This window comes from Melissospora conviva (assembly GCF_049523535.1).
GTDB classification, from domain to species: Bacteria; Actinomycetota; Actinomycetes; order Mycobacteriales; family Micromonosporaceae; genus Melissospora; species Melissospora conviva.
Map to the genome: position 1 here is coordinate 55,259 of NZ_JBLLDT010000001.1, position 55,279 is coordinate 110,537.

Sequence of the window (55,279 nt, forward strand, 5' to 3'; positions counted from 1 at the left end):
GGCGCCTCCGAGCAGGTCGAGGTCGTCGACGTCGCCACGGTCCTGCTGCGTTCGGTCAAGCCCGCCGACGCCGGGAACTCGGCGCCGGCACCGGCCGCCACGGCCGGCTGACGTCGCCGCTGCCGGCCGGGGACGGTCGGCAGCGGCAGTCGCGACGCGGTCTCTCCTGCGACCCCGGGTACGGGGTCGCCAGGGGCAGGCCGCGTCGCCTTTCTTTGCCGTTTCATAAATCGTTCACGATCGGCATGGGATAGATCGCCACGCATAGTGAATGCGTGAATGCGGATATGTAAGAACTGCTGCTCCGTGAGTCTTCGTCTTGATTCTCGAGCGCGATTTCCCTAAGGTGAGGCACCGACCCGCCGTGGTCGTCGGCCTCAGCCCTTCCCCTCTGTGAGGCGCCCGGCGGTCGGTTGCAAAGGAGTCGGTGCCGGTGGCCGTCCTGCCCCTTCATCGTCGTTCGCCCGCGGACGCACCCCGTCCCGGCCTACGCCGGAACCTGCGTCGCCTCGTCGGCCTCGCCGCTACCGTTCTGGTCGCCGGCGGGCTGCTCGCGGCTCCGGCCCAGGCGGATCCCTCGGTCGAGGAGATCGAAGCGCAGATCACCGAACAGTGGCACAAGCTGGAGCCCACCGTCGAGGACTACAACCGGGTGCGCAGCCAGCTCAAGGTCAATCGTGAAAAGGCGAAGAAGCTCGAGAAGAGAATGCAGCCGCTGGCGCTGCAGAGCGAGCTGGCGATGGGACGGATCAACACCATCGCGGCCAAGTACTACATGACCGGCACCGGATCGAGCACGGCGTACGTCGGCAGCCTGCTGGCCAGCGGGAAGCCGGGCCGGCTCGCCGAGCAGATGGCGCTGCTGGACCACCTCGCGGCAGGCGAACGTGACGAGATCTCCAAGGTGCTGGCGACCCTGGAGCGGTACACCGACAAAAAGAAGGAACTCGACGATCTGATCGCCACCCAGGACAAGCAGCAGAAGCACCTGGCGAGCAGCAAGAAGCAGATCAACGCCGAGATCAAGCGCCTTCAGGCCAGCCTGCCGAAGTCCGTCGTCAAAGCCCAGGGCTGCCCGACCATCACCGGCGTGCTCAGCGACAAGGCGAACACCGCCGTCGCCACGGCCTGCGCCCAGGTCGGCAAGCCGTACGTCTGGGGTGCCACCGGCCCCAGTTCCTTCGACTGCTCCGGCCTGACCCAGTACGCCTGGGGTGCTGCGGGTGTCTACCTGACGCACTACACCGGTTCGCAGTGGAACGAGGGCCGGCACGTGTCCCATGACGATGCCCGCCCTGGTGACCTGGTCTTCTTCCCCGACCACGTCGGCATCTACATCGGCAACGATCAGATGGTGCACGCGCCGCAACCGGGCCAGTCCGTCGGCGTGGCAAGCATCTACAACGTCGGCAAGCCCGTCACCGGGTTCGTCCGGCCGGCCTGACGCTCACCGATCGACCTGCAGGGTCCCGTGCCGCTCGGCGGCACGGGACCTTCGTCGTTCAGGCGGTGCTGTATGTCGATCGCCGCGGCGAGCTTGCTGCGATTGCCGGATGGCTGGTAACGGATAGACGCATGTCGCAGCTTGCATGGCGGACGACATGTCCATAATGTGGTTTTCGGCCGGGACGGCCGCAGCTCACCCGATGTGGGGAGTACGCCCCGGTTCCGCCGAATCGCCCCCACAGGGCGAGCCGGGCCGGTGCACGACGCCGGATGAATCCGCGCTCCGGCGCGGAGGGCGGTCCCCTTCCCGCCCGCGCCGACGTCAGTGGGCACGGCCGGCGGTAGGTCAAGAAGGAGACACGGACGCCGGTGGATCACCAATCCATGCGGCCGCCGTCATCCCGGCCGGCGCGAGCCGACCGGATCTCGGTGTCGCCGCGCAACCGCTGGTCCCGCTTCATCACCGTTTCCGCCGCACTGGTCGCCGCGAGCGCGGTCGCGCTCGGCGCGCCCGGCGCGGCGCAGGCCGAACCCTCCATTCCCGAGATCGAACGCCGGCTCGACAAGGACTGGCACAAACTCGAACCGCTGATCGAGGAGCACAACGCCGTACGCCAGGAGCTCGCCACCAAGCGCCGGCAGGCGGACGCTCTGGCGCGGCGGCTGGAGCCGTTGGAGAAGCGGCTGGCCGAGTCGACCGGTGTGGTGGGGGCGCTCGCCGCCGAGGCGTACAAGGGACACAACCGCACCGCCGCCCTGAACGCGATCCTCACCCGCTCGTCCCCCGAGGACCTCGTCGGGCAGCTGGAGATCCTCGACAGCCTCGCCCTTCAGCAGCACAACGAGGTCGCGGAGGTGCTCGACCGGCGAGACGAACTCGCCGCGAAGAAGGCCCCGCTGGATGCGCTGATCACCGACCTGACCGCCACCGAACGCCGGCTTGCCGCCGAACGCAAAGAGATCGACAGCGAGATCGACCGGCTGGAGAAGCAGCGGCGCTCCCTCTACGGCGCCCGCGGCCACACCCGCAACGACGGCGGGCTGCGCCCCGAGCCGTGCCCGGTGGCGTACAGCGGTGGCGTCGCGGCGAAGGTCGTCACCTTCGCCTGCGCCCAGATCGGCAAGCCGTACGTCTGGGCGTCGGCCGGCCCGGGGTCGTACGACTGCTCGGGGCTGATGCTGGCCGCGTGGCGCAAGGCCGGGGTGTCGTTGCCGCACAACGCCCGCCAGCAGCGCGGGACGACCCGGTCGGTCGAGCGGGCCGATCTGCGCCCGGGGGATCTGGTCTTCTACTACGGCGACCTGCACCATGTGGCGATGTACGTCGGTGGCGGCTGGGTGGTGCACGCCCCGCAGGCCGGTGATTCGGTGCGGATGGCGCGCTACGACATGATGCCGATCCACAGCTTCGGCCGCCCCCGCACCTGACGCCCGAGGTCCGTGCCGCGGCGGTGGTCAGGGCCGGCTCACGGCTCCTGGCCGCCGCCCTGGCGCAGCGGCGCGCGACCCTGCCGCAGCGGTGCGACCGTGGCGCAGCGGCGGGACCCTGCCGCAGCGATGCGACCGTCGCGCAGCGGCGCGACCGTGGCGCAGCGGACGGGTCAGCGGGTGGGCCAGGTGCGCCAGTTCTTCCAGGCGCGGCTCGGCGTCGGCCCGCGCTGCCCCTGGTAGCGGGATCCGTAGACCGCCGAGCCGTACGGGTGCTCGGCGGGCGAGGAGAGCTGGAAGATGCAGAGCTGGCCGATCTTCATGCCCGGCCAGAGGGTGATCGGCAGGTTCGCGACGTTGGAGAGCTCCAGCGTCACGTGCCCGGAGAAGCCGGGGTCGATGAAGCCCGCGGTGGAGTGGGTCAGCAGACCCAGTCGTCCCAGGCTGGACTTGCCCTCCAGGCGGCCGGCGAGCTGCTCGCCGAGCGAGATCACCTCCAGCGTGGAGGCGAGGACGAACTCGCCGGGGTGCAGCACGAAGGGCTCACCGTCGGGCACCTCGACCGCCGATGTCAGATCGTCCTGCTGCATGGCGGGGTCGATGTGGGTGTAGAGGTGGTTGTTGAAGACCCGGAAGTGCCGGTCCAGCCGTACGTCGATGCTGGAGGGCTGTACGAGCGCCGGCTCGAACGGCGCCAGGCCGAGGGTCCCCGCCTCGATCTCCTTGACGAGATCCCGATCCGAGAGCAGCATCCGCCCACCTTATCGAGGCGGTGTGCAGCCCTGCCGAGCGCCGTCCGGCCCGCCCGCGGTGTGTCGTGATCTGCGGGATGCCGAGCGCGGTCAGGGCCACCACGGCGTGTCGTACACCCGATCGCGTGTCGGGCTGTCGTTCGAACAGATGTTCGATAGACTCTCCCCATGGCTTCCTGGTCCGACTTCGCCGCCGACGCGCCGCAGCTCGCCGGCGAGATCCGCTTCCTCCTGCAGCAGTACGGCCCTGGCCTGGGCTACCTGGCCACGGTCCGCGCCGACGGCGGTCCCCGGGTGCATCCGGTCTCGCCGGTGATCACCCCCGAGGGGCTCTTCTGCTTCGCCCTCGATTCGCCCAAGCGCCGCGACCTCGAACGCGACGGCCGGTACGCGCTGCACTCCTTCCCGCCGGAGGAGAGCGACGACGAGGCGTACGTCGCCGGCCGGGCGCTGTCGGTGACCGAGCCCGCCCGGGTGGCCAGGATCGCCGCCGAGTCGCAGGCCGCGCCGCATGTCGACTGGCGGCTCTTCGAGTTCACCGTCGAGGTGGCGATGCTCTCCCGCCAGCACTACGGCGCGCACGGCGCCGGCCGTCCCGCGGTCCGCATCTGGCTCGACTCGCCCGGCGGCGGCAACGCCGGGCCGGCCGTCCCCTCCACCCGAGGCGAGCGGCGGGCCCGCAACGCCCGCCAGATCGGCGCCCACACTCTCGCCCCCTGCAACGTCCCGCCGCACGTTTCCCTGGTGAACGCGACGGTGCCGGCCCCCTGAGCGGGGACCGGCACCGAGCTGGGCAGGTGGTGCGTTACGGCGCCCGATAGGTGTTCCAGGCGCTCAGCATCCGGCTGGCCTGGCCGGAGGTGAACTGGTACATGCAGGAGTCGTAGGTGTAGTCCATGAAGTTGTGGATCGGGTCGACGCCCGTGCTGGAGCAGGTGTTGCGCCCGGTCGGGCACTGGTACGCCGGCGATGCCTCGGCCGGGGTGTCGGAGACGTAGTCACCGTTGCCGGAGCAGCCGCCCTGGAAGGTGTGGTAGAGGTTCAGCCAGTGCCCCACCTCGTGGGTGCCGGTGTCGCCCTGGTTGTAGTTGGCCGACGTCCCGCCCGGCAGCGACTCGCTGAGCACCACCACGCCGTCCATGCTGCTGAGGTTGTTCTGCGGGAAGGTCGCCCAGCCGAGCAGTCCGCCGCTCAGCGCCCCCAGGTACACGTTGAGGGTGTTCTTGCCGCCCTGCCGCAGGCTGGTCTTCATCGACCGCTCGGCGCTGGAACCGCTGACGATCGGGTACCAGGAGGTGTTGGTGACCCGGTTGATGCTCTGCAACTGGAACTGGAAGGCGGTGGGGGCGCCGCCCGTGCTGCCGGCGTAAGCCTGGTTGAGCACGTTGATCTGGCTGTTGATCATCGAGTCGGGGATGTTGCCGCCGGCCCGGGTGGTGTCCTTGCGGATCACGTGCACGACCACGGGGATGGTGACCGTGGCGGCGGCGATGCTCGGGCCCTCCATCGGGGCCTTGCCGGCGCGCTCCCGCTTCGCGGCAGCGAAGTCGGCCTCCCGCGCCGCCACCTGCGCGGCCGTGAGGTGGTTCGGGTCGTGCGCGCCGGCCGCCGCGCCGGGCCGTGCCTTGGCGTGGCTCGGGGCCTCGGCCGCGTGGCTGTGCGCGTCGGCCGGTTCGAAGCAGTCACCGGCGGCGAGCGCCGCGACCGGCGCCGCGCCGACGAGCGCGGTCGCGGCCATCATCGCGAGGGACATGGAGGTGACGGCAGCCTTGCGCCACGACACCTGGGAGGTCAGGGCCATCTGGGCTCCTCTTTCCTGCCCGCAGTGCGACCTCGGGGGGTTGTGTCGCTTGGTACCTGCGGGCGTTGGCCAGACGTTACATCTCACTTCGATGTCCGGGAATATTCAGTAAGTTAAATTTAAGATCGTTTGCAGATGGCGCGGGACCGCATCGCCCCCGGCGGCTGGTGATCGCCGCCGGTCGGGCTGCTTATCGGGGAGGGTCGACCGATGCCGCGCCCCGGCGGGGTGGTCCAGGGCATCATGCCGGGGGTCGTGGGTGCATCCGCTCGCGCTGCCAGGTACAGTGGTGCCGCTGCGGGTGTAGTTCAATGGCAGAACATCAGCTTCCCAAGCTGACAGCGCGGGTTCGATTCCCGTCACCCGCTCCAACACGAAGGCCCTGGTCAGGACGCAAATCCGGACCGGGGCCTTCGGTGTTTCCTGGTCAGCGACCATGCGGCGTGCCTTGACGTGCCATGAGCGCATCAGCAGCACGGCCATGGTCCTACGTCCGTGTTACGCGCGCCGGTCTTGCTCCAGCCACTGGATGTCCTGCCCGTGGGGTGCGGTTGTGGCCACTGCTCGACCGTCGAGAGCGAGCTGGAACCTGGCCGGTCCATCGAGAGTCGCTGTGGCGTCCGTGGGGATGCCGGGAACGACTCGGGCGCTTCGTTGGTGATCCGGTGTCCCGACATGTCGGTGACGAGGGAGACGAAGGCGCGGCGTGTGTCGATGCACGTAAGGCAGCACCGCGCACCTTCCCGCTCGACACAGGCCAAAGCCAGACGTCGCGAAGTTCGCCGGCGCCGGAAACCGGGTGCCGCGCGATCTCGTGCCGGCGGCAGGAGGATGAAGGGGTGACCCCGACGCGTTCCACGGCCGATGCACCCGCCGACGTACTGGGAAGGACTCGCTTCTCGGTGCTGGACCGCTCCCGGACCCGTACGGGTGAGGAGCCGGCCGAGGCGCTGCGGGCCACTGTCCGCTTCGCCCAGCGGGCCGAGGCGCTGGGTTACCACCGGTTCTGGGTCTCCGAGCACCACAGCGTGCCCGGCGTCGCCGGTTCCGCCCCCACCGTGCTCGCGGCGGCGGTCGCCTCCGCGACCTCGCGGATCAGGGTCGGCACGGGCGGCGTGATGCTCCCCAACCACCAACCACCAGCCGCTCGTCGTCGCCGAGCAGTTCGGGGTCCTGGAATCCCTCTTCCCCGGCCGCATCGACATGGGGCTCGGGCGCTCGGTCGGCTTCACCGAGGGGGTCCGCAGGGCCCTGGGCCGCGACAAGCAGGACGCCGACGACTTCGCCGAACAACTGCGGCAGTTGCTGGGCTGGTTCACCGGCGAGCAGACCGACCACCCTCAGGTCCACGCCCATCCCGCCGAGGGTCTGCGCCCGGCACCCTTCGTCCTGGCGATGGGGAGCGGTGCCACGATCGCCGCGGAGCAGGGGCTGCCGCTGGTGATCGGCGATCTGAGCGACCCGGACCGGATGCAGCGGGGCATCGACACCTACCGGGACGGCTTTCGTCCCTCCCGGTGGGCCGAACATCCCTACGTGGTCATCTCCGGGACCGTGGCTGTCGCCGCGACCACCGACCAGGCGCGGAGCCTGCTGATCCCGGAAGCCGGATCGGCGGCGTACAGCCGTACCCGTGGGTCTTTCCGCCTCTGGCGCCGGCGGCCGAGATCGAAGCGCGGCCGATGGCCGGCAAGGAACGGACGCACTACGAAGACGCGCTGCGCGGCCACCTCCACGGCACGGCGGAGGAGGTGGTCGAGGAACTGGCGGAGATCGTGGCGCTGAGCGGCGCCGACGAGGTGCTCGTCACCACCAGCACCTACGACCGTGCAGACCTGATCGATTCCTACCGCAGGCTGGCCGACGCCCTGGGCCTGCGTCTGGCGGAAGGGAACCGCCTTGAATCCGGAACGTGACGACCGCGCGGCCGTGCAGGACACGCTGGTGCGAATGGCCTGGTACGTCGACCGGCGCAATTGGAAAGGGCTGGCCGACGAGGTCTTCGCCGACATGATCCGGGTCGACTACACGGCGATGTGGGATGGCGAAGCCGAGGTGCTCCCCGGGCGGGAGCAGGCCGGCCGGTGGGAGAAGGAGCTCGCGCACCTGGACGCCACCCAGCACGTCATCACCGGGGTGCTGGTGAGCCTCGACGGCGATGCGGCGACCGCGACCGCGAACGTCCAGGCCCACCTCGTACGGCGGGACGCCGCGGGTGGGCCCCTGTGGTCGAACGGTGGGACCTACACCACCCACCTGCGCCGCGGTGACCACGGGTGGCGCATCACCGCGCTCATCGTCGAACCCCTGTGGGACTCGGGCAACGCCGGAGTTCTCACCGGAGACGCGGAGTGAGAGTTCCGGGTAGGCGCGTCATGACGGGCCGGTCAGCTTCCGGGCGACCTGCTCGATGGCGGTGAGGTCTTCCGGGGCGAGCCGGTCGACGAAGTGGCGTCGCACCGATTCCAGGTGGGCCGGTGTGGCGGCCTCAAGCGCCTCCAGCCCTTCCGGGGTGAGCGCGAGGAGGCAGCCTCTGCCGTCGTTCGGATCGGGTGCGCGCCGCAGCAGACCGCGGGCCTCCATCCGGCTGGCGTGCCGGGAGAGCCGGCTGCGGGACCAGCCCATCTTGTCGGCCTGTTCCCCCAGGGTGCTCGTGTGGTCGGGCCGCTCCGAAAGGGTGCTCAGCACCTCGTAGTCGGCTTCGGAGAGTCCGGCCGCGGCCAGGTCCCGGGCGGTGCCGGTCTGGACGGCGACCATGGCGCGCAGGAACGCCCGCCACGCCCGCTCCTCGTCCGGGTTCAACCAGCGTACGGGGCCGCCCGGAGATGTCGTTGACATGTAATCAATCTACCATCTACAGTTCGTTTCCATGTTAACGAAGTCGCTCCGAGTCCTGGCCCTGGTCTGCAGCACGCGCCCGGGTGCCCTTGGTCCAGCGGTAGGAGAGTGGCTGACCGAAACGCTCGCCACGCGCGCCGCCGAACTCGGCGTAGAGGTCGAACCGGTCGCTCTCGCCTACCTGAACCTGCCCTTCCTCGACGAGGAGCAGGAACCCTCCTCCGGCGTCTACCAGCACGAGCACACCCGGCGGTGGAGCGAGCTGGTCGCTGCGGCGGACGGGTTCATCGTCGTCACGCCCGAATACAACTACGGGATGCCGGCGACCCTGAAGAACGCGCTGGACTATCTCAGCCGGGAATGGGCCTGGAAGCCGATCGGTTTCGTCAGCTACGGCAACACCTCGGCGGGCACCCGGTCGGTCCAGCACGCCAAGCAGGTGGTGACCGCGCTGCGGCTGGTGCCGTTGGGTGCCACGGCCGCGATCCGCATCGGCGACGCCGTGCAGGACGGGCGGCTGCGGCCCGACGCCGCGCGCGACCGGGCGGCCGCCGGCCTGCTGGACGAACTGGTCCGGGTCGCCCACGCCCTCCGCCCGATGCGCGAACGCGCCCAGGCCCGGCCCGGCCCGCTGCCCGGTTCCTACGCGCGGACGCTGACCGCCGACGACGCGAGCCAGGTCCTGGTGTTGCAGCGGTGCTGCTGGGTCGAGGAGGCAATCGTCAACGACCTGTTCGCCATACCGGCCCTGCACGAGTCGCCGGAGCAGGTGCGGGAGTGGCTGGCGGACTGGCACACCACGGGCCTCTGGCTCGACGGCCGGCTGCTCGGCATGGTGCGCACGCGCCGCGACGGCGCCGACTGGCACGTGGGGCGGCTCGCGGTCGTGCCCGACCTGCGGGGTCGGGGGCTGGGTCGGTGGCTGCTGCGCGCCGCCGAAGCCGGCGCCGCATCCGGGTGCCGCCGGGCCGTGCTCTTCACCGGCGCGAAGAGCCTGCGCAACATCGACCTCTACGAGAGTGAGGGATACCGGACAGTGGGGTCCGCCAATCCGGACGGCACCATCTGCCTCACCAAGGAACTGCCCGCCGCGCAGCGCTGACGCCGCCGGTCCGGCAAACCGAGCCGAGAACCGACCACCATGAGCTGATCGACCGGTGCCCGGTGGCGGCCCACCTCGCCGCCGGCGGCCACCTGCAGCACGGTCACGGCCGCGAGATCACCGCGGATCAGCGCTCGTGCCGTCACGCCGACACTGCCGTACGCCTCCACAGTCCGGCCCGGTGACCTGCCGAAGTCGACGATCTCCATCCTGGCAATCCGTCCTGTCAGGCAGGGAGGCTCATGGCCATCACGTGTTCCCGGTGGATGCCGTCGGGCATGAGGCCGCCGAGCTCCCCCGTGGTGCGGAAGCCGTGGCGTTCGTAGAGCGCCCAGGCGTGATCGTTGCCCTCGGCCATGCTCAGCCGGAGTGTCCCGGCGCCTGCGTGGCGGGCCCACTCCTCGACCGTACGCAGGAGGTGGTCACCGACGCCGCGGCCCCGTCCCGCCGGCGCCACCCACATCGAGATCACCTCGACCACGCCGTCCTGATCGGTCGGCACCCCGCTGGCCATCCCGACAGGTTGCCCGTCGAGCACCGCCACCACGTTGTACGAACCGGGGATCGTCAACCGCCCACGCCAGCGTTCCTCCCGGTCGCCGTCGCCCTGCCAGTCGCTCAGCTGGGCTCCGAAGGCGTACGGGGCCTCCGTCAGGGCGGCGAGCCGCAGTTCGCGCCAGAGCTTCCAGTCGTCCTCGCTGAGCACCCGGGCCTCGATCATGGTCGAAGAATCCCGCACTGCTGTTCGGTAGGCAACGGGTTTTCAGGATGGCTGCACAAGGAGTAGCCAAGAGTCCAGGCGCCTGACCGTTGTGAGTCGACTGGACGATATGCATACCAACACCAGAACGGTGAGAAGCGCAAGGACCGCGGAGACCCAAAGCGTCTTCTCGCTGTAAGCATTCGTCGACCCAGAGGGTTGTTGAAGATTGGCTCCTTGCTTTCAATCGTTGCGTCGGTTCGGATGAAGCAGGTCGAAGTAATCGAAAGGGTCACAGGCGATCATCAATGATCGGTGCAGCCGCCTGTGGTTGCCTGAAAGTCGGTCGCTGGAAAGGTGTCGAGAGCGATGCAGTACTCAGACAGTGAGTTTGCGCGGTAGGGGTGACTGCCTGACCCGTTGTAGGAACTGCTGGTGGAGCAGTTGGTGTTGATGCGGTGCTTGTTGAAGGTGTACTTTGCGCCGCGCTTGTGAACCACTGCCCGGGCAGTCTTTCCATCTGGCACGGTTTTGGTGTAGGTCCACTGTTTTGAGTAAGTAGTTGATGCAGTCAGGGAAACGTTGTACTCAGTGCTGACCGACGCCCACACTGCGCTTGCGCTAAATGTCCAGCCAACCGAAAATGTCCCCGAAAAAGACGCGCCTTCGGTTTCGGCGTAAGAGATCGAGCCCGGCCCGGCGAGCCAAGCACTGGATGCTGCGGTGGCAAACCATCCCTTGGTGATGGATGTGGGGTCATAGGTTTCCTCAACTGGGCAAGCCAAGGGGGCCGGTGTGGACGCAGCGGCGGGTCCCGCGGGAACGATCGCTGAGGCGAGAGTCGTAGCTGTTACAGTTGTCAGAAAAGCTGCGCTTGTTCTTCTAAGCATGTGTGTTCTCCCGGGATTCATGTGGGGCCCTCAGCAGGCCGTACTCGAAGGGTTCTCCATCCGACACAAGGTCAGATTGTGGCTGAACTCGGATTGGAAAGCGACGTTGTCTGCCTCGAATTCGATCTGAATTCCAGTGACGTGATGTGTGCCCGCTTGGACGCGGAAGCCGATTATTAGCTCATAGGCCATAACAATTGATTCGGGTTCGACTGTGGCGCCTTCGGCATCCTGCCAGCGATCCGCGACAGCCTTGTTGGGTGGGAATTTCCTTTGTATTCCTGTTGGCTCATCGCCAGGGCTTCGAAGTGGAGCGATCTTAATTCCCACCACCTCCAAGCCGCTGCCGCCGCCCTCGAATACGGGCTTTACCTTGCGGATGTGAACTGGGAAGTCGGACGAGTTCTTGAAGACCAAGGCGCCGTCTGCGATGATCTCCTGAGTTCCGGTGGGTATTTCGTAAGCGGCCCTGCGTTCAAGAGAGACCAGGGAATCTGCGGTGGCTGGCCGGGACGACGCGGCGGAGGTAGTCGTAGACGGTGCGTTGGTCTGCTTTGGCGGCCCTTCTTCCTCACTGGTGCAGCCGGAAATCATGCTTAATGCCAGTGCTGCCATCGACGTCAATGCCACTAACGCATTCAACTTCCTCACCTCCTGATCATTCCATGCTCTCGGTCGCGATCCCCCCCGCAAGGTAACGATCAGGCAACGCTGTGTCAGGGGGTGGCTTCGGTGGGTGTAGCGCGGGCTTGATGACCACAGGCAGGCATGGCGACTGTCTGATGGCGCGTCCGTGGCCGTCTTTTGCCAGTTCGCGGCTCATTCCAGGCTGCCGAAGCCTGACGGGTCCTCGCAGCCTTGAAGTTGCGGCGTGACCCAGACGACAGTCCCACCACCATCATCAAGATGAAGAAGGCAGGGACGGCGAATAGCGCCGAGCCGGCAGCCGCGCGTCGACCTCGATTTCGATCTTCATCCGGGGGTCGGCGAGGCCGCAGACCAGCATGGTGGCGGCGGGCCGGACCGGCCCGAAGTGGCGGCGCAACACCGGCCAGCAGGGCTCGAAGTCCGCGCGTTCCGGCAGCAGGTACCGGACCCGGAGCACGTCGGCGAGGGTGCAGCCCGCCTCGTGCAGCGCGGCCTCGATGTTGCGCAGCGCCTGCTCGGCCTGCGCCACCACATCCTCGGCGATCGTCATGGTGGCGTAGTCGAAACCGGTGGTGCCGGAGACGTACACCCGGTCGCCGTCGACAACGGCGCGGGCGTACCCGATCTGTTCTTCGAAGGTGGATCCACTGAGTATCGTGCGTCGCTCGGCCACGGGTCGAAGAGTACGCCCGGGCCGCTCGACCGGCGGTGGACTCCACAAGGCCCCCGCCATTAGCGTGGAGCCGGATCATCGGTCGAGGTGAATGCAGAGGTGGGCATCGTGCATCCGTTCCGCGCCGCCGTCGAGGCGGGTCAGATCGACGCCGCGATCGCACTCCTCGCCGAGGACGTCGTCTTCCACAGCCCTGTCGTCTTCGCCCCGTACCACGGGCACGACCAGGTGGCGGTCATCCTCCGTGCCGTCGTCGAGGTCTTCGAAGACTTCCGCTACGTCCGCGAGATCGGTACGCCGGACGGCGCCGACCACGCCCTGGTCTTCCGGGCGCGCGTCGGCGACCGCGAGATCGAGGGCATCGACCTGCTGCACCTCGGCACCGACGGGGCGATCGAGGAGTTCACGGTGCTGGTCCGGCCGCTCAGCGCGGCGCTGGCACTGGCCGAGGCGATGAAGGCGAAACTGGCCGCCGCCCAGGGTTGAGGACCCGGCGCGAGCCGGCCGAGCGCGGCGCGGCGCCATGGCATCTGAAAGCGCAGGGCCGTTCCGATCCGGAACGGCCCTGCGGAGATCATCCAGCGTCGGTCACTTGCGTACTTTCACCGCTTTACTGGTGGAGCGGCCGTCGGCGTACCCGGTCTTCTTGGCGATCACCGTGACGGTGATGCGCTTGTTGCGCATCGAGGACTTCAGTTTCAGCTTGCTGGTCTTCGCGCCCTTGATGAGCTTTCCATTGACCCGCCACTCGTAGCGGTAGGAGTCCGCCTTGGGCGACCAGGCGCCGACGTTGACCTTGAGCGTCTTGCCGACCTTGGGAGTGCCGACGATCTTCGGCCGTTTCGTCGCCTTGGGGGCCTTGCCCTTTGCGACGATCATCGCTTGCGCGGTGGCCTTGGTCGAGGTGTAGCCGGTCTGGTTGACCGTCACCGTGAAGGTGAGCCGCTTGCCGACGAGCGAGGCCGGAATCTTGAACGACGTACCGGTTGCGCCCTTGATCGCGGACCCGTTGGCCAGCCACTGGTACTGGTAGGTCTTCGGCGTGGGCGACCAGGTGCCCGGCGTTGCCTTGACGGTGTTGCCGACGTTCGTGAGGCCTTTGATCATCGGCGGGTCGTACCCGACCAGTGGGGGCGGCGGCGTGATCGTGAAGGCGCCGGAGAGGACCATCGGCGTGCCACCCGCGTAGGAACGCAGGGTCAGCGTGGCCGGGCCGGTCGCTGCCGAGGAGAGGTCGACCTCCCCGATCAGGGTCTTCGTCCCGGAAGCGACCGTCACCTTTACGGTCACCGGCTCCCCCTTGGCGGGGGTCACCTGAATGGTGTCCCGGGGGTGCAGCCCGGCGCCGCGGATGGTGACCTTTCGTACGCCTCCGGCCGGCGCCGTGGCCGGCGTGACCGAGGAGATCGTGCCGAGATCGGCGTCGATGGTGAAGCGGTAGCCCGTGCTCAGGGAGGACGCCCCGTCGGCCGTGACGCTCCGCACGGCAACGTGCTGGTCTCCGGCGGTTGCCGGCGTGTAGGCCACCGTCGCGGTGCCGTCCGGCGCGGCCGGAATCGTCAGCGTCGGCCCGGAGTTGAACGAGTACTCGTACGCGACCGTCCCGGGCAGGCGCGGCGCGAAGTGGAAACTGCCCGGGACGAGCCGGCCGTGCACCCCCTTCGGAAACTCGGCGGAGGTGACAAGAGGCGCGTCGGTGACGGACCAGGTGGTGACGCTCTCCGCTGTTTCGATCCCGTCGGCGTTGCGTGCGAAGACTCGCAGTTGGTTGGTGCCGACCTTTGACGCGGTTACCTCGAAGGTGGCGCTGCCGTCCGCAGCCGGTGTGATCACCCGTTCGGGCTGGTGGCTGAGCTTCGTCACGTACTCGGCGACGTCCACCATGCGGGTACGGACGGTGACGGTTGCCGGTGTTCCGAGGTCGGTGCCGCCGGTGCGGGTCACGGTCGGCATCGCATCGTCGACCGAGACGGGAACCTGCCGCGCCTCGGAGAGCGTGCCGTCCGCGCTCCGGCTCTGCACGCGCAGGGTCGTGTTGTCCCGGGTGACCCTCCAGAAGATGTCGGCGGTGCCGTCGGCCCGCGCCGCTACGACCTGCTTGTCGGCGAGGGGCACCTCGTCCCAGCCGTCCTGCGGCCAGTAGAGGTAGGCCTCGACCTCCGGCATCCGCGGACTGAGGTGGATCTTGGCCGTCGACCCGACCGGCACCGCCTCCTTCGAGTCCCGGGTGGCCGTCGGGCCGTTGTCGACAACGAACTGGTAGGCGCGGGAAGCGTGCGCGGTGCCGTCGTGCGTGACGGCACGGACATGGAGCCGCTGGCGGCCGCCGCGGGTCGGCGCGATCATCACGGTCGCGTTCCCGTCGGCGTCGGCGGGCGCGGTACCGGAGGGCCCGCCCTCGTCGATCCACCACGTGAACGAAGCGGTGTCGGCGACCGTCGAGTCGAACGTGAACGCCCCGGGCACTCCGATGTTGTAGTCCAGGTTCGGGTAGTAGTCCGGATACGCAACCGACCGGATGTTTGGCCGGGTTTCCTTTACCTCGAATGCGTAAGAGGCGTACTCGGAACGGTTTCCGGCCCGGTCTACCCCGTAGACACTCAGCCAGTGGAGACCGGCTGCCTGAGGAGTCCAGTGAATCGTCGCCGGGCCGCCGAGTCCTTCCGCGCCTATCGCCGTGTAGGGATCGTCATTCGCCAGCTCGCTGGAGCTGAACCGATAGAAGTAGTCGACGGTGTCGTCCGCGGGGGCGGTCAGCCTGAAGACGCCGGGGACACCGATCGCGCCGCCGCGGGTCCAGTTCTCACCCGAGGGCGGGTACTCGGCAGAGTCCACGGTCGGTGCCGGGCCGCCGCTGCGGTCGATCGTGAAGTGGCAGGTGCTGCTCCACGGCGACGGATCCGTCGCGCCGAGGATCCGCACCCGCCAGGCGTAGGTGCTGCCCTCGATCAGCCGTGACTCGTCCTCGATCTGGACATAGGCATGCTCGTCATCGTCGAGGTCGACCGACAACTGCTGTGGATACGCCGGGTCGGCGATGTCCCACAATTGGAAGTCCGCCCGCAGGTCGGCGCTTTCGGGCCCGCGCTGGATCGTGCCCCGCAACGCGAGCGGCATCGCGCGCAGATACGGTCCCGGCGCGTTCGTGTCACAGGGGTGGCCTGCGTTCTGCAGATCAGTAGGTGCGGTCGCCGCTGCGGCGGCTGGAGCAGTCGCTAGCCCCACCACCGCCCCAGAGGCGAGCGCAGATGCCGCGACCAGCGCCGTTATTCGGCGCCGCCCGGTTTCCGTACGCATGGTGATCTCCCCACAGAGAACGGATGTGATGATCATCCGCAGTGGAGAGAATCGCACAGGAACAGCTGCTTCGGCTGCCCCGCTGCCGTCCGATAGCGACGTCACCCGTCGACTGCGTTGTCTCGCTCCTGCCAGGTGCAGAGGCAGACCTTGTTCCCCTCGGCGTCGGCGAGCACCCAGTAGCTGGGGGCGTACTCGTCGGTGACGAGGGTGCCGCCGGCGGCGAGCGCGGCGGCGATGCGGGGCTGCACCTGGGACGGGTCCACCCAGACGTCGAGGTGCCAGCGCTGGCGCGGCTCCTCGCTGCCGGACTCCTGGAACCAGACCAGGGGGAGCGGACTGTCGGGATCGTTCACGTCGTCGCCCTTCGCCTCGGCGGCGAGCACGGCCCCCCAGAACGGCTGGATCACGCCGTACGCGGGGCTGTCCAGGGCGAGTTCGAGCCGGACGCTGCCGGTGCAATCCGGCGTCACGCCCGCCTCGGCGGCGATCGCGGAGACGGTGTGGGCCAGCCGGATGTCCCGCTCGGTCACCCCGCCCACGTCGTGACTGCTGAGCCGGACGTCGACGTGGCCGTAACGCAGATCCAGGTCGGGGTGGTGGTTCATCTCCTCGGCCGCGGCCCCGATCGCACCGACGATCGCGAGCCCGGTCGCGAAGTCCGGGGTGCGGAGGCGGGTCTGCAGGCCGCCGAGCAGGTACGCCCAGCCGTGGAGTCCTTCGTCGGCGACGCGCCGTCCATCGAGCTTCGTCATGGCGTCCATGCTGCCACCACGCACCGACACCGCAGTGCCACCGCGCGGTCTCCTCGCGGGTGGAACGACCGTCGACAGCGCGACGGCCGCCACCGGCCGGGGAACGGCGGCTGCCATCGGCCTGGCGGCGCCCGTCGGCGGCCTGCGATCGGCGGCTGCCGGTCGGGGGCCGGCGATACGAACGCCGGGTCGGCAGGAACCCGTTGCGGCACAAGGGATTCACAAAGGTCCAATGTGATCTATCCGACCGGTGGAACCGGGCCCGTCATGGCATAGGCTCCCGTCGGCCGAGCCGGTTGAGGAGAGACATGACGATCAACACCCGGGAGCCGCTGCACCGGGTGACCGAGACGTGCGCGGCTCTCGTGCGCGAGCAGTGGTTCAGCATCGCCGGCTTCGTCGTGATCGTCGTCAACGCGGCGGCGCTGGGCCTGGAGACGTACGGCGGCGTCACCGCGCGCTACGGCCTGCTGCTGCGGGCGATCGAGTACGTCTGCCTCGCCGCCCTCGCCGTGGAGCTGCTGATCCGTTTCGGTGCGGAGCTTCCCCACCCGTCGCGCTTCTTCCGCGACGGCTGGAACCTCTTCGACCTGGCGATCGTCCTCGCCCCGCTGCTGCCCGGTGTGCAGGAGCAGGTGACGATGCTGCGGATGCTGCGACTGGCGCGTACGGCCCGGGCGTTCCGGCTCTTCCCCAGCCTGCGGGTGATCCTCACCGGCATCCGGCACAGCCTGCCCGGCCTCGGCAGCTTCCTGGTGATCACCGTCCTGGTGCTCTACGTCTACGCGATGCTCGGCTGGATGCTCTTCGGCCAGGCCTATCCCGAGCGGTACGGCACCGTCGGCCAGGCGATGCTGACGCTCGGCCTGCTGCTCTCGCTGGACGGCATCACCGACACCCTCCAGACCGGCCGTGAGGTCAGCGAGTGGGCGATCGCCTACTACCTGTCGTACATGATCTGCGCCTGTTACCTGCTGACCAATCTGCTCGTCGGTGTCGTCCTCAACGCCCTGCAGGAGGCGCACGAGCACGAGCGCCGGGCGCTCGCGGCGCGCAACGGCCCTCCGGTGGACCCGGCGGCTCCCGGGTCGGCGCAGGCCCCGGCCGGCCCGGCGGTTCGCGCGGTACCGGCGCCGCCGGAGGCCGTGGCGGACCGCGCGGGTGGGACCGCGTCGGACGAGCCTGCCATCCGCGAGCAGCTCGCGGTGCTGCGCACGATCATCGCCGACCTGGAACGCCGCATGCCGGAGCAGCCGGTCGGGGTGTTGCAACCGGCGCCGCACCGGGTAGGAGCGGGTCATGACGCAGCAGCAGCCGCAGAACCCCGTCGACGCCGCCCACGCTCGGCCCGACGGAATCGATGACACCACCGTCGAGGCGCTCGGGCAGCTCAGCAAGGCGCTGGAGACCATCCACCGGGTCCGCGGCCACTTCTACTCCGCGCACCAGCTGATCGGCACCGCCGACTTCACCCTCGACAAGGCGGTGCAGCTGCTGCGGGAGGCCGGGCACGAGGCGCTGGCCGACCGGGTGGAGACCGAACTGCTGGGGCGCAACGTGCTCCCCGGCCGGTGGACCTTCCAGATCATGGAGGAGTTCGACGACGGCTACTACGCCGCCTTCCAGGATGTCGAGCGGGCCGCCCGCGACGAACTGGCCGGCGGCCGGCGGCACCTGTTCGAGGCCGAGCTCAAGCAGAAGCGCCGTACGCCGGGGATGCCCGGCCACGAGATCCGCCCGGAGGGCGAGGACGCGGTCTGAGCCCTCCTGATCCCGGCCGGTTGGCGGTCACGCCGGAGGGACCCGGCACCGCCGTCCGTGCGAAGCCGGCGGCCGTAGGGTGGGCGGTATGCGTATCGGCATCGTGATCCTGCCCGACCAGCGCTGGTCGGTCGCCCGGCAGCGCTGGGCCGCCGCCGACCGGTGGGGCTTCGACCACGCCTGGACGTACGACCATCTCGGCTGGCGGGACCTGGTCGACGGCCCGTGGTTCGACTCGATGGCGACGCTGACGGCGGCGGCCGGGGTCACCGAACGGATCCGGCTCGGCCCGATGGTCGCCTCACCGAACTTCCGTCATCCGGCGGCGTTCGCCCGGCAGGTGACCGCGCTCGACGACATCTCCGGCGGGCGGGCGCTGCTCGGGCTCGGCGCGGGCGGCATCGGCTTCGACTCGGCGGTGCTCGGCGGTGAGACGCTGCCGCCGCGGGAGCGGGTCGACCGCTTCGCCGAGTTCGCCGGGCTGCTCGACGCGATCCTGACCACCGACGGCATCGACTTCGACGGCGAGTGGTTCGCCGCCGTCGACGCCCGCAACAACCCCGGCTGCGTGCAGCAGCCCCGGGTGCCGTTCGTGATGGCGGCGAACGGGCCGCGGTCGATGCGCCTCGCCGCCCGCTACGGCCAGGGCTGGGTGACCTTCGCCGGCGGTGAGGACCTGGAGACCTGGTGGACGTCGGTGCAGCTGCTCGCCACGCAGATGGACCGCACCCTGGAGGCCGTCGGGCGTGACCCGGCGACGTTGGACCGCTACCTGTCGCTGGACGCCGCGCCGGTCTTCTCGCTGAGCAGCCCGGACGCCTTCGTCGACGCCGTCTCCCGGGCCGCCGCGCTCGGCTTCACCGACGTGCTCACGCACTGGCCGCGGCAGTCGAGCTGGTACGCCGGCGACGAGGCCGTCCTGGAACAGGTCGCCACCGAACTCCTGCCGCAGTTGCAGCGGCTCACCCCGGGGCGCTGACGGCCCGGCAGGGGTCAGCCGACGGAGCGCTGACAACCGCAGGGGTGTCAGCCGAGTCGGGCGGCGTCCAGCAGGGCGCGGATCCGCAGCTTGCGGCTCACCTCCGGCGGGCAGGCGTCGACCACTGCGGCGGTGCCGAGCGGCTCGGCGCCCCGGGCCGCGCAGATCGTGTAGATGGCGCGCAGCTGTGCCCCGGTGGCGACCCAGTCGTCGACGACCAGCACCCGGTCGCCCGGAGCCAGGTGCCGGTCCAGCACACCGAGGCGGACGTTGCGTTCCCGGTAGTCGGCCGGGCCCTGCGCCCAGGAGACCGGGCCGGGCAGTTGGCGCTCGTCGGGCTTGTACGCCGGGACGAAGCCCACGCCGAGCGCGGTGGCGGCGAGCGGGCCGATGATCAGCCCGGTGAGGGCGGGGGCGACGACCACGGTGGGGCGCTGGGCGCGGAACGGTCGTACCAGGGCGGGACCGAGCCCGGCCAGCACGACCGGGTCGCGCCACCAACCGGAGTGGTCGCTGACCAGGTGGGTGCCGTCGGGGTCGGGATCGAACCACTGGAAGAGGTCGATCAGCCGTTGCTGAAGTTCGTTGCCCATCGTCTGCCATCCTGCCGTCCGGCGCGGTGCGCGTGGGCCCCGGCCGGTGATGTCCGGGCGCGGGTCGTCGTGGCGGGCGCACCGTGTGGACAGAACTGCCTCGGACGACGGGCCAGGTTGGTGCGTTCGGCCGGTTTCGTCAGGCATGCTGGTCGGCGTACCCATGCAATCGCTGCCGTCGGGCCGTAGCCCGTTGAGTCGTGGATCCCGCGCCGGACTCGGCGCGGCCGTTGTCCTGCTCGCAATCGTCCTGATGATCGATATCGCGGACGGCTCGGAGGGCCGCTACACCCCCCTGATGCTGGTCGCCCCGATGTTGGCGGCGGCGCTGGCGCACTGGCGGACGGTGGTCGCGTCGGGGGTCGTCGCGCTGGCGGCGATTGTTGCCTGCCTGTTCGTGCAGGACCGGGTGAACGTCACCGACGGGGTGACGATGGCCGGCATCCTCCTCGCCACCGGGGTCTCCGCGCTGGTGGCGCACCTCTACCAGCGGCAGTCCGAGCACCTCGCCGAACTCTCCAAGCTCGCCTCGGTCGCGCAGCAGGCGGTGCTGCGCCCGATCGGCCCGCAGGTCGGTGGCCTGGCGGTGGCGGCACGCTACATCTCCTCGACCGCCACGGCCCAGATCGGCGGCGACCTGTACGAGGCGATCGACACCCCGTTCGGCGCCCGCATGATCATCGGTGACGTCCGGGGCAAGGGGCTGGACGCGGTCCGGCTGGCGAGCATCGTGCTCGGGTCGTACCGGCATGTGGCTTTCGAACGGGCGGACCTGCGCGCGATCGTGGCGGACCTGGACCGGGCCGTCGCCCGCAACGTCGGCGACGAGGACTTCGTCACCGCGGCGTTGCTGGAGGAGCGGGGCGGGACGCTGACCATCGTCAACTGTGGGCATCCGGCGCCGCTGCTGCTGCGCCGAGGTCAGGTGATTCCGTTGGATCCGCCGGCGCCCGCGCCGCCGCTGGGTTTCATGCCGGTGGCGCGTCCGCGGGTGGAGCGGTTGGAGCCGGGTGACCGGCTGCTGCTCTTCACCGACGGGCTCGGCGAGGCCCGCCGGGAGGGGGAGTTCTTCCCCATCGCGGAGCGGGCGTGGCGGCTGCTCGGCCACGGCACGGTCGCCGACGGGCTCGCCTCGCTGGAGGCGGCGCTGGTGGAGTGGGTGCAGGGGCACCTGGACGACGACATCGCGCTGGTGCTGCTGGAGTACGCCGGCGCCCGGTTGGAGGCGGCGCTCGCCCTGCCGAGCTGGGAGGTCGGCGCGACCGAGGGCTGATCCGGCCGCGCGGGCCCTCACCGACCGGCCGCTGCGTGGTGCAGGGGAAATGTTGCGGGCTGTGAGCGGTGAATTCCTTCGATAAGGGAATTCGGGCTGCGCATGGTGCGAAAACCTTGTGTTCCGGGTCACTTTCCGGACCGGCTTGTTTGGTTTTACCGACGAGTAATACAGTCTGGGTTACTGATCGGTAACACCTGTCCGGGAAGCGGGGCCTGCAAGCATGACCCACTACAAGAGCAACCTTCGAGACACCGAGTTCAACCTCTTCGAGGTCTTCGGAGTGGATCAAGTCATCGGCCAGGGTCCGTTCGCGGAACTCGATGTCGACACGGCTCGTTCTTTCCTGGTCGAGATGGAGCGCCTGGCCCGCGAGGACCTCGCCGCCAGCTACGTCGACGGCGACCGCAACCCGCCGGTCTTCGACCCCGCCACCTTCACCGCGCCGCTGCCCGAGTCGTTCAAGAAGTCCTTCCGGGCCTTCATGGACTCGGAGTTCTGGCGCCTGGACCTGCCGCCGGAGCTGGGCGGCACCAACGCCCCGCGCGCCTTCTGGTGGGCTCTGGCCGAGATGGTGCTCGGCGCCAACGCCCCGATCTGGATGTACGCCTCCGGCCCGTCCTTCGCCCACGTGCTGCACACCGAGGGCACCGACGAGCAGAAGCGCTGGTCCGAGCTCTTCGTCGAGAAGCAGTGGGGCTCGACGATGGTGCTGACCGAGCCGGACGCCGGCTCCGACGTCGGCGCCGGCCGCGCCCGGGCCATCCCGCAGCCGGACGGCTCGTGGCACATCGAGGGCGTGAAGCGCTTCATCACCTCGGGTGAGCACGACCTCTCGGACAACATCATCCACTACGTGCTGGCCCGTCCGGTCGGCGTCGAGGGTGTCGGCGGCCCGGGCACCAAGGGCCTGTCGCTCTTCATCGTGCCGAAGTTCCACTTCGACGGCGAGACCGGTGAGCTGGGCGAGCGCAACGGCGTCTACGCCACCAACGTCGAGCACAAGATGGGCCTGAAGGTCTCCAACACCTGCGAGCTGACCTTCGGCGAGCACGGCATCCCGGCCAAGGGCTGGCTGCTCGGTGAGAAGCACGACGGCATCCGCCAGATGTTCATGATCATCGAGTACGCTCGGATGCTGGTCGGCACCAAGGCCATCGCCACCCTCTCCACCGGTTACCTCAACGCCCTCGAGTACGCGAAGAACCGCGTCCAGGGCGCGGACATGACCGCCACCGACAAGAACGCGCCGCGGGTCACCATCACCAACCACCCGGACGTCCGCCGCTCGCTGATGCTCCAGAAGGCGTACTCCGAGGGCCTGCGCGCCCTGGTGATCTACACCGCCTCCTGGCAGGACAAGGTCTCGCTCGCCGAGGCCGCCGGCGACGAGAAGGCCATCAAGGTGGCGAAGCGGGTCAACGACCTGCTGCTGCCGCTGGTCAAGGGCGTCGGCTCCGAGCGGGCGTACGAGCTGCTCGGTCACGAGGCGCTGCAGACCTACGGCGGCTCCGGCTTCCTGCAGGACTACCCGCTGGAGCAGTACGTCCGCGACGCGAAGATCGACACCCTCTACGAGGGCACCACCGCGATCCAGAGCCTCGACCTGCTCTTCCGCAAGATCGTCAAGGACAACGCCAAGGCCCTGATGGTCCTCGCCGACGAGGTCAAGTCCTTCATCGGCGCCGAGGCCGGCAACGGCCAGCTCAAGGCCGAGCGGGAGGCCCTCGGCAAGGCCCTCGGCGAGGTCGAGAAGATCCTCGGCGTGCTGCTCACCTGGCTGACCGAGGCGCAGGGTGGCGACACCCGGGCGCTGTACAAGGTCGGCCTGAGCAGCCGGCGCTTCCTGCTGGCCCTCGGCGACGTGGTCGTCGGCTGGCTGCTGCAGCGCCAGGCCCAGGTCGCGCTCGACGCGCTGGCCGGTGAGGTCTCCGCGGCGGACAAGAACTTCTACACCGGCAAGGTGGCCGCCGCCCGCTTCTTCGCCCGCGAGGTGCTGCCCCGCATCGGCTCGGACCGCCGGATCATCGAGGGCACCGACCTCGACGTGATGGACCTCCCGGAGGAAGCGTTCTGATCCAACGCGGATCATGAGGGATCCGACCGATCAGGGATCCTGAACCGGACACGGCGACGGCCGGCGAGCTTTGCTCGCCGGCCGTCGCTCGTTGCGCCCAGTGCCCACGTCCGTACGTCTGTCCTCCGCGTCCTGCCGCCGGTGGCGGAATTCGGCGGCGGGGCGGGGTTCAGGCGGGCCTGGCGGGGAAATCCCGGCGTCAGGGCAAGCCCAGAGCCACCGCACGGGGGAGTGCAGCGCACATGGGCGTTGGAAGCGGCATTTTTCTGATAGCGATCGGCGCGATCCTGACGTTCGCTCTCCGGGCGAACGTCTGGTGGGTCGACCTGCGCGCCGTCGGCTGGGTTTTCATCCTGGCCGGGCTCGCCGTCCTGCTCACCACACTCTGGTTCTGGCAGGACCGCCGTAAACGGGCACGAACCCTCATCGTGGAGGAGAACCGGCTCTCGCATCCCACCGCGATGATGCCGCCGCCGCCCGACCCGCCGCCGCCGACAGGGCCGCCGGACTGAGGCCGTACGCGACGCAGGCGCGGAACGCCGTGCCCGCGTCTGGGGCAGGCCCGGAACGTCCTGCCCGCGACCCGTCTGGCACCCGCGCCCAGCACCCGCAACTTCCCCGAAATCGCCGCCTCGCCGTTAACCGTGGGCCGCGACTTCGGGGAAGTTGCTCTGTGGGTACCGGGCGCTGCCGCTACTTCGGGGTAGTTGCCGGGTGGGGACGTTGTGGGTGGGAGCCGTGTTCAGGTGACCGGCGGCTGGTGTCGTTCGGTGACCGGGGCGCTGCCGGGGCTCAGCTTCGCCCACTGGGTGGTCACCTCGTGCACCGCGATGCCGCTGGGCGGCAACTCCCCGCCGGTGTCCGACGCGAGCAGCGCGGAAAGCCGCGAGATCTGCGGGTTGTGGCCGACCACCAGAACGGTCCGGGCGTCGGGCGCGGCCCCCCGGACCAAGTCGAGCAGTTCGTCGGCCGGGTCGCGGTAGACGGCCGGCTCGTAGCGGATCACCGGCGCCGGGATCTGCTCGTCGGTGCCGCCGTCGGCGACCGCCGAGGCCACGTCGTGCCAGGTCTGGCGGGTGCGGCGGGCCGGTGAGCAGATCACTTCGTCGGGGAGCCGGCGCTTGCCGGCCAGCCAGCTGCCGGCCGCGGCGGCTTCCGCGTGCCCTCGCGGGCTGAGCGGGCGATCCAGGTCGGCCGGGGTGCCGGTGGGCGCTTCTGCCGTGGCATGGCGGAGCAGCACCAGGACCCGCGGCGGGAACTCGTCATCACTCATGTACCCAGCGTGCCTGATTGAGAACAGAAGCGCTGGGGTATGTCGATGTGTGCCGCAACCTCATCCGTGGCCGCGGCGGTTGGAACAACGCCAGCTCAAGCCAAGGAGGGCGAAAAGTGGGCATCGGTGGCAGCATTTTCCTGATCGCGGTGGGCGCGATTCTCGCGTTCGCTGTGGAAGCCGAACTCGGCTGGCTCAGCGTCAGCACCGTCGGGTGGGTGCTCATGCTGGCCGGTCTGGTCGGGCTGATCCTCACCATGTGGTTCTGGCAGAGCCGGCGCCGGGCAGTGGTCACCACGGCCGCTCCGGCGCAGCGCGCCGTGCCGGTCCAGGACGACCGGGTGGTCGAGGAGTACCGGGAGGTCCGCCGCCCCGGCACCGGCGTGTGACCTCAGCTTCACCCGATCGGGACTCCGCGACCGCGGGGTCCCGATCGGCGTGTTCGGGGCCGGATCCGGCGGGTCAGGCGTAGATGGCGAAGTAGATGGCGATGTGGTGGCAGATCGCGGCGAGCAGCGTGCAGGCGTGGAAGAACTCGTGGTGGCCGAAGACGGCGGGCCACGGGTTGGGCTTGCGCAGCGCGTAGAAGACCGCGCCGACGCTGTAGATCACGCCGCCGACGGCGAGCAGCACCAGCACGGTCACGCCGCCGTTGTGGCCGATGTCCGGCAGCACGGCGACCGCGACCCAGCCCAGCGCCAGATAGAGCGGCGCGCCGACCCAGCGCGGCGCGTGCGGCCAGATCACCTTGAGCAGTACGCCGGCGAACGCGCCGCTCCAGACGATCCAGAGCAGCATGGTGCCGAGTCCGTCGGGCAGGAGCAGCACGCACAACGGCGTGTAGGTCCCCGCGATGAACACGAAGATCATCGAGTGGTCCATGCGGCGCATGAGCTGATAGCCCCGCTCAGACCAGACCCGGCGGTGGTACAGCGCGCTGGTGCCGAAGAGCCCGCAGACCGTCACGCTGTAGATGAGGCAGCTCACCAGGGGCGCCCAGCCGGGGCGGGTCGCCGCGAGCGAGCAGAGTACGACCCCGGCGGCCAGCGCCACGAAGAACGCGTACAGGTGCAGCCAGCCGCGCATCCGTGGCTTGCCGATGTCGACCGGCTTCAAGCGCAAGGGAGCGGAGGTAGTCACCAGATCAGATTAAGGGCTGGCGGTGGGCTGTGCGCAGGGGCCTTGGTCCTTCCGTCATGTGCTCACCACGGCGTCACTGCGCGGATACGTTCGTGCCATGGACCTGAATGCGGATGTCGGCGAGAGTTTCGGACTGTGGCGCCTCGGTGACGACGACGAACTCCTCGACCTGATCACCTCGGCGAACGTGGCCTGCGGCTTCCACGCCGGTGACGCGATGACGATGCGTCAGGTCTGCACCGCATCGGCGGCACGCGGAGTCGCCGTCGGCGCCCTGGTCGGCTACCGGGACCTGGCCGGCTTCGGCCGCCGCCGCATCGAGTACGACTTCGCCGAGCTGCGCGACGAGGTGCTGTATCAGATCGGGGCGCTGGAGGCCTTCTGCCGGGTCACCGGCGTGCGGCTCAACCACGTCAAGCCGTACGGGGCGCTGTACCGGACCGCTGCGGTGGACGAGGTGCAGGCGGCCGCGGTGGTCGCCGCGATCAGCGAGTACGCCCCGCAGCTCGGGGTGCTCTGCGCTCCCGGGTCGGTGCTGGCCCAGCTCGCCACCGGCGCCGGACTGCGGCCCGTGGCCGAGGGGTTCGTGCAGCGGGCGTACCTGCCGACCGGGCAGCTCGTGGCGCGGGAGAGCCCGGGCGCGGTGATCACCGACCCGGAGGAGGTGGCGCGCCGGGCCGTCCGGATGGCGGCCGAGCATCAGGTCGTCGCGATCGACGGGACCGTCGTGCCCTGTCCGGTGGAGTCCCTCTGCCTGCAGAGCGACATCCCCGGCACGGTCCGGGTGGCGACCCTGGTCCGTGCCGCGCTGACCGATGCCGGGCTGACGCCGGTCGCGTTCGCCTGAACGACCGCGGCCGCCGCTGTGCCGCCCGGTGGCCGCTGTGCCGCCCGGTGGCCGCTGTGCCATCGGGGCGGCCGCTGTGCCGCCCGGTTGGCTGCCGGCCGCCGAGCCGTCGGGGACGTTGCCGTTCAGGCGTCGAGGCCGCGCAGGATCAGCGGGAGGCGGGTCGCACCGTCGGCGCTGATTCGCACCGGTACGCCCCAGTCCTGCCGGGCGAGGTGACAGGCGCCGTGCTCGGTGTCGGCGTCGCAGGTGGCGGCCTGTGCGGTCACCTGGAGCACCCCGGCCGGCACGTCCGGGTTCACCCGCAGCGCCCGGCTCAGGTCGGTGCCGGTGCCGGCCCCGTCGAGCAGCAGCTCGGGTGGGGAGGCGGAGACCTCGAGCCGGGTGGCGGGGCCGAAGGTGGCGTCGAGCTTCCGCCCCGGCGCCGGGGTGAAGATCACGTCCAGGGTCAGCGGGCCCGCCGCGATCTCGGTCGCCGGGCGTTCGGTGCGGTGCCGGGTGCCGTCGACCGAGATCCCGGCCGCGGTGAGGGTGCCCGGCGCCAGCCGGGTGAGCCGGTGCCCGGCCGATTCGACGACCAGCACCCCGCCGTCGGCGGCGAGCACCACGTCGCTCGGCTCGGCGAGCCCGTCGGCGACCGTGGTTACCTCGTCGGTCGCCGGGTCGAAGCGCCGCAGCGCGCCGTTGTAGGTGTCGGCGATCAGCACCGAGCCGTCCGGCAGCGCGCAGACCCCGAGCGGATGCTGCAGCAGAGCCTCGCCGGCCGGGCCGTCGACGTGCCCGAAGTCGAAGAGCCCCTGGCCGACGGCGGTGTGCATCTGCCCGTCGGCGACGTACCGCACGGCGCTGGTCTCGCTGTCGGCGATCCAGAGCTGTTGCCCGTCGGCGGAGACGGAGAGCCCGGAGGGCTGCGCCATCCAGACCTGCTCCAGCGGGCCGTCGCGCAGCGACTCGACGGTGGTGCCGGCGTACATGCCGACGGTGCGCTTCACCGGGTCGAACCACCAGAGCTGGTGGATCCCGGCCATCGCGATGATCACCCGGTCGTCGTACCAGGCCAGGTCCCAGGGAGAGGAGAGGTCGGCGGCGAGGGCGTCGTGTGCGTGGTCGTCGACCGTGGAGCGCCACGGGTGGCCGCTGCCGGCGACGGTGGTCACCTCGCCGGTGCTCAGCTTCACCCCGCGCAGCAGGTGGTTGACCGTGTCGGCGACGACCAGGTCGTACCCGGCGATCTCGGCGGTGTGCTCGGGGAGCAGGCAGAGCCCCTGCGGTTCGGCGAAAGCGGCGACCGACGCCGGACCGTCGCCGCGCCCCCGGTCGCCCGTGCCGATGCGACGCCGGACCGTCTCACCGTCGCCGGCCAGCTCCACGATCGAGTGACGGGCCGAGTCGGAGACCAGAAACCCGTCGCCGTACGCGATGGCCTTGCCGGGAAAGCGCAGCGGGGTGACCGCTTCGGCGGGTGGGACGTACGGCCCCTCGCCCCGGTGTAGGGTGCCCTTCGCCTCATGGGTGGTGATCAGCTCGTCGATCAGCCGGGCCAGCCCGTCGGCGTGCCCTTCCCCGGCCATCGTCGCCACCACGTACCCCTCGGGGTCGATCACGACGAGCGTCGGCCAGGCGCGGGCAGCGTACTGCTGCCACATCTGTAGCTCCGGGTCGTCGAGCACCGGATGCGCGACGCCGTAGCGCTCGACGGCGGCGGCCAGCGCCGCCGGGTCCTTCTCGTGTTCGAACTTGGGCGAGTGCACACCGATCACGGCCAGCACGTCGCCGTAGCGCTCCTCCAGGGGGCGCAACTCGTCCAGCACGTGCAGGCAGTTGATGCAGCAGAAGGTCCAGAAATCGAGGATCACGATGCGTCCCCGCAGGTCCGCCAGGGTCAGATCCTTGCCGCCGGTGTTGAGCCAGCCGCGGCCCCGCAACTGCGGAGCCCGTACGCGTGCCGTCATGACCCCAGCCTACGGACGGTGCGGCGGTGCGGCAGCGCGGTGGTCCCGGCGAGGTCCACGGGGAAGGGCCCGGCGGGTGCGCCGGCAACGAGTGAGGCGCCCGACAGCGGCCCCGGCAGGGTGCCGGTCCGTCGGGCGCCTCACTCGGCGGGTCCGTGGATCAGCCGGCGTCCGGCTCCCCGAGGCAGAGCACCCGGCCGGCGCCCGTACCGGGGAGGAGGACCGTGGGCTGCGACGCGTCGGTGCAGTCGGTCTTGGCGTCGACCTTGGCGGTGACGACCTTCGCGCCCTCCTCGCCGCACGCCGCAGCGGCGGCGTCGGCGCCGTTCTGCTTGACGCAGGAACCGACCGCCGGGTCGAAGGCGGCGGATTTTTCGGCGGAGCGGCCGAGCTGGCCGACACCGAAGAGGACGCCGAAGGCCAGCGCCAGGATCATCGCGGCGGCGGCCACGATGAGCAGAATCGGCTTCACCACGCCCTTGCCGGCATCGGCCGGGGCTTCCTCGGCGGCCGGCTGCGTCACCTGCTGTTCCGGCTCGGCCGTCTGGGTGAAGCTGTTGAAGCGGTTCTGCTCCGGATCTGCCTCGTCCCAGGGTGCCGTGGTGCCGGCGGCCCCGTTGCCGGCCGCAGCGCCGTACGGCTCCTGCCCGCCGAAGCCCGTACCGGCCGGGCCGGACTGCTGCCGGTTCGGGAACCCCTGGCCGTTGAACCCCTGGTCGTCCGGGAACCGCTGGCTTTCCGGGAACCCCTGGTCGTCCGCGAATCGTTGGTCGTCCGCGAACCGCTTGTCGTCCGGGAAGCCCTGGTTTCCGGGGAATCCCTGCTCGGCGGGGAAGCGGTCCTCAGGGAAGCGCTGGTCGCCGGGGAACCCCTGACTGTCCGGGAAGCGGTCGTCCGGGAAGCGCTGGTCGTCCGGGAAGCGCTGGTCTGCCTGGCGCTCCGGCGAGTAGCCGGACTGCTCCCCCTGCCGGTCCGGCGAGTAGCCGGACCGGTCCGCGTCGTAGTCCCCGTTCGGGGCGTACGCCTGCTCGGAGTTCGACGCCGGACCGTGGTGGAGCTCCTGCTCCGCGCGCCGGTCGGCCTCGGGTGCGGGCCAGTAGTCGACGGTGCCGTGGGCGGCGTCGACCTGACCCGGGTCGTTGCCGTAGGGGGCCGGGGACTGCGGGTACGCCGGGGCGTCCTCGTCGTGCGCCGGTGCGCTCGGCGCCGAGTGCGGCTTGATCCCGTTGACCGGCCTGTCGCCGAAGGGCGAGTGGCCGTTGCCGAAGTCCGGCAGAGGAGCGGCGGTGGCCGGCCCGGCCGGTCCCCGGTCGTAGGCGTTGTTGTCGGACTGGTGGCCCTGGGGCTCAGCCTCCTCGACCTCCGGTTCCGGCTGCACCGGCCGGCCGTAGACGCGGGGCGCCGCGGCCGGGGCGGGCTGCACGATCTCCTCGGGCGCGATCCGGTTCGCCGTCGGCACCGAGGCGCTGGCCGATACCGCGGCCGAACCGCTTGCCGCCTCCGGCTGCTCGACCGGGCGCGCCTGCTCCGGCTCGCTCGTCGGGTACTGCTGCTCCGCGGGCTGCCGTGGCGCCGGGAGCCCGGAGGCCGGCTGAGATGCGTACGCCCAGGCGGGCTCCGCTCCACCCTCGCCCGGCCCGTCGTCCATCGGGGAGCGAGGCGCCGGCGGCGTGTACGGGGTGGGGTTGCGGTGCTCCGCGGGGGCGAAGTCGACATCAGCCGGTGGCGGCGGCGCGGCCGCCAGGCTGGCACCCGGAACCCGGGTCTCCTGCGGCGGTAGCGGCACGGCCCCCGAGGGGGAGATGCCGGGACCGGGGGCGGGCTGGTACGGCGCCGGTGCGGCACCCCACCCGGCACCGGCGGCCGGCGGTGCCGACTGCTCCCACGGTGCCGACTCCGCGGCGGCCGGCGGCGCGGGCTGTTCCCACGGTGCCGGTCCGGGCGTGGACGGCGCCGACTGCTCCCACGGCGCCGACTCCGCGGCGGCGGGTGCTGCGGAGTCCCAACGCGACGGTTCCGCGGCGGCGGGTGGTGCGGAGTCCCAGCGCGACGCTTCTGCGGCGGCGGGTGCCGCCGAGTCCCAACGCGACGGTTCCGCGGGCGGTGCCGAGTCCCAGCGCGCCGACTCGGCGGGCGGTGCCGAGTCCCAACGTGCCGACTCGGCGTTCGGTGCGGAGTCCCAGTGCGACTGTTCCGCGGCAGGCGGTGGTGCCGGCTGCCAGTGCGGCGCGTCAGCGGCCGGGGGTGCCGGCTGCCAGTGCGACGCCTCCGGGGCCGGTTCCGGCTGGGACTGCCCATTGGCGCCCCAGGCCTCCTGCGGGGACCACGGGGTTGCCTCCGGAGGGGCAGGCTGCGCCGGGGCGCTCTGCGCTTCGGCGCCGCGCCACGGCGGAGGGCCGGCCGGGCTCGATCCACCCGCGTAGGGGGCGGCGTCGACGAAGGACTGCTCCTGGCGCTGCTGCGGCGGGAACGACTGCGACGGCGGGGCGTACGACCCGGCGTCGGGAGGGAAGATGGCTCCCGGCACCGACGCGCTGGCGCGTACCGCACCGGGCTGGCCCTGCCGCGTGCCCGGCGTGGACCGGGCGGCGTTCTCCTGCGGTGACCAGCCGTTGCCGTCGCCGTCGCCGGGGTTCTGCGCTGCGGGCGGGGGCGCCCAGCCGAAGTCCGGGGTGGTAGTGGGGCGGCCCATCGGCGGACGGTCGCCGTACGGCGCTGATGTGCCGGTGCCCGGCGCGCCCTCGGTCGGCTCGTGGCCGGGGTGGTGCGGGCCCTCGGACGTCATGCGCGCGCCTCCTCCATCACATCTCGGTCCCCGGGGTACGGGACCGATGATCGGCGGGTGCCGACAATGCGGCAACTCCTGCCGTGGGTCCTCTCCGCACCGTGACCGGTCACTGCCTGTGGCACCCGGAGAGAATCTGTCGTCACCCGGCGTCGCGGATCGGTGTCGAGCGGTGTCTATCCGCCCGTGCTGCCCCGCTGCCGGCCGGGTGACGGCCGTGCACAACCGTACCGGGCGCTGCGCCGCCACGGAATGCCGGTCTCATTCATGCCCAAACGAAGATGACCCGCCGTCTGGCGGGTCATCGGAGAGAGAGACGGGAGCTGTCGACGGCTCAGCCGTAGTGACGCTGAGCAATCGCGAGGATCTCATCGCGTACGGCCGGCGAGTTCGCCGAGCGCAGCGCGCTCTCGATCGCGCGGGCGCGACGGTGGGCGGCACGGCGGTGGCGGTAGCGGTCGAGCATGTTCACTGTCTGACTCTTTCTATTCGGTTGTCCGTTGGGGTGATGCCACCATTAAACCAGACAGGGAGCCCTAATCTCCATCGATTCTAAGGTGAGCTGGGCCACCAGCCGAACAATCTCAGACAATCCCTCCTTGGGTCCCGTAAATCTTTCGGCCGTGCGCGGCGGGTGCCGCTTCGCGGGGGCGGTGACCGTACGTGGTGGGACGACTGCGGCCGGCGACCCTGGGAGTGATTCTCCCCGGGGCCACCGGCCGCCGCTGTCATCCTGCGCTGTGGCCGCTACGTCCAGGCCAGCAGCGCCGCCTCCGGATCGGTCAGGAAGACGCCGATGTCCCGCAGGAACTTCGACCCCAGCTCACCGTCGATGATGCGGTGGTCGAACGAGAGCGCCAGCGTGGTGACCTGCCGGGGGCAGACCTTGCCCTTGTGCACCCACGGCATCTCGCGGACCGCGCCGAAGGCCAGGATCGCCGACTCACCCGGCGGCAGGATCGGGGTGCCGGCATCGATGCCGAAGACACCGACATTGGTGATGGTCAGCGTCCCGCCCGTCATGTCCGCCGGGGTGGTGCGGCCGGCCTTCGCCGTCCGCACCAGGTCGTTGAGCGCCTGCGCCAGCTCGGACAGCGGCAACCTGCCCGCGTCCTTGATGTTCGGCACGATCAGCCCGCGATCGGTGGCCGCGGCGATGCCGAGATTGACGTAGTCCTTGACCACGATCTCGTCGCCGGCCCAAGTGGAGTTGACCATCGGATGCCGGCGGACCGCCAGCAGCACCGCCTTCGCCACCAGCAGCAGCGGCGAGACCCGTACGTCGGCCCACTCCGGGCGCAGGCGCAACCGCTTGAGCGCCTTCATCGACCGGGTGACGTCCACCGTCAGGAACTCGGTGACGTGCGGCGCGGTGAAGGCCGAGGCGACCATGTTCTCCGCGGTGAGGCGGCGTACCCCCTTCACCGGGATGCGCCGTTCGCGGTCCGGCCCGAACACGGCCGCGCTCCCCGCCGACACGGGCGGGACGCCCGCCGCGGCGGTGGCCACGGCCGGTGCCTGCGCCGCGGCCTGTACGTCGGCACGGGTGATCGACCCGGCGGGGCCGGAGCCGGCCAGTGCGGTCAGATCCACACCGAGGTCCCGGGCGAGCTTGCGTACCGGCGGCTTCGCCAGCACCGGCCGGGACGCGACCGGGCCCGCAACCGGCGGCGGGGCCGCCACCGGCGGGGTCACGGCAGCCGGTGGCGGTGGCGCGGTGACCGCTGCCGCTGCCGGAGCAGCCTGCGCCGGCACCGTGCCGTTGCCGCCGGCCGCGGGCGTGCTGCGCCGTGGCCGCCGCTGGACAGCCCCGGTACGTGGGCCGTAGCCGACCAGCACCGCCGTACGCCCGTTGCCGGCCGCACCCTCGGCCGGGCGCGCCGCGGCGGCCGGTTCGGGCTCGTCACCGGCGTCGGGCTGGGTGTCGATCGAGATGATCGGGGTGCCGACCTCGACCGTGTCGCCCTCGGCGCAGAAGATGGCGCGGACCCGGCCGGCCCACTTCGCCGGGATCTCCACGGCCGCCTTGGCCGTCTCCACCTCGACGATCGGCTGGTTGAGCTCGATCACCTCGCCGACCGAGACCAGCCACTTGAGAATTTCACCCTCGGTGAGTCCTTCACCGAGGTCGGGCAGGTTGAACTCCTTCATCCGCGACATCGGCGTCACCAGCCGAAGGTGCGGTCGACGGCGTCGAGCACCCGGTCCAGGTCCGGCAGGTACTCCTCTTCAAGCCGCGAGGCCGGGTAGGGGATGTCGTAGCCGGTAACCCGCAGCACCGGCGACTCCAGCGAGTAGAAGCACTCCTCGGTGATCCGCGCCGCGATCTCCGAACCGAGGCCCAGGTTGGACGGCGCCTCGTGCACCACCACACACCGCCCGGTACGCCGCACCGACTCGTACACCTCGGTCAGGTCCAGCGGTGAGATGGTGCGCAGGTCGATCACCTCCAGCTCGCGGCCGTCGGCGGCGGCGGCGTTCGCCGCGTCGAGGCAGGTGCGCACCATCGGCCCGTACGCCAGCACCGTGACGTGCGTGCCGGGGCGGACCACCTGGGCCGCGTGCAGCGGGTACGCCTCGGCGAGCGGGGCGTCCAGGTCGACCTGGCCCTTCTCCCAGTAGCGGCGCTTGGGCTCCATGAAGACGACCGGGTCGTCGGAGGCGATCGCCTGCCGGATCATGGTGTACGCGTCCTGCGGGTTCGCGCAGGAGACGACCTTCAGCCCGGGGGTGTGGGCGAAGTACGCCTCGGGTGACTCGGAGTGGTGCTCCACGGCGCCGATGCCGCCGCCGAAGGGGATCCGGATGACCATCGGCATCCGCACCTTCCCCTGCGAGCGGTACCGGAGCTTGGCGACCTGCGTGACGATCTGGTCGTACGCGGGGTAGACGAAGCCGTCGAACTGGATCTCGCAGACCGGCCGGTAGCCGCGGATGGCGAGGCCGACCGCGGTGCCGATGATGCCGGACTCGGCCAGCGGGGTGTCGATGACCCGCTTCTCGCCGAAGTCCTTCTGCAGCCCGTCGGTGATGCGGAAGACGCCGCCGAGCTTGCCGACGTCCTCGCCCATGATGACGACCTTCGGGTCGTCCTCCAGGGCCCGTCGCAGGCCGACGTTGAGCGCCTTGCCGAGGGTGAGCGTTTCGGTGGCCATCAGTGTGCGCTCCCCTCGAACGACTCCTCGTAGCGGACGAACCGTTCACGTTCGGCGTCGATCAGCGCCGATCCGTCGGCGTAGACGTTGTCGAACATCGTCACCGGCGCCGGGTCCGGCATGGCGAGCACCCGTTCGCGCAGGTGCACCGACTCGGCGCGGGCCTGCTCGTCGACCTCGGCGAAAAAGCCCTCGTCGGCGATCTGCTGCTTGGCGAGGAAGAGCTTCATCCGGTCGATCGGGTCCTTGGCCTGCCAGGCCTCGAGTTCCCCGGCCATCCGGTAGCGGGTCGGGTCGTCGGAGGTGGTGTGCGCGCCCATCCGGTACGTGTACGCCTCGATCAGGCTCGGCCCCTGGCCGTTGCGGGCGTTGTCCAGCGCGTGCCGGCTGACCGCATAGGTCGCGAGCACGTCGTTGCCGTCGACGCGTACGCCGGGGAAGCCGAAGCCCGCGGCCCGGCGGTAGAGCGGGATGCGGGTCTGGCGCTCCAGCGGCTCGGAGATCGCGTACTGGTTGTTCTGGCAGAAGAAGACCACCGGTGCGTTGAAGACGCTCGACCAGATGAACGCCTCGTTGACGTCGCCCTGTGAGGTGGCGCCGTCGCCGAAGTAGGCGATCACGGCCTCGCCGTCGTCGCCGCCGGTGCGACCGTCCATGGTGATGCCCATGGCGTACCCGGTGGCGTGCAGGGTCTGCGAGCCGATGACGATCGTGTAGATGCCGAACTTGAACTCGTTCGGGTCCCAGCCGCCCTGGTCCACGCCGCGGAAGAGTCCCAGCGGCATGATCGGGTCGATGCCGCGGCAGTAGAGGACGCCGTGCTCGCGGTAGGTCGGGAAGACCATGTCCTGGGTGCGCAGTGCCCGTCCGGAACCGACCTGGGCGGCCTCCTGGCCGAGCAGGCTGGCCCAGAGGCCGAGTTCGCCCTGGCGCTGCAGGGCGGTGGCCTCGGCGTCGAGGCGACGGACGAGGACGAGGTCACGGTAGAGGCCGCGGTACTCCTCGTCGGTGAAGTCAACGCGGTACTCGGTGCCGTCCGGGCCGGTGGCGCACTCCAGGCGCTCGCCGTCGGGCGTGAGTAGCTGTACGAGGTCCGGGTCCGCGGCCGTGTTGCCCGGCTGCTTGGTCCGGGGTGCGGCCCGCTTGCCGCGGGGGGTGGCCCCGGGGTCGCCCTTTGCCATCCGTGTCTCCCTGTTCTCTGTTCGCGCCGACGCCGAGGGTCGCCCGACCGCGCGAGGGGGTACGCCGGCTCGGCCTGTGCCAGGCCGGCTGGGGTGCCGTCCGCGATCGCCCCGGTCGGGGGTGCCTCGCGGCGTGATCCGGATTCCGTGCGGAGCCCGGCTCGGGGAGCGCCCGGCGTCAGCTCGGCCTGCCTCGGGGTGACGGGCAGGCCGCGGCTGGTGCCGTTGCCCTCATCTTGGCAGAGAGGGTGAGCAGGCCCACACCTCATCCTGGCTGCCGGACCCGTAACCCGTCCAGGTTGGGGCGGTTTATCCATTTAGCGGGGTGCTTTCGGCGGCCGATTGCCGCGACACGCGCGCAGATCCCACACGTGGAGCCGTGCCTGGGTCACCCTGATATGTCTGAGATGTGCTGATTGGCGGTGGCTGTCAGTCGGAAGTGGACCGAGGGAAGGTGCGTACCGGTGTCGGAGCACGGCGAGCGACAACCACCGCCGCTGACCGGACGACACCGTCCGGTGCAGTTCGCCGGCGACCGCCGGCTTGTGGGGGCGCACCGCGCGCAGGGGCTCAACGGTTCACCACGGGGCTATCTCTTCACCGTGGCGTTGCTCGCCGGCACGGCGTCGATGCCGATCCTCGCCGCGATCAGCGCCGGATCGGCGACCGTCGGCAAGACCGCCACCACGAACGGCGCCGGAGTCTTCATGCCGCCACCCTCCGCCGGCCCGGTGGTCGTGCCCGCTCCGGAAGCCGGGCCGCCCGTGGTGACCGTCCAGCCCGCACCCGAGCGGTCGGACCCGGTGGCGGTGCCGCAGCCGGCGCCCGCCCCGGTCTCCTCGCGGAGCCGGCCCGGCCCGCCGGAGCGCGGATCGACCGAGACCGGCGAGCCCGCCCGGTCCCACCGGCCACGCCCCTCGACCCCCACCGTGCGTCCGGCGCCGAGCCCGTCGCGCCCCGCGCCGGCGCCGAGCCCCACGCCGAGCCCGACTCCGAGCCCGTCGCCCTCGCCGAGTCCGTCCCCCTCGACCGGCCCCGCGCCGAGCCCGTCGGAGCCGTCAGAGCCGTCAGAGCCGGCCGACCCGTCAGAGCCGGTGGAGCCGACCGGTACGGCGTCGGTTCCGGCCACGCCCGGGGAGCCGGCGCCGAGCGAGCCGGTCCCGAGCGGGCCGGCGCCGAGTGAGTCCGCGCCGTCGACGACGACGGCTCCGGTACGGCCGGCCCCTACGCCGAGCCCCGCCCCGCGGCCGTCGCCCTCGGGTGAGCTGACTGCCTCGGCGAGCCCCGAGGCGCCGATCCGGTCGCTGACGCTGCGGCCCGTGCCGACGCCCACCGGGCTGCGCTGGATACTCGCCCCGGCCGCGGGCTGACCGCGCCGGCGCACCCGGCGCTGCCGGTATGCCCGGAGCCCTCCGTGGTTTCTCCGATCGCGACCGGTGGGTGCGCGGGACGCGCTACGGGGTTGAGCCGGGGCGCAGCATCGGCGGGTGCAGCAGGTTCGCGGCGCCGCGGCGGAAAAGCTGCGCCGGGCGTCCCCGGTCACCCTCGGTGCTGCGGCCGGCGGCCTCGAGGAAACCGGGGGTGCCGGTGACCTTGCGGTGGAAGTTGCGCGGGTCCAGCTCGACACCCCAGACCGTCTCGTAGACCGTGCGCAGCTGCCCGACGGTGAACTCCGGCGGACAGAACGCGGTGGCCAGCGGCGTGTACTCCAGCTTTGCCCGGGCGCGCTCCAGGCCGTCGGCGAGGATCCGGTCGTGGTCGAAGGCGAGCTGTCCAGGGTGGATCCGGGCGACCGGCCACCACTGCGCCGAGGCCGCGTCGGAGCCGGCGACCGGGGTGGGCAGGTCCGGCAGCAGCGCCAGGTAGGCGACGGTCACCACCCGGGTCCGCGGGTCGCGCCCCGGCGTGCCGTACGTGCGCAGCTGCTCCAGGTGCCCGGCGGGTTCCGGTAGGCCGGTCTCCTCCAGCAGTTCGCGGGCGGCGGCGTCGGGCAGGTCCTCGTCGGGCTCGACGAAGCCACCGGGCAACGCCCAGCGCCCCTGGTAGGGCGCGATGCCGCGGCGGACCAGCAGGACGTTGAGGTCGTCGGCGCGGACGGTCAGCACGACCAGGTCCACGGTGACCGCCAGGGAGGGCCACTCGGCCATCTTTATCACCACCTTGACGATAAGCTACCATCTGTTTTATCGTCCTCGTGACGAAAAACAAGGAGGCACCTCTCATGGCCGACGTGACCAAGCGACTCTTCCTGCGGCACCTGCGCGGCACCCCCACCACCTGGGTCCGCCACCACATCGCCGGCAAGGTCCGGCGGGAGGGGATCGGCCAGTCATTCTGGTACCGGCCCCTCACCGCCGTGCTCAGCGAGGTGCCGGTCGACGACCGCGAGCTGCCGCTGCTCTTCCACGCCCACACCCGCGACTTCGCCGACGTCACCGTGCAGGCGACGGTGACGTACCGGGTGGTCGACCCGGCGCTGGCGGCGGCCCGGCTGGACTTCTCTATCGACCCGGCCAAGGGCGTGCCGCGGGCCCGGCCGCTGGACCAGGTCGCGACCCTGCTGGCCGAACTCGCCCAGCAGCCCGCCCTCGACCTGCTCGCCGGCCTCTCGCTCGCCGAGGCGCTCACCGGCATCACCCCGGTCCGCGAGGCGGTCTCCACCACCCTGCAGAACGAGCCCCGGCTCACCGAGATCGGCGTGGCCGTGGTCAGTGCCCGGGTGGTCGCCATCCGCCCCGAACCGGAGCTGGAACGGGCCCTGCAGACCCCCACCCGGGAGGCCGTGCAGGTCGAGTCGGACCGCGCCACCTTCGCCCGCCGCGCCCAGGCGGTCGAGCAGGAACGCGGCATCGCCGAGAACGAACTCCAGAACAAGATCGAGTTGGCCCGGCGGGAGGAGCAGCTCGTCAGCCAGCACGGCGCCAACGAGCACCGCCGCGCCGAACTGGAGGCCGCCGCCCGGCTCGTCGTGGCGCAGGGCGAGGCGCAACGGGAGACGGTGGGGACCACCGCCGCCGCCGAGCGCGCCCGGCTGGTCGCCGCCGCGCAGGCGGACAAGGAGCGGATCCTCGCCGCCGCCGAGGCCGACAAGGAGCGGGCGCTGGCCGACGCCCGTGCCGAGGGCGTACGCGTGGTCGGCCTCGCCGAGGCCGAGACCGAGGCCGCCAAGCTCGCCGCGTACGCGGCGGTCCCCGCCGACGTGCTGCGGGCCCTGGCGCTGAAGGAGCTCGCCGGAAAGCTGCCGGAGATCGGTCAGCTCACCGTCACCCCGGACGTCGTCACCGACCTGCTCACCCGGCTGGCCCCGGCCCGATGAGTGCCACCCTCGCCCCCCGCGTCGTCGTGGTGAGCCGTCACAGCGAGCTCGACGAGCTGCTGGTGCGCCACGGCACGCGGGCGGCGGCCGGCTACTACCTGCGCCAGCGGGGCCGGGACCTCGACGAGGTGCTGGCCCGGCACGAACTGCTCCAGGCGGCGCTGACAACCGTCGGCGCCGCAGTCCCACCCGACTGGCGGCGTGGGCACGTCGACCGCGACGACCTGCCCCGGTTCCTCTTCGGACCCGAGGACATCATCGTCGCCGTGGGACCGGACGGGCTCGTGGCCAACGTCGCGAAGTACCTCGACCGCCAGCCGGTGATCGGCGTCGACCCGGAGCCCGGCCGCAACGCCGGGATCCTGGTGCGCTTCCCCGCCACCGCGGTGGCCCGGCTGCTGCCGGCCGTCGCCGCCGGCAAGGCCGCCACCGAGGCCCGCACCATGGTCCGCGCCGTCCTCGACGACGGCCAGGAGCTGGTCGGCCTCAACGAGGTGTACGTCGGCCACAGCTCCCACCAGTCCGCCCGCTACCTGCTCGACATCACCGGCGAAGCCGGCGCCGGCCGGGAGCGGCACTCCTCCTCCGGCGTGGTGATCGGCACCGGCACCGGCGCGACCGGCTGGTGCGCCTCGATCGCACGAGGACTGGCCAGCGCGCCCCCGCTGCCGCGCGCCGGTGAGCTGGCGCTGAGCTGGTTCGTCCGGGAGGCGTGGCCCTCACCGGTCACCGGCGCCGAGCTGACCTGCGGCCGGCTCGGCGCTACCGGCCGGCTGGAGCTGACCGCCGAATCCGACGGACTGGTGGCCTTCGCCGACGGTCTGGAGAGCGACCGGCTGACCCTGAGCTGGGGGCAGCGGATCGCCCTCACCGTCGCCCCGCGCCGACTGCGCCTGGTCGTTCCCGACCAGCGCGGGCCGGCCGCCGGGCGGTAGTGACGACCCGCCGGCGTTCGTGACGGTACGTCGGGCGTTGACGGCCCGTCGGGCGTTCGTGACGGTCCGCCGAACGGTTCAGCTTTCGTCGCCGAGGCGCTCCCGGTTCGCGGCCAGCCAGCTCTCCAGCGCCTGCGGGTCGTCCGGGTCGATGCCGTCGGCCATCAGCTGGGCGACCGCGGCGGTGGCCGGGCTGCGCCGCTCGCCGGTGGTGTAGAGGCGGGCGAACTCCGGCACGATCTCCTCGATCGCCTCGTCGGTCTGCGCGGCAGCGGCGGGCGGCAGCCCCCGGCGGCGGGCGGCGTACGCGGCCCAGGCGCGCAGCACCCGCGGCAGCATCGCCGCGTCGTCGATGTCCAGCACCGCCCGGCGGTGCACCCAGTCCAGCAGGAAGAGCCCCGCCACCGCCGGGCTCCAGCGCAGCGGATCGGCGTCCGGGAAGCTCGCCGCGTGATCCAGCAGCAGGCTCAGGCAGAAGTGCAGGGAGGCGAGGTCGTCGCCGTCGATCTCGTGCAGCCCGAAGCGGGCGGCCTCCGGCGCGGCGAGGAAGGCGCGCAGCAGCTCGTCGCGCTGGTCGGCGTCGAGTGGCTGCCGGTCGACGGGCGTGGCCGCCGGCTCGGGAAGCAGCCGGAGCCGGGCGCCGGCCAGCGCGCGGTCGGTGGCGAGCGAGCCGCCGTCGGGCAGGGTGGCGATCTCGTCGGTGACAACCAGATGCCGCCCGACCTCGCCGCGCAGCCGGGCCGGATCCTCCCGGCGGAGCCAGGTCAGCTCGTCGCTGTCGCACATCTGCCGGACCTGGCCGAGGATCCGTTCGCCGGGACCGCCGACGAAGATGTCCTTGACGATGCCGATGTTGTGGTCGACCAGCGCCACCACCGCGTGCTCGGGTCCACCGAGCTCCGCGTCGTCGTAGGCGAAGGTCGCCAGGTACGAGGTCTGGTCGCCGTACACGTCGCCGTAGGCCCAGCAGCCGGTGAGGCGGACCCGGCCGAGCTGCCCCGCCCAGGCGGGCGCCGACGCGCCCGGCTTGACGGTGGCGGCGCCCTCGGCGTCGGGCACCAGCTCGGCGAAGATCCGCCGGATGATCAGCGCGGTGGCGCTGCGCCGGCGGGTGGTGGCGGCCAGGAAGCCGCCGACGAACTCGCGCAGCGCCCCCGCCCGGTCCTCGTCGGCGATCGCGTAGACGCTGCCCAGTAGTGCCGCGCCGAGCATCTCGGCGTCGAGGGCGCAGTCCAGGCGGGTCACGTCACGGGCGGCGTGCAGCACCGCCTCGTACGGGGTCTGTGGCGTGGACATGCCGCTGACCCTACGCCGGATCGGCGAGGGTCAACGCAGCCGGCGGATCCGGCGTCACCGCGGCTGCCCTGCCCGCTCGAGCGACTCGCGGGCCGCCGCGTACGACGCGAGCACCTCCCGGATCGGGGTGACGACGTACGCTTCGGCGACCTCGTCGACGGCGGCGGTGAGGCGTTGCTCGGCGCGCCGGGCGGCACGTCCCGCGGCCGCGGAGATCAAGGGTTTGACCAGCAGGGCGAGCAGCAGGCCGGCCAGCAGTCCGCCGAGCAGCAGCACGGTCGGCATCGGCACCACGCCGACCTGCGGATTGTCCAGCTCGGGCAGGCCCAGCACGCGCAGCAGGTAACCGAGAAGCAGCCAGGCCACGCCGGCGACCGCCGCGAGCGTCAAGAGCCACTGCAACCCGCCGACCAACCGCCACCAGAGCGGCCGCCGGTCCAGGCCGAGGTCGGTACGGGCGATCGCCCCGTCCAGCGCGTCCGGCAGGTCCGCCTCCCGCAGCCGGGCAGCGGAACGGGCGGCGGTGGGCCACGGCGCGGGGAGGCCGTCGGCGGCGCGTTCGGCGACCTCGCGTACGGCGAGTCCCACCGCCGACCGGGCGGCCGGGGCCGGCACCGGCACCGAGGTCGCCGCGACCAGGCTCTCCGCCCCGGCGGCCTGGTCGGCGTCGCGTTCGCCGCCGCCGGGCAGGTGCAGCCGGCGCAGCGGGTCCGGGCGCAGCCGGCGCCAGCTGCGCACCAGCGGCCAGCCCGTCGCCCCGGCGGCCCGGTGGCGGTAGGCCGACCGCACGGCGGCGGCCACCGTCGGCACCCCGGCGGAGCGCGCGAGGGCACGGACGAGTTCCCGGTGCGTGGCGTCGTCGAGGCGGGCGCCCGGTGGCGGCGCGGCGAAGACGTCGGCCAGGTCGGTCACCACGCCGTCGAGGTCGCCGGCGAGCTTGCGCAGCGCGGCCTGCCGTTCGGCGACAGTCTGCTCCAGCGTGGCGCGCAGCTCCAGCACCGCGTCCGGGTCGAGGGCCGAGGTGGTCAGCAGCGGCACGCCCGCCAGCCCGTCGGCGTCCAGGAGCCGGCGCAGGTCGGCCAGGACCTTCGGCAGTTCGGCGGGGGACAGCCGGTCGGCCTGGTTGAGCACGACGAGGGTGACGTCGCGGTGCCGGTGGAATTCGCGCAGGTAGCTGTCGTGCACCACCCGGTCGGCGTACTTCTGTGGGTCGACCACCCAGATGACCAGGTCGACCAGGGCCAGCAGCCGGTCCGCCTCCAGCCGGTGCGCCTGCTGCACGGAGTCGAAGTCGGGCAGGTCGAGCAGGATCAGGCCGTGCAGCGCCGACTCGTCGTCGGCGTCGAGTGGGCTCTCCCGGATGAAGCGGTGCCGGGGCAGCACGCCGATCCAGTCGAGGAGCTTGGTGGCGCCTTCCAGTGGCCCCCAGACACAGGCGTGGGCGACGCCGGTGGTGGGGCGGCGGACCCCGACCGGGGAGAGGTCCAGCCGGGCGACGGCGTTGAAGAGGCTGGATTTGCCGCTGCCGGTGGCGCCGGCGAGCGCGACGAGGGTGTGGTCACGGGAGAGTTCCAGCCGGGTGCCGGCACGTTCGACGAGGGTGCGCGCCGGGCCGAGCCGGTCGTCCGGCAGGTGGCCGTCGACGGCGTCCAGGAAGCGGCGCAGCGCGTCGAGCCGGGCCAGCAGCACGTCGGCGTCGACCGGCTGGTCCGCGCGCAGCCGGTTCCGCAGCCGGCCCACGATGTCGCTCACCGGTCCCCCTCGTCCACGCCCATGGTTGCGATCATGTCGCGGATCCGGCCGGCGCGTGGCCCGGGGGCTCGGCAAGGCCGAACTCGCGGTGCGCGGCGGCGACCTCCGCGGCGGCGGCGCGCAGGCGCTCGGCCGTCGGGCCGGCTTCGGCGGCGACCGCGGTCAGCGCGGTGTAGCGCGCCGCCTCCTCCGCGAGCAGGGCGTCGACCCGGGTGAGCAGGTCGGTGCGGGCCCGCGCCGCAAGGGTCCGTACCGCCTGGTCACCGAAGATCGCCTGGAGTACCGACTGGGCGGCGACGGCGGTGCCGGCGCCGGTGGCGACCTCCAGCCCGGTGGGGATGAAGGCGGTCGAGGCGAAGACAGCGATCATGACGGTGACGCCGGTGACGTTGACGGCGTAGGCGGCGGTCCGGGCGACGAAGCGCTTGTCGCCGCCCTCGGCCCGGACGAGCTCCAGCACGTCGCGCTGCCAGTCCCGGACCAGCCGCTCGGCCCGCTCGCCGAGGTCCGCGCCGGGCCGGGCCAGCTCCGGCGTGAGCAGCGCCGCGCCCGCCGGGTGCGCCTGCCAGCCGGTGTACGCCTGCTCGGCCGCGTCGGCGGCGACCCCGCGCAGCAGGGTGACCAGCTGCGACTCGATGGCGTCGCGCAGCTCGGCGGCGGGCGGGGTGCGGCCGGTGACGGCGGCGACCACCCGGTCGCGCAGCCGGCCGATGCGGGCTTCCAGGCCGCGCAGGAACTCGCCGGTGCCGACGAACTCCTGCCAGCGGGCGAGCACCTCGCCGCGGAGCAGCCGTCCGTCCTGCACCGCCTGCTCGACGGTGCGGCGCGCGCCCCGGTACGCCGCCTCGACCCGTTCGTCGAGCGCGGTGGCGGCGGTCGCCTGCTCGTCGGCGGCGGCGGCGAGCTGTGCGACGGCGGGGTGCAGGGCGGCGAGCGCGCCGTCGAGGGTCTGCCGCACCACGGCGTCGCGGGCGTCGGAGTCGGCGGCGAGGCGGGCGAAGAAGTCCCGGAGTTCGGTGACGACCGGCTCGGGCAGCATCCCCTGCCCGCTGATCACGGTCTCCGGGAGGACGAAGAGCGGGGCGTCGCCGAGTTCGTTGGCGGTGAGCATCTCGGCGAGGTGGTCGCGGATCTCGTCGGCGGCCTCGGGGGGCACCCGGTCGAGCACCATCGCCACGACGGTGCCGCGGTCGCGGGCGGTGCGCAGCAGCCCCCAGGGGACCGCGTCGGCGTAGCGGGCGGCGGTGGTGACGAAGAGCCAGAGGTCGGCGGCGGCGAGGAGCTGGCCGGCGAGCGCCCGGTTGGCGTCGACGACCGAGTCGATGTCGGGGGCGTCCAGGAAGGCCAGCCCGGCGGGGAGGGCCGGCGCGGCGACCACCTGGAGCGTGTCGGTGGTGTCGCCGGGCTCGTTGGTGCGGGTCAGCCCGGGGAGGAGCTCGCCCGCGCGGAACCAGGTGGTGTCGGCGGGGTTGCAGACCAGCACCGGGGAGCGGGTGGTGGGGCGCAGCACCCCGGAGGCGCTGACCCGGGCCTGGACCAGGCTGTTGACCAGGGTCGACTTGCCGGCGCCGGTGGAACCGCCGACGACCACCAGCAGCGGGGCGTCGAGCCGGGAGAGGCGGGGCAGGAGGTAGTCGTCGAGCTGGTCGGTCACCACCGTCGCGCAGTCACGGGCCGTCCGGGCCGAGGCGAGGGCGAGCGGGTACGTCGCGGCGGTGATCGCCGTGCGCAGGTCGCCGAGGGCGGCGGGCAGTGGTGGCTCGGCGGCGACGGATGACGTCTCGGCCGGGTCTGAGTCATCGCCATGCGTCGTCACGGGTAAAGGGTGCCCGAATCGCGCAACCGGGACAACCGGAACCGCCGATACCCCAAGTTGCGCGGACCCGGCTCAACCCCGACTTGACGATCGCGGGCGGCGTGGCACTATTGAGTCAGGTTCACTCAACTTGAGATGGGTGCGCTGCGGGCGGTGCCCGTCACCTGCTCAACGTAACGAAGCGAGGAAGCAAAGATGGCACGTGCGGTCGGCATCGACCTCGGCACGACGAACTCCTGCGTCAGCGTTCTCGAAGGCGGTGAGCCAACCGTCATCGCCAACGCTGAGGGCTCGCGGACGACCCCATCGATCGTCGCGTTCGCCCGCAACGGTGAGGTTCTCGTCGGCGAGGTAGCCAAGCGTCAGGCGGTGACCAACCCGGATCGGACCATCCGGTCGGTCAAGCGGGAGATCGGCACCAACTGGACCGTCGACATCGACGGCAAGAAGTACACCCCCCAGGAGATCTCGGCGCGGACGCTGATGAAGCTCAAGCGGGACGCCGAGGCGTACCTGGGTGAGCAGATCAGCGACGCGGTGATCACCGTTCCCGCGTACTTCAACGACGGCCAGCGTCAGGCCACCAAGGAGGCCGGCGAGATCGCCGGCTTCAACGTGCTGCGGATCGTGAACGAGCCGACCGCGGCCGCCCTGGCGTACGGCCTGGACAAGGGCTCCAAGGAGCAGACCGTCCTCGTCTTCGACCTCGGCGGTGGCACCTTCGACGTGTCGCTGCTGGAGCTCGCCGAGGGCGTGATCGAGGTCAAGTCCACCAGCGGTGACAACCTGCTCGGTGGTGACGACTGGGACCAGCGGGTGATGGACCACCTGGTCAAGACCTTCCGCGGCCAGCACGGCATCGACCTGTCCCAGGACAAGATGGCGCTGCAGCGTCTGCGGGAGGCCGCGGAGAAGGCCAAGATCGAGCTCTCCGCCGCGACCACCACCAACATCAACCTGCCGTACATCACGGCGGGCGAGTCGGGCCCGCTGCACCTGGACGTGACCCTGACCCGGGCCGAGTTCCAGCGGATGACGCAGGACCTGCTCGACCGCTGCAAGGGCCCGTTCGAGCAGGCTGTGAAGGACGCCGGGATCAAGATCTCCGACGTCGACCACGTGATCCTGGTCGGCGGCTCGACCCGCATGCCGGCCGTCACCGACCTGGTCAAGGAGCTGACCGGCCGCGAGCCCAACAAGGGAGTCAACCCGGACGAGGTCGTCGCCGTCGGTGCCGCCCTGCAGGCCGGTGTGCTCAAGGGCGAGGTCAAGGACGTCCTGCTGCTCGACGTCACCCCGCTGAGCCTGGGCATCGAGACCAAGGGTGGCATCTTCACCAAGCTCATCGAGCGCAACACCACCATCCCGACCAAGCGCTCCGAGGTCTTCACCACCGCGGACGACAACCAGCCGTCGGTGCTGATCCAGGTCTTCCAGGGTGAGCGGGACATCGCCGCCTACAACAAGAAGCTGGGCACCTTCGAGCTGACCGGCCTGCCGCCGGCGCCGCGGGGCGTGCCGCAGATCGAGGTCACCTTCGACATCGACGCCAACGGCATCGTCAACGTCCACGCCAAGGACCTCGGCACCGGCACCGAGCAGAAGATGACGATCTCCGGTGGCTCCGCGCTGCCGAAGGACGACATCGAGCGGATGATGCGCGACGCCCAGGACCACGCCGACGAGGACAAGCGCCGCCGCGAGGAGGCCGAGACCCGCAACGTGGCCGAGCAGCTCCAGTGGCAGACCGAGAAGTTCCTGGCCGAGAACGGTGACAAGCTGCCGGCCGAGGGACGCGAGCAGATCAACGAGGCGCTCGGCGAGCTGCGTGGCGCGCTCGGCGGCACCGACCTCGAGGCGATTAAGTCGGCGCACGAGAAGCTCTCCCAGGTCTCGCAGCAGATCGGCTCCCAGCTCTACGCCCAGCAGCAGGCCGAGCAGCCCCAGCCGGGTGCGGGCGCGGGTGCCGGAGCGGCGGGTGCCGGCGCGACCGGTGGCCCGGCCGGCGGACCCGACGACGTGGTGGACGCCGAGATCGTCGACGAAGACAAGAAGTGACCTGCCGGCCCGGCTGGTACGGCTCACGAACGGATTGAGGTAACCACATGACGGACAAGCCACGAGACACCGAGCCGGACTCCACCGGCACGGTGCCGGCGGACTCCGCGACCGTGGAATCGGCCGACTCGGCGCCGGCTGCGGCCGGCGCCGAGGAGGCGGCGGCGCAGCCGCCGGCGGCCGAGGAAGCACCGTCCGCGGAGGGCCTGGTGGAAGACGCCGAGGTGGTCGTCGACGGGGTCGAGGACGAGGTCGTCAGCCTCGAGGAACCGGCTCCCGCCGTCGACCCGGTGGTGGACGCCCCGGCGGATCCGGTGACGGAGGCGCAGCAGCCTGCCGACCGGGACGCCGGAGAGACCGCTGCGGGCGACGAGCTGGCGCTGCTCAAGATCGAGTTGCAGGAGCGCACCCGCGACCTGCAGCGCGTCACGGCCGAGTACGCCAACTACCGCAAGCGGGTCGACCGCGATCGGGGCGTCGTCGCCGAGCAGGCGACCGGTACGGTGCTGTCGGCACTGCTGCCGATCCTCGACGATCTGGACCGGGCGCGGGAACACGGCGACCTGGTCGGCGGGTTCGGATCGGTGGCGGAGCAGTTGACGACCGCCCTCGGGAAGTTCGGCCTGACCGCCTTCGGCGAGCAGGGTGACCCGTTCGACCCGACACGGCACGAGGCGGTGGCGCACCAGACCTCCGCCGAGGTGACCGAGCCGACCTGCGTACAGGTCATGCGGCGCGGCTACCAGCTGGGCGAGCGGATGCTGCGTCCGGCGATGGTCGCGGTCGCCGACCCGGAGTGACCAGTGACCGAGGTGCCCCGGTCCGCCGGGGCGCCTCGGTCGCACCTGATGGAAGGGAGGTGGATTGTTGAGTTCCAAGGATTGGCTGGAGAAGGACTTCTACGCCGTGCTGGGGGTGGACAAGTCCGCCTCCTCGGATGAGATCAAGAAGGCGTACCGGAAGCTGGCCCGGGAGAACCACCCGGACCGCAACCCCGACGACAAGCAGGCCGAGGAGCGGTTCAAGGTCGCCTCCGAGGCGTACGACGTCCTCTCCGACCCGGGCAAGCGGCGCGAGTACGACGAGATGCGCTCGCTCTTCGGCTCCGGCGCGTTCCGGCGCAACGCCCGCGCCGGCGGTGGTGGCCCGGGTGGTCCGCCCTTCGACATGTCGGACCTGTTCAACGGGGCGGGCGGTCAGGCCGGTGACCGCCGTTTCGGTGGCGCGGGCTTCTCCGACCTGTTCAGCACGATCTTCTCCGGGGGCGCGGGGGGCGCCGGCGGGCGGGCTCGTGGCCCGGCGCGCGGGCGCGACGTCGAGGCCGAGGTGTCGGTCGACTTCCAGGACGCCGTACGCGGTGTCACGCTGCCGTTGACGCTGCGCGCTCCGGGTGTCTGCGACACCTGCGCCGGCAGCGGCGCGAAGCCCGGCACCCAGCCGCGGACCTGTGCCCAGTGCGGCGGCGCCGGGGTCACCTCCCGCAACCAGGGGAGCTTCAGCTTCGCCGAGCCGTGCCGGGAGTGCCAGGGCGTCGGCACGATCGTCGACGAGAAGTGCCCGGAGTGCGCCGGCAGCGGCGGGGTCACCCGGACCCGGACCCTCAACGTCCGTTTCCCGGCGGGCGTCGCCGACGGTCAGCGGATCCGGCTGGCCGGTCGAGGTGAGCCCGGTGAGCGCGGCGGACCCGCGGGCGACCTCTTCGTGGTGGTGCACGTCCGCCCGGACGATCTCTTCGGGCGCAGCGGTGACGACCTGACCCTGACCGTGCCGATCACGTTCGCCGAGGCGGTGCTCGGCACCGATCTGCGGGTGCCGACGCTCGACGGCGCCGTGACGTTGCGGGTGCCGCCGGGCACCCCGAGCGGCCGCAGGCTGCGCGCCCGCGGCAAGGGCGTGGTACGCCGGGACGGCCAGGCGGGCGACCTGCTGGTGACCCTGGAGATCGTGGTGCCCTCGAAGGTCTCCGACGAGGCGCGCGCGGCGCTGGAGGAATTCGGCGCGCACACCCCTCCCGCCGCGCGGGAGCATCTGGAGAGCGCAGCACGCCGGTCCGGTTGATGGCCCGGTCCGGCAGTAGGCGGAGGTGACTCAGGATGGCGAGCGAGTTCGTTTCGGCGGGCGATCCGGCGTACGACGCGAAGGTTCTGATGATCTCGGTGGCGGCCCGGATGGCGGGCATGCACCCGCAGACCCTGCGCCAGTACGACCGGCTGGGGCTGGTCCAGCCCGGGCGGGCGCCCGGTGGCGGCCGGCGGTACAGCGTTCGGGACGTGATGCTGCTGCGTGAGGTGCAGCGGCTCAGCCAGGACGACGGGGTGAACCTGGCCGGCATCAAGCGGATCATCGGGCTGGAGCGGATGCTGGAGCAGATGCAGCAGCGCATCGCCGATCTGGAGACAGCGCTGGACACCGCGTACGCCCGGATGGCGGAGATGGAGTCGCTGAGCGCGTTCCCGCGCCGGGACCTGGTGCCGACGACGCGTACCTCGACAGCTGTGGTGGTCTGGCAGCAGTCCCGCGCCCGCGGTCGCGACTGACCCTCGGCAGGCCCGGTCCGGCACGGGGTCTACCGGCTTTCGACCGTGGGCGGTGGCCGGCTCGACTAGCCTCGGATGAGTCGGAAAAAGTGCGCAACGGACTCCCTGGGGAGGGGTCGATGGCTCAGTCCGAGGTCGCCCGCCAGCTCGCGGCAGAGGTCAGAGCGCGGCTCGACGAGATGCTCGGCCGGCTGGACGGGCAGTTCGCGCCGCTGCTGGTGCACCGCAGCCCGCATCAGGCCGGTCAGGTCGAGCGGGGTGCCCCGCCGAAGCGGTTGCGGCTGCACCGCGAGGTCGTGCGCCTGGCCCGGTGAGCCGCGCCGGGTCAGCCGATACGCCGGTGGCGCCGGACCAGCCCGCCCTCGCACCAGTCGTGGTAGTCGAAGAGCTCGGGCCGGGCCTGCAACGCACGGCTGTTGTGCGCCCAGAAGAGCAGCTGCTCGTCGCCGTCGCTCTCCGCCCGGTCGAGCATCTTCATCAGCTTGCGCTTGGAGTGCGCCCGGAACTTCGTCCGGATGCTGTCGGCGGCGTAGATGTAGAGGCAGTGCAGGGCGAAGCGGCGGGCCGGGCAGGTGGGGTCCATCGCCAGGTCGAAGAGGGTCGCCACCAGGTGGTCGCCGGCGACGAGCAGATCCCAGTCCGGCGGCAGCTGGTCAAGCGGGACGGAGCCGGGATCGTGTGCCCAGGCGCGCAGTTCGGCCGGCGACGGGTCGACCGGGTTGGCGAACCCGGCGAACCCCGATCCCTGCAGACTCATCGCGGTGCCTTCCGCTCGTGGTCCCCGGGAGGATCCCGTGCTGCCCGCGGACACACCTGGTTGCTGGGGCGAAACCGTAGCGTGACGGGGCTGTCAAGGGAAGAGCCGATCCCACCGGTCAGACAGCAGCCGATCCGGTGGGATCGTATCGCCCCGGATCAATCGGGAACGGGTACCGGCGCAGTCGCCAGGCGGGCGGCCCGGCGCTTGCGGACCCAGGCGCGGAACCACGGGTAGTCGGGCAGCCGGGCCAGCAACGGGCCGGCCACGACGGTGATCAGGACGTACGCGGTCGCCAGTGGCGCCAGCTGGGGTGCGATCCCGGCGCCGGCGGTGACCGCGAGTCCGGCGATGACGATGGAGAACTCGCCGCGGGGCATCAGCCCGAGTCCGGCCCGCCAGCGGCCCGCCTCGGCCATGCCGGCGCGGCGGGCGGCGAGGTAGCCGGTCGCGACCTTGGTCCCCATGGTGACCACCGCGAGGATCAGCGCCGGAATCAGCACCGGCGGGATGTCGCGCGGGTTGGTGGAGAGCCCGAAGAAGAGGAAGAAGACCGCGGCGAAGAGGTCCCGCAGCGGGGTGAGCAGCTCGGTGGCCTTGTGGGCGACCTGCCCGGAGATCGCGATGCCGACCAGGAACGCTCCGACCGCCGCCGAGACCTGCAGTTTCGCGGCGATGCCGGAGACCAGCAGGGTGGCGCCGAGGACGGTCAGCAGCAGCGCTTCGGGGTTCTTCTTCGGCAGCAGCGCCGAGATGGCCCGGCCGTACCTGATGGCGACCAGGAGCACGGCGGTGACGGTGCAGAGCGCGATGCCGAGCGCGGTCAGGCCGCCGGCGAGGCTCGCCCCGGCCAGCAGCGCGGTCAGCAGCGGCAGGTAGAAGGCCATCGCCAGGTCCTCGATGACCAGCACCGAGAGGATCACCGGGGTCTCCCGGTTGCCGACGCGTCCCAGATCGGTGAGCACCTTGGCGATCACGCCGGAGGAGGAGACCCAGGTGATGCCGGCGAGCACCACCGCGGCGAGCCAGCCCCAGCCCATCACGAGCGCGAAGAGCGCGCCGGGCACCGCGTTGAAGAGCGCGTCGATCAGCCCGGCCGGCGCCGCGGAGCGCAGGTTGGAGACGAGTTCGTTGGCGGAGTACTCCAGGCCGAGCATCAGCAGCAGCAGGATGACGCCGATCTCGGCGCCGATCTCGAAGAACTCCTCGCTGGCGTTGAGCGGGAGCAGACCGCCGTGGCCGAATGCCAGGCCGGCGAAGAGATAGAGGGGAATCGGGGACAGCCCGATCCGGCGGCTGAACTTGCCCAGCAGGCCGAGCAGCAGGAGCAGCCCGCCGACCTGGATCAGCAGGTACGTGATCTCTTCGTGCATCGGCGCCCTCAGCTGTCGGGGTCGGACTCGGCCAGGATCGCTGTCACCCCGTCCACTCCGGCCCGGGTGCCGACCACGATCACCGAGTCGCCGGCTTCGAAGCGGAAGGAGGGGGCCGGGGAGGGGATGATGTCGCCGTCGCGGACCACGGCGACGATGGAGGCGCCGGTGCGGGCCCGCGCCTTCGTCTCGCCGAGGCGCCGCCCGGCGTACCCGGAGCCGGCGGGGAGGGCGACCTGCTCGGTCACCAGGCCGCCGCTGTTGGTGCCGGTCAGCCGGGAGAGCTGGCCGAGCACCACCGAGGTGCCGAGCAGGTCGGCGAGGACGGCGGCCTCGGCGTCGCTGAGCGCCAGGTGCACGGTGGCCAGGTCGGGGTCGTCCTCGTCGAAGACGACCAGTTCCCGGCGGCCGTCGCGGTGGGAGACCACGCCGATCCGATGTCCGGTCCCGGTCAGCACGTCGTGGCGTACGCCGATGCCGGGCAGGGTTGTTTGTTCGACTCGTACACGCACGGCGGTCACCGTACTCCGGCTGGTCGAGGCCGATGGTTTGGGGAGGCAAGTTTCAGCCGTGTGTCGATACCTGGATCAAAAGTGATGCGGGTCACAGGCGTGGAGTTGAGCGGAATAGACTCAACTCTGGTTTCGTCGTTCCTGGTGGAAACGCCTGAACAGGGGAGCCGATGAACGCCGAACGTCTGACCACCAAGAGCCGCGAGGTCATCACCACCGCCGTCGCCCGCGCCGCCGAGCACGGCCACGCCGTCGTCGAGCCGTGGCACCTGCTCGTGGCCCTGCTCGACACCCCCGGCTCGACCGCGCCCGGGCTGCTGCGCGCCGTCGGGGCCGACACCGCGCAGCTGCGCCGGCAGGCCGACCGGGCGGTCCAGGCGCTACCGGCGGCCCGCGGCGCGAGCGTGGCCGAGCCGAGCGTCTCCCGCGAGTTCGCCAACGCCATCAGCGCCGCCGAGCAGATCGCCCGCCCTCTCGGTGACGAGTACACCTCCACCGAGCACCTGCTCGCCGGACTGGCCCGCGTCGGCGGCGCCGTCGCCAACACCCTCAAGTCCGCCGGCGCCACCGAGGAGGCGCTCGTCGCGGCCTTCCCCACCGTGCGCGGCGGAGACCGCCGGGTCACCACCGCCGACCCCGAGCAGACCTACCAGGCCCTGGAGAAGTACGGCGTCGACCTCACCGAGAGCGCCCGCGCCGGCAAGATCGACCCGGTGATCGGGCGGGACGCCGAGATCCGCCGCGTCATCCAGGTGCTCTCCCGGCGTACGAAGAACAACCCGGTGCTGATCGGTGAGCCCGGCGTCGGCAAGACCGCGATCGTCGAAGGGCTGGCCCAGCGGATCGTCGCCGGCGACGTCCCCGAGTCGCTGCGCAACAAGAAGCTCGTCTCCCTCGACCTCGGCGCGATGGTCGCCGGCGCGCAGTACCGCGGCCAGTTCGAGGAGCGGCTCAAGTCCGTCCTGGAGGAGATCAAGAACTCCGACGGGCAGGTCATCACCTTCCTCGACGAACTGCACACCGTCGTCGGCGCCGGCAAGGGCGAGGGCTCGATGGACGCCGGCAACATGCTCAAGCCGATGCTGGCCCGCGGCGAGCTGCGGATGGTCGGCGCGACCACCCTCGACGAGTACCGCGAGCACATCGAGAAGGACCCCGCGCTGGAGCGCCGCTTCCAGCCGGTGCTGGTCGGCGAGCCGACCATCGAGGACACCATCGGCATCCTGCGCGGCCTCAAGGAGCGCTACGAGGTGCACCACGGCGTCCGGATCACCGACGCCGCGCTGGTCGCCGCCGCCACCCTCTCCGACCGCTACATCGCCGACCGGTTCCTGCCCGACAAGGCCATCGACCTGGTCGACGAGGCCGCCTCCCGGCTCCGTATGGAGATCGACTCGCGGCCGGTCGAGGTGGACGAGATCGAACGGGCAGTCCGGCGCCTGGAGATCGAGGAGATGGCGCTGGCCAAGGAGCCCGACCCGGCCTCGGCCGAGCGGCTGCAGCGCCTGCGCGGCGAACTCGCCGACAAGCGGGAGCAGCTCACCGCGCTCAGCGAGCGCTGGCAGCTGGAGAAGGAGCACATCACCCGCATCTCCAACGCCAAGGAGGAGCTGGAGCGCCTCGGCGGCGAGGCCGAGCGCGCCGAGCGCGACGGGGAGCTGGAGCGCGCCGCCGAGCTGCGCTACGGCCGGATCCCGCAACTGCGCGGCGAACTGGCCCAGGCCGAGGCGGAGCTGGCAGTGCTCCAGGCCGACGGCGGCATGCTCAACGAGGAGGTCGGCGCGGACGACATCGCCGCCGTCGTCGGCGCCTGGACGGGCATCCCGGCCGGCCGGATGCTGGAGGGCGAGACCGCCAAGCTGCTGCGGATGGAGGACTCCCTCAGCGAGCGCGTGGTCGGCCAGGCCGAGGCCGTCGCCGCCGTCGCCGACGCGGTCCGCCGCGCCCGCGCCGGCATCGCCGACCCCGACCGCCCCACCGGCAGCTTCCTCTTCCTGGGCCCGACCGGCGTCGGCAAGACCGAGCTGGCCAAGGCGCTCGCCGGCTTCCTCTTCGACGACGACCGGGCAATGGTCCGCATCGACATGAGCGAGTACGGCGAGAAGCACTCCGTCGCCCGGCTCGTCGGTGCCCCGCCCGGCTACGTCGGCTACGACGAGGGCGGCCAGCTGACCGAGGCGGTGCGCCGCCGGCCGTACTCGGTGATCCTCCTCGACGAGGTGGAGAAGGCCCACCCGGACGTCTTCGACGTGCTGCTGCAGGTCCTCGACGACGGGCGGCTCACCGACGGGCAGGGGCGCACGGTCGACTTCCGCAACGCCATCCTGATCCTCACCTCCAACCTCGGCTCGCACGTCATCAGCGACCTGACGCTGAGCGAGGAGGCCCGCAAGGAGGCGGTGCTGGCGGTGGTCCGCTCCAGCTTCAAGCCGGAGTTCCTCAACCGGCTCGACGACATCGTGGTCTTCCACTCGCTGGCCGCCGGCGACCTCCGGTCGATCGTGGACATCCAGCTCGACCGCCTCGGCGCACGGCTCGCCGACCGCCGCCTCACGCTGGACGTCACCGACGCCGCGCGCGACTGGCTCGCCCAGCACGGCTACGACCCGATGTACGGGGCCCGGCCGCTGCGGCGGCTGGTGCAGACCGCCATCGGCGACCAGCTCGCCAAGGCACTGCTCGGTGGCAGGATCCGCGACGGGGAGACCGTCCGGGTCGACCGGGACGGCGACGCCCTGGTCGTCACCGCCGCCTGACCAGCCCCCTCCGGTGACCGTGATCGGCAGGACGCCCCCCGGCTCCTGCCGATCACGCGTACCGGGTTATCGCCCTCCTTCGAAGGGAAATAGACCCCCATGGCCGAGACCAGCTGGGACACGAGCGACCTGGACGCCGCCGCGCGGGAACTCGCCGGCGCCGACGTGGTCGCCTTCGGCGGCGTCGGCATCGCCGGGAGCACCCTCCCGGCCACCGCGGCGTACCGCCTGCTCGAGCAGGCGCTGCCCACCCACGCCGACCAGGTACGCCGGCAGGTGGCCTGGCTGCTGGAGCAGGGCAGCCCGGCCGGCAAGGCGTACGCGGCGACCCTGCTCGGCCGCTTCGACGCCGTGGCCGGGCGGACCGCCTGGGAGGCGCTGCGCGGTTCGGGGGAGGAGTTCACCACCTTCACCGGCTGCGTCATGGGGCGCACCAGTCTGGCCGACTACGCCGCCGCGCGGCTCCACGACGCCTGAGTTCGCTGCGTAACCGCACCATTACCGATGTGAGCTGTGCTTACGTGAGGTGCGCGCAGTTGTTACCGTCTTCGCCGACACCCCTGGGGAGGGCGAATGAACGGTTCGTTTGCGGTCCTGCTGGTCGGCCTGGCGGGCCTCGTCGCTGTGGCGGGTGTCGTCATCGCGGTGATCGCGGTCCGGAACAGCAAGCGGCAGCGCCCGCCGGCCCCGACCGGGCCCGTCGACCCGTTCCGGCAGGTCGAGGAGGACGCCGACGCGCTCCGCGGTGACCCGCGCAAACTCGCCCCCGGCGACATCGTGGAGATCCGCGGCGTCTCCTACGGCGTACGGGGCTCGCTGCACTTC

At 71.4% G+C, this 55,279-nt stretch carries 53 protein-coding genes, 1 tRNA gene and 1 pseudogene (2 of these 55 cut by a window edge); 29 read left to right on the plus strand and 26 right to left on the minus strand.

Going from position 1 to position 55,279, the window contains the following annotated elements; genetic code table 11:
* The 3 genes from ACK8GG_RS00290 to ACK8GG_RS00300 all read left to right on the plus strand — a co-directional run.
* A protein-coding gene (locus tag ACK8GG_RS00290; RefSeq protein WP_440351371.1) for a (Fe-S)-binding protein crosses the window boundary here: on the plus strand, positions 1–111 show its final stretch. Its footprint begins 2,100 nt before the window's first position; the window shows 111 of its 2,211 coding nt (coding positions 2,101–2,211); the start codon falls outside the window, past its left edge; its stop codon occupies positions 109–111.
* Positions 112–427: 316 nt separating this feature from the next.
* Positions 428–1,444: a C40 family peptidase gene (locus tag ACK8GG_RS00295; RefSeq protein WP_440355237.1), complete on the plus strand. Its 1,017-nt coding sequence runs from the start codon at positions 428–430 to the stop codon at positions 1,442–1,444.
* Positions 1,445–1,815: 371 nt separating this feature from the next.
* On the plus strand, positions 1,816–2,874 hold the full coding sequence (locus ACK8GG_RS00300) for a C40 family peptidase (RefSeq protein ID WP_440355238.1): 1,059 nt from the start codon (positions 1,816–1,818) through the stop codon (positions 2,872–2,874).
* 173 nt (positions 2,875–3,047) lie between these two features.
* Here the strand turns inward: ACK8GG_RS00300 and dcd are convergent, their stop codons facing one another.
* A complete protein-coding gene (dcd, locus tag ACK8GG_RS00305) occupies positions 3,048–3,626 on the minus strand; it encodes a dCTP deaminase (protein ID WP_440351374.1) in 579 nt (192 codons plus the stop codon).
* A gap of 168 nt (positions 3,627–3,794) precedes the next feature.
* Between dcd and ACK8GG_RS00310 the strand changes: the two genes are divergently transcribed.
* Positions 3,795–4,397: a pyridoxamine 5'-phosphate oxidase family protein gene (locus ACK8GG_RS00310; RefSeq protein ID WP_440355239.1), complete on the plus strand. Its 603-nt coding sequence runs from the start codon at positions 3,795–3,797 to the stop codon at positions 4,395–4,397.
* Between the two features lie 34 nt (positions 4,398–4,431).
* Here the strand turns inward: ACK8GG_RS00310 and ACK8GG_RS00315 are convergent, their stop codons facing one another.
* Positions 4,432–5,427, minus strand: a complete 996-nt coding sequence (locus tag ACK8GG_RS00315) for a zinc metalloprotease (RefSeq protein ID WP_440355240.1) — start codon at positions 5,425–5,427, stop codon at positions 4,432–4,434.
* Between the two features lie 297 nt (positions 5,428–5,724).
* Here ACK8GG_RS00315 and ACK8GG_RS00320 point away from each other — a divergent pair.
* The 5 genes and pseudogenes from ACK8GG_RS00320 to ACK8GG_RS00340 all read left to right on the plus strand — a co-directional run bounded on the left by ACK8GG_RS00320 (position 5,725) and on the right by ACK8GG_RS00340 (position 7,782).
* A tRNA-Gly gene (locus ACK8GG_RS00320) sits at positions 5,725–5,798 on the plus strand.
* 87 nt (positions 5,799–5,885) lie between these two features.
* A pseudogene (locus ACK8GG_RS00325) lies at positions 5,886–6,485 on the plus strand (LLM class flavin-dependent oxidoreductase); the annotation flags it as partial.
* A gap of 115 nt (positions 6,486–6,600) precedes the next feature.
* Positions 6,601–7,212 carry an LLM class flavin-dependent oxidoreductase gene (locus tag ACK8GG_RS00330; protein ID WP_440355668.1) on the plus strand — a complete coding sequence of 204 codons (612 nt, stop codon included), beginning with the start codon at positions 6,601–6,603 and terminating at the stop codon, positions 7,210–7,212.
* The gene (locus ACK8GG_RS00335) at positions 7,110–7,343 is read left to right on the plus strand and encodes a hypothetical protein (protein WP_440355689.1); all 234 of its coding nucleotides are present in this window, start codon (positions 7,110–7,112) and stop codon (positions 7,341–7,343) included. Before ACK8GG_RS00330 ends, ACK8GG_RS00335 begins: the two co-directional genes overlap by 103 nt.
* Positions 7,327–7,782, plus strand: coding sequence for a nuclear transport factor 2 family protein (locus tag ACK8GG_RS00340; RefSeq protein WP_440355241.1), 456 nt, complete (start codon positions 7,327–7,329; stop codon positions 7,780–7,782). The genes ACK8GG_RS00335 and ACK8GG_RS00340 overlap by 17 nt, the downstream gene beginning before the upstream one ends.
* Positions 7,783–7,800: 18 nt before the next feature.
* Here ACK8GG_RS00340 and ACK8GG_RS00345 read toward each other — a convergent pair whose 3' ends face one another.
* The gene (locus ACK8GG_RS00345; RefSeq protein WP_440355242.1) at positions 7,801–8,265 is read right to left on the minus strand and encodes a MarR family winged helix-turn-helix transcriptional regulator; all 465 of its coding nucleotides are present in this window, start codon (positions 8,263–8,265) and stop codon (positions 7,801–7,803) included.
* A gap of 31 nt (positions 8,266–8,296) precedes the next feature.
* On the opposite strand from ACK8GG_RS00345, the gene ACK8GG_RS00350 reads away from it, so the two are divergent.
* A complete protein-coding gene (locus ACK8GG_RS00350) occupies positions 8,297–9,367 on the plus strand; it encodes a GNAT family N-acetyltransferase (protein ID WP_440355243.1) in 1,071 nt (356 codons plus the stop codon).
* Positions 9,368–9,593: 226 nt separating this feature from the next.
* On the opposite strand, the gene ACK8GG_RS00355 is transcribed toward ACK8GG_RS00350, so the two are convergent.
* The 4 genes from ACK8GG_RS00355 to ACK8GG_RS00370 form a co-directional block, all read right to left on the minus strand.
* A complete protein-coding gene (locus ACK8GG_RS00355; RefSeq protein WP_440355244.1) occupies positions 9,594–10,106 on the minus strand; it encodes a GNAT family N-acetyltransferase in 513 nt (170 codons plus the stop codon).
* 266 nt (positions 10,107–10,372) lie between these two features.
* The gene (locus tag ACK8GG_RS00360) at positions 10,373–10,852 is read right to left on the minus strand and encodes a hypothetical protein (protein ID WP_440354529.1); all 480 of its coding nucleotides are present in this window, start codon (positions 10,850–10,852) and stop codon (positions 10,373–10,375) included.
* 135 nt (positions 10,853–10,987) lie between these two features.
* The gene (locus ACK8GG_RS00365) at positions 10,988–11,608 is read right to left on the minus strand and encodes a hypothetical protein (protein ID WP_440351381.1); all 621 of its coding nucleotides are present in this window, start codon (positions 11,606–11,608) and stop codon (positions 10,988–10,990) included.
* Positions 11,609–11,858: 250 nt separating this feature from the next.
* Positions 11,859–12,278 (minus strand): RidA family protein, encoded by a 420-nt coding sequence (locus tag ACK8GG_RS00370; RefSeq protein WP_440355245.1) that lies wholly within the window; start codon positions 12,276–12,278, stop codon positions 11,859–11,861.
* Positions 12,279–12,365: 87 nt separating this feature from the next.
* On the opposite strand from ACK8GG_RS00370, the gene ACK8GG_RS00375 reads away from it, so the two are divergent.
* Entirely contained in the window at positions 12,366–12,764 is a 399-nt protein-coding gene (locus ACK8GG_RS00375; protein ID WP_440355246.1) for a nuclear transport factor 2 family protein, read from the plus strand.
* 102 nt (positions 12,765–12,866) lie between these two features.
* Here the strand turns inward: ACK8GG_RS00375 and ACK8GG_RS00380 are convergent, their stop codons facing one another.
* Together ACK8GG_RS00380 and ACK8GG_RS00385 are read right to left on the minus strand one after the other, a co-directional pair.
* Positions 12,867–15,395 carry a hypothetical protein gene (locus tag ACK8GG_RS00380; RefSeq protein ID WP_440355247.1) on the minus strand — a complete coding sequence of 843 codons (2,529 nt, stop codon included), beginning with the start codon at positions 15,393–15,395 and terminating at the stop codon, positions 12,867–12,869.
* A 281-nt stretch (positions 15,396–15,676) separates the two neighbouring features.
* The gene (locus ACK8GG_RS00385; protein ID WP_440355248.1) at positions 15,677–16,330 is read right to left on the minus strand and encodes a 4a-hydroxytetrahydrobiopterin dehydratase; all 654 of its coding nucleotides are present in this window, start codon (positions 16,328–16,330) and stop codon (positions 15,677–15,679) included.
* Positions 16,331–16,638: 308 nt separating this feature from the next.
* Here ACK8GG_RS00385 and ACK8GG_RS00390 point away from each other — a divergent pair, with 308 nt between their 5' ends.
* The 3 genes from ACK8GG_RS00390 to ACK8GG_RS00400 all read left to right on the plus strand — a co-directional run bounded on the left by ACK8GG_RS00390 (position 16,639) and on the right by ACK8GG_RS00400 (position 19,070).
* Positions 16,639–17,694: an ion transporter gene (locus ACK8GG_RS00390; protein ID WP_440355249.1), complete on the plus strand. Its 1,056-nt coding sequence runs from the start codon at positions 16,639–16,641 to the stop codon at positions 17,692–17,694.
* Complete coding sequence (locus ACK8GG_RS00395; protein ID WP_440355250.1) at positions 17,630–18,091, plus strand: hypothetical protein; 462 nt, start codon at positions 17,630–17,632, stop codon at positions 18,089–18,091. Before ACK8GG_RS00390 ends, ACK8GG_RS00395 begins: the two co-directional genes overlap by 65 nt.
* 88 nt (positions 18,092–18,179) lie before the next feature.
* Complete coding sequence (locus ACK8GG_RS00400; protein ID WP_440355251.1) at positions 18,180–19,070, plus strand: LLM class flavin-dependent oxidoreductase; 891 nt, start codon at positions 18,180–18,182, stop codon at positions 19,068–19,070.
* Positions 19,071–19,117: 47 nt separating this feature from the next.
* On the opposite strand, the gene ACK8GG_RS00405 is transcribed toward ACK8GG_RS00400, so the two are convergent.
* Positions 19,118–19,663 carry a phosphoribosyltransferase family protein gene (locus ACK8GG_RS00405; protein WP_440354523.1) on the minus strand — a complete coding sequence of 182 codons (546 nt, stop codon included), beginning with the start codon at positions 19,661–19,663 and terminating at the stop codon, positions 19,118–19,120.
* 145 nt (positions 19,664–19,808) lie between these two features.
* Between ACK8GG_RS00405 and ACK8GG_RS00410 the strand changes: the two genes are divergently transcribed.
* The 3 genes from ACK8GG_RS00410 (at position 19,809) to ACK8GG_RS00420 (ending at position 23,525) form a co-directional block, all read left to right on the plus strand.
* Entirely contained in the window at positions 19,809–20,936 is a 1,128-nt protein-coding gene (locus ACK8GG_RS00410) for a PP2C family protein-serine/threonine phosphatase (protein WP_440354522.1), read from the plus strand.
* 223 nt (positions 20,937–21,159) lie between these two features.
* The gene (locus tag ACK8GG_RS00415) at positions 21,160–23,013 is read left to right on the plus strand and encodes an acyl-CoA dehydrogenase (RefSeq protein ID WP_440351390.1); all 1,854 of its coding nucleotides are present in this window, start codon (positions 21,160–21,162) and stop codon (positions 23,011–23,013) included.
* Positions 23,014–23,255: 242 nt separating this feature from the next.
* Positions 23,256–23,525 carry a DUF6458 family protein gene (locus ACK8GG_RS00420; protein ID WP_440351391.1) on the plus strand — a complete coding sequence of 90 codons (270 nt, stop codon included), beginning with the start codon at positions 23,256–23,258 and terminating at the stop codon, positions 23,523–23,525.
* Between the two features lie 230 nt (positions 23,526–23,755).
* On the opposite strand, the gene ACK8GG_RS00425 is transcribed toward ACK8GG_RS00420, so the two are convergent.
* A complete protein-coding gene (locus ACK8GG_RS00425; protein ID WP_440351392.1) occupies positions 23,756–24,286 on the minus strand; it encodes a SixA phosphatase family protein in 531 nt (176 codons plus the stop codon).
* 116 nt (positions 24,287–24,402) lie between these two features.
* Here ACK8GG_RS00425 and ACK8GG_RS00430 point away from each other — a divergent pair, with 116 nt between their 5' ends.
* Entirely contained in the window at positions 24,403–24,675 is a 273-nt protein-coding gene (locus ACK8GG_RS00430; protein ID WP_440354520.1) for a DUF6458 family protein, read from the plus strand.
* A gap of 73 nt (positions 24,676–24,748) precedes the next feature.
* Here the strand turns inward: ACK8GG_RS00430 and trhA are convergent, their stop codons facing one another.
* On the minus strand, positions 24,749–25,426 hold the full coding sequence (gene trhA / locus ACK8GG_RS00435) for a PAQR family membrane homeostasis protein TrhA (RefSeq protein WP_440351394.1): 678 nt from the start codon (positions 25,424–25,426) through the stop codon (positions 24,749–24,751).
* A gap of 97 nt (positions 25,427–25,523) precedes the next feature.
* On the opposite strand from trhA, the gene ACK8GG_RS00440 reads away from it, so the two are divergent.
* Entirely contained in the window at positions 25,524–26,273 is a 750-nt protein-coding gene (locus ACK8GG_RS00440; protein WP_440355252.1) for a LamB/YcsF family protein, read from the plus strand.
* Positions 26,274–26,398: 125 nt separating this feature from the next.
* Here the strand turns inward: ACK8GG_RS00440 and ACK8GG_RS00445 are convergent, their stop codons facing one another.
* From ACK8GG_RS00445 to ACK8GG_RS00480, 8 genes are all read right to left on the minus strand, one after another.
* A complete protein-coding gene (locus ACK8GG_RS00445) occupies positions 26,399–28,225 on the minus strand; it encodes an NHL domain-containing thioredoxin family protein (RefSeq protein ID WP_440354518.1) in 1,827 nt (608 codons plus the stop codon).
* Between the two features lie 160 nt (positions 28,226–28,385).
* Positions 28,386–31,010, minus strand: coding sequence for a hypothetical protein (locus ACK8GG_RS00450; RefSeq protein WP_440355253.1), 2,625 nt, complete (start codon positions 31,008–31,010; stop codon positions 28,386–28,388).
* Positions 31,011–31,344: 334 nt separating this feature from the next.
* Complete coding sequence (locus tag ACK8GG_RS00455; protein ID WP_440351398.1) at positions 31,345–31,482, minus strand: hypothetical protein; 138 nt, start codon at positions 31,480–31,482, stop codon at positions 31,345–31,347.
* Positions 31,483–31,757: 275 nt separating this feature from the next.
* Positions 31,758–33,170, minus strand: a complete 1,413-nt coding sequence (locus tag ACK8GG_RS00460; protein ID WP_440355254.1) for a dihydrolipoamide acetyltransferase family protein — start codon at positions 33,168–33,170, stop codon at positions 31,758–31,760.
* A 5-nt stretch (positions 33,171–33,175) separates the two neighbouring features.
* The gene (locus ACK8GG_RS00465; protein ID WP_440351399.1) at positions 33,176–34,165 is read right to left on the minus strand and encodes an alpha-ketoacid dehydrogenase subunit beta; all 990 of its coding nucleotides are present in this window, start codon (positions 34,163–34,165) and stop codon (positions 33,176–33,178) included.
* A complete protein-coding gene (gene pdhA, locus ACK8GG_RS00470; protein ID WP_440351400.1) occupies positions 34,165–35,346 on the minus strand; it encodes a pyruvate dehydrogenase (acetyl-transferring) E1 component subunit alpha in 1,182 nt (393 codons plus the stop codon). Before pdhA ends, ACK8GG_RS00465 begins: the two co-directional genes overlap by 1 nt.
* Before the next feature lie 589 nt (positions 35,347–35,935).
* Positions 35,936–36,679, minus strand: coding sequence for a hypothetical protein (locus tag ACK8GG_RS00475; protein ID WP_440355255.1), 744 nt, complete (start codon positions 36,677–36,679; stop codon positions 35,936–35,938).
* Between the two features lie 121 nt (positions 36,680–36,800).
* On the minus strand, positions 36,801–37,493 hold the full coding sequence (locus ACK8GG_RS00480; RefSeq protein ID WP_440355669.1) for an NUDIX hydrolase: 693 nt from the start codon (positions 37,491–37,493) through the stop codon (positions 36,801–36,803).
* A 74-nt stretch (positions 37,494–37,567) separates the two neighbouring features.
* Between ACK8GG_RS00480 and ACK8GG_RS00485 the strand changes: the two genes are divergently transcribed.
* The gene (locus ACK8GG_RS00485) at positions 37,568–38,662 is read left to right on the plus strand and encodes an SPFH domain-containing protein (RefSeq protein ID WP_440351402.1); all 1,095 of its coding nucleotides are present in this window, start codon (positions 37,568–37,570) and stop codon (positions 38,660–38,662) included.
* Positions 38,659–39,597, plus strand: coding sequence for an NAD(+)/NADH kinase (locus tag ACK8GG_RS00490; RefSeq protein ID WP_440355256.1), 939 nt, complete (start codon positions 38,659–38,661; stop codon positions 39,595–39,597). Before ACK8GG_RS00485 ends, ACK8GG_RS00490 begins: the two co-directional genes overlap by 4 nt.
* Before the next feature lie 78 nt (positions 39,598–39,675).
* On the opposite strand, the gene ACK8GG_RS00495 is transcribed toward ACK8GG_RS00490, so the two are convergent.
* The 3 genes from ACK8GG_RS00495 to ACK8GG_RS00505 are packed head-to-tail and all read right to left on the minus strand — an operon-like array spanning position 39,676 to position 44,461.
* On the minus strand, positions 39,676–40,893 hold the full coding sequence (locus ACK8GG_RS00495; protein ID WP_440355257.1) for a hypothetical protein: 1,218 nt from the start codon (positions 40,891–40,893) through the stop codon (positions 39,676–39,678).
* Positions 40,894–40,947: 54 nt separating this feature from the next.
* On the minus strand, positions 40,948–42,645 hold the full coding sequence (locus tag ACK8GG_RS00500; RefSeq protein WP_440351405.1) for a GTPase: 1,698 nt from the start codon (positions 42,643–42,645) through the stop codon (positions 40,948–40,950).
* 31 nt (positions 42,646–42,676) lie between these two features.
* Positions 42,677–44,461, minus strand: a complete 1,785-nt coding sequence (locus tag ACK8GG_RS00505; protein ID WP_440351406.1) for a GTPase domain-containing protein — start codon at positions 44,459–44,461, stop codon at positions 42,677–42,679.
* 195 nt (positions 44,462–44,656) lie between these two features.
* On the opposite strand from ACK8GG_RS00505, the gene dnaK reads away from it, so the two are divergent.
* From dnaK to ACK8GG_RS00530, 5 genes are all read left to right on the plus strand, one after another.
* Positions 44,657–46,519 (plus strand): molecular chaperone DnaK, encoded by a 1,863-nt coding sequence (gene dnaK, locus ACK8GG_RS00510; protein ID WP_440355258.1) that lies wholly within the window; start codon positions 44,657–44,659, stop codon positions 46,517–46,519.
* A 47-nt stretch (positions 46,520–46,566) separates the two neighbouring features.
* Entirely contained in the window at positions 46,567–47,319 is a 753-nt protein-coding gene (gene grpE / locus ACK8GG_RS00515; protein ID WP_440351408.1) for a nucleotide exchange factor GrpE, read from the plus strand.
* Positions 47,320–47,386: 67 nt separating this feature from the next.
* Positions 47,387–48,577 carry a molecular chaperone DnaJ gene (dnaJ, locus tag ACK8GG_RS00520; RefSeq protein WP_440351409.1) on the plus strand — a complete coding sequence of 397 codons (1,191 nt, stop codon included), beginning with the start codon at positions 47,387–47,389 and terminating at the stop codon, positions 48,575–48,577.
* Positions 48,578–48,612: 35 nt separating this feature from the next.
* Complete coding sequence (locus ACK8GG_RS00525; RefSeq protein WP_440351410.1) at positions 48,613–49,056, plus strand: heat shock protein transcriptional repressor HspR; 444 nt, start codon at positions 48,613–48,615, stop codon at positions 49,054–49,056.
* Positions 49,057–49,175: 119 nt separating this feature from the next.
* Positions 49,176–49,370, plus strand: a complete 195-nt coding sequence (locus tag ACK8GG_RS00530; protein WP_440351411.1) for a hypothetical protein — start codon at positions 49,176–49,178, stop codon at positions 49,368–49,370.
* Between the two features lie 11 nt (positions 49,371–49,381).
* Here the strand turns inward: ACK8GG_RS00530 and ACK8GG_RS00535 are convergent, their stop codons facing one another.
* The 3 genes from ACK8GG_RS00535 to ACK8GG_RS00545 form a co-directional block, all read right to left on the minus strand.
* Positions 49,382–49,813 carry a hypothetical protein gene (locus tag ACK8GG_RS00535; RefSeq protein ID WP_440351412.1) on the minus strand — a complete coding sequence of 144 codons (432 nt, stop codon included), beginning with the start codon at positions 49,811–49,813 and terminating at the stop codon, positions 49,382–49,384.
* A gap of 158 nt (positions 49,814–49,971) precedes the next feature.
* Complete coding sequence (locus tag ACK8GG_RS00540) at positions 49,972–51,186, minus strand: cation:proton antiporter (protein ID WP_440351413.1); 1,215 nt, start codon at positions 51,184–51,186, stop codon at positions 49,972–49,974.
* An 8-nt stretch (positions 51,187–51,194) separates the two neighbouring features.
* Entirely contained in the window at positions 51,195–51,698 is a 504-nt protein-coding gene (locus ACK8GG_RS00545) for a cation:proton antiporter regulatory subunit (RefSeq protein ID WP_440355259.1), read from the minus strand.
* Between the two features lie 170 nt (positions 51,699–51,868).
* Here ACK8GG_RS00545 and clpB point away from each other — a divergent pair, with 170 nt between their 5' ends.
* From clpB to ACK8GG_RS00560, 3 genes are all read left to right on the plus strand, one after another.
* The gene (gene clpB / locus ACK8GG_RS00550; protein ID WP_440351415.1) at positions 51,869–54,454 is read left to right on the plus strand and encodes an ATP-dependent chaperone ClpB; all 2,586 of its coding nucleotides are present in this window, start codon (positions 51,869–51,871) and stop codon (positions 54,452–54,454) included.
* Positions 54,455–54,553: 99 nt separating this feature from the next.
* Positions 54,554–54,931 carry a hypothetical protein gene (locus tag ACK8GG_RS00555; protein ID WP_440355260.1) on the plus strand — a complete coding sequence of 126 codons (378 nt, stop codon included), beginning with the start codon at positions 54,554–54,556 and terminating at the stop codon, positions 54,929–54,931.
* 96 nt (positions 54,932–55,027) lie between these two features.
* Positions 55,028–55,279, plus strand: the 5' end (the start) of a protein-coding gene (locus ACK8GG_RS00560; protein ID WP_440351417.1) for a DUF4178 domain-containing protein. Its footprint extends 384 nt past the window's final position; 252 of the gene's 636 nt are visible here — the first part of the coding sequence; its start codon is at positions 55,028–55,030; its stop codon lies off the right edge, out of view.

Excerpts from the sequence above, each read along its gene's own strand:
- ACK8GG_RS00465 (WP_440351399.1), bottom strand. The coding sequence starts at position 34,165 with ATGGCCACCGAAACGCTCACCCTCGGCAAGGCGCTCAACGTCGGCCTG.
- ACK8GG_RS00410 (WP_440354522.1), top strand. The coding sequence starts at position 19,809 with ATGCTGGTCGGCGTACCCATGCAATCGCTGCCGTCGGGCCGTAGCCCG.
- clpB (WP_440351415.1), top strand. The coding sequence starts at position 51,869 with ATGAACGCCGAACGTCTGACCACCAAGAGCCGCGAGGTCATCACCACC.
- ACK8GG_RS00400 (WP_440355251.1), top strand. The coding sequence starts at position 18,180 with ATGCGTATCGGCATCGTGATCCTGCCCGACCAGCGCTGGTCGGTCGCC.
- ACK8GG_RS00480 (WP_440355669.1), bottom strand. The coding sequence starts at position 37,493 with ATGGCCGAGTGGCCCTCCCTGGCGGTCACCGTGGACCTGGTCGTGCTG.
- ACK8GG_RS00495 (WP_440355257.1), bottom strand. The coding sequence starts at position 40,893 with ATGTCCACGCCACAGACCCCGTACGAGGCGGTGCTGCACGCCGCCCGT.
- ACK8GG_RS00460 (WP_440355254.1), bottom strand. The coding sequence starts at position 33,170 with ATGTCGCGGATGAAGGAGTTCAACCTGCCCGACCTCGGTGAAGGACTC.
- ACK8GG_RS00540 (WP_440351413.1), bottom strand. The coding sequence starts at position 51,186 with ATGCACGAAGAGATCACGTACCTGCTGATCCAGGTCGGCGGGCTGCTC.
- ACK8GG_RS00490 (WP_440355256.1), top strand. The coding sequence starts at position 38,659 with ATGAGTGCCACCCTCGCCCCCCGCGTCGTCGTGGTGAGCCGTCACAGC.
- ACK8GG_RS00555 (WP_440355260.1), top strand. The coding sequence starts at position 54,554 with ATGGCCGAGACCAGCTGGGACACGAGCGACCTGGACGCCGCCGCGCGG.
- ACK8GG_RS00440 (WP_440355252.1), top strand. The coding sequence starts at position 25,524 with ATGGACCTGAATGCGGATGTCGGCGAGAGTTTCGGACTGTGGCGCCTC.
- ACK8GG_RS00395 (WP_440355250.1), top strand. The coding sequence starts at position 17,630 with ATGACGCAGCAGCAGCCGCAGAACCCCGTCGACGCCGCCCACGCTCGG.
- ACK8GG_RS00350 (WP_440355243.1), top strand. The coding sequence starts at position 8,297 with ATGTTAACGAAGTCGCTCCGAGTCCTGGCCCTGGTCTGCAGCACGCGC.
- grpE (WP_440351408.1), top strand. The coding sequence starts at position 46,567 with ATGACGGACAAGCCACGAGACACCGAGCCGGACTCCACCGGCACGGTG.
- ACK8GG_RS00385 (WP_440355248.1), bottom strand. The coding sequence starts at position 16,330 with ATGACGAAGCTCGATGGACGGCGCGTCGCCGACGAAGGACTCCACGGC.
- ACK8GG_RS00425 (WP_440351392.1), bottom strand. The coding sequence starts at position 24,286 with ATGAGTGATGACGAGTTCCCGCCGCGGGTCCTGGTGCTGCTCCGCCAT.
- ACK8GG_RS00445 (WP_440354518.1), bottom strand. The coding sequence starts at position 28,225 with ATGACGGCACGCGTACGGGCTCCGCAGTTGCGGGGCCGCGGCTGGCTC.
- ACK8GG_RS00485 (WP_440351402.1), top strand. The coding sequence starts at position 37,568 with ATGGCCGACGTGACCAAGCGACTCTTCCTGCGGCACCTGCGCGGCACC.
- ACK8GG_RS00380 (WP_440355247.1), bottom strand. The coding sequence starts at position 15,395 with ATGCCGCTCGCGTTGCGGGGCACGATCCAGCGCGGGCCCGAAAGCGCC.
- dcd (WP_440351374.1), bottom strand. The coding sequence starts at position 3,626 with ATGCTGCTCTCGGATCGGGATCTCGTCAAGGAGATCGAGGCGGGGACC.
- ACK8GG_RS00535 (WP_440351412.1), bottom strand. The coding sequence starts at position 49,813 with ATGAGTCTGCAGGGATCGGGGTTCGCCGGGTTCGCCAACCCGGTCGAC.
- ACK8GG_RS00415 (WP_440351390.1), top strand. The coding sequence starts at position 21,160 with ATGACCCACTACAAGAGCAACCTTCGAGACACCGAGTTCAACCTCTTC.
- ACK8GG_RS00390 (WP_440355249.1), top strand. The coding sequence starts at position 16,639 with ATGACGATCAACACCCGGGAGCCGCTGCACCGGGTGACCGAGACGTGC.
- ACK8GG_RS00315 (WP_440355240.1), bottom strand. The coding sequence starts at position 5,427 with ATGGCCCTGACCTCCCAGGTGTCGTGGCGCAAGGCTGCCGTCACCTCC.
- ACK8GG_RS00450 (WP_440355253.1), bottom strand. The coding sequence starts at position 31,010 with ATGACGTCCGAGGGCCCGCACCACCCCGGCCACGAGCCGACCGAGGGC.
- ACK8GG_RS00525 (WP_440351410.1), top strand. The coding sequence starts at position 48,613 with ATGGCGAGCGAGTTCGTTTCGGCGGGCGATCCGGCGTACGACGCGAAG.
- ACK8GG_RS00345 (WP_440355242.1), bottom strand. The coding sequence starts at position 8,265 with ATGTCAACGACATCTCCGGGCGGCCCCGTACGCTGGTTGAACCCGGAC.
- ACK8GG_RS00335 (WP_440355689.1), top strand. The coding sequence starts at position 7,110 with ATGGCCGGCAAGGAACGGACGCACTACGAAGACGCGCTGCGCGGCCAC.
- pdhA (WP_440351400.1), bottom strand. The coding sequence starts at position 35,346 with ATGGCAAAGGGCGACCCCGGGGCCACCCCCCGCGGCAAGCGGGCCGCA.
- dnaK (WP_440355258.1), top strand. The coding sequence starts at position 44,657 with ATGGCACGTGCGGTCGGCATCGACCTCGGCACGACGAACTCCTGCGTC.
- ACK8GG_RS00420 (WP_440351391.1), top strand. The coding sequence starts at position 23,256 with ATGGGCGTTGGAAGCGGCATTTTTCTGATAGCGATCGGCGCGATCCTG.
- ACK8GG_RS00405 (WP_440354523.1), bottom strand. The coding sequence starts at position 19,663 with ATGGGCAACGAACTTCAGCAACGGCTGATCGACCTCTTCCAGTGGTTC.
- ACK8GG_RS00530 (WP_440351411.1), top strand. The coding sequence starts at position 49,176 with ATGGCTCAGTCCGAGGTCGCCCGCCAGCTCGCGGCAGAGGTCAGAGCG.
- ACK8GG_RS00310 (WP_440355239.1), top strand. The coding sequence starts at position 3,795 with ATGGCTTCCTGGTCCGACTTCGCCGCCGACGCGCCGCAGCTCGCCGGC.